General features: G+C 62.5%; 53 protein-coding genes (1 of these 53 running past the window's edge). 24 read left to right on the plus strand and 29 right to left on the minus strand.

Going from position 1 to position 57,671, the window contains the following annotated elements:
* Positions 1-198, plus strand: a 198-nt coding sequence (locus tag AX756_RS26430) for a hypothetical protein (RefSeq protein WP_231701107.1), incomplete at its 5' end; no start/stop codon positions are given.
* 197 nt (positions 199-395) lie between these two features.
* On the opposite strand, the gene AX756_RS19405 is transcribed toward AX756_RS26430, so the two are convergent.
* Positions 396-1,322, minus strand: a complete 927-nt coding sequence (locus AX756_RS19405; RefSeq protein ID WP_231701108.1) for a LysR family transcriptional regulator — start codon at positions 1,320-1,322, stop codon at positions 396-398.
* 9 nt (positions 1,323-1,331) lie between these two features.
* On the opposite strand from AX756_RS19405, the gene AX756_RS19410 reads away from it, so the two are divergent.
* The 6 genes from AX756_RS19410 to AX756_RS19435 all read left to right on the plus strand — a co-directional run bounded on the left by AX756_RS19410 (position 1,332) and on the right by AX756_RS19435 (position 9,351).
* On the plus strand, positions 1,332-2,939 hold the full coding sequence (locus AX756_RS19410) for an ABC transporter substrate-binding protein (RefSeq protein WP_231701109.1): 1,608 nt from the start codon (positions 1,332-1,334) through the stop codon (positions 2,937-2,939).
* 69 nt (positions 2,940-3,008) lie between these two features.
* A complete protein-coding gene (locus tag AX756_RS19415) occupies positions 3,009-3,926 on the plus strand; it encodes an ABC transporter permease (RefSeq protein ID WP_068315760.1) in 918 nt (305 codons plus the stop codon).
* Between the two features lie 4 nt (positions 3,927-3,930).
* Entirely contained in the window at positions 3,931-4,839 is a 909-nt protein-coding gene (locus tag AX756_RS19420) for an ABC transporter permease (protein WP_068315763.1), read from the plus strand.
* 20 nt (positions 4,840-4,859) lie between these two features.
* A complete protein-coding gene (locus AX756_RS19425; protein ID WP_068315977.1) occupies positions 4,860-6,875 on the plus strand; it encodes an ABC transporter ATP-binding protein in 2,016 nt (671 codons plus the stop codon).
* Positions 6,872-8,059 carry a succinyl-diaminopimelate desuccinylase gene (dapE, locus tag AX756_RS19430; protein WP_068315766.1) on the plus strand — a complete coding sequence of 396 codons (1,188 nt, stop codon included), beginning with the start codon at positions 6,872-6,874 and terminating at the stop codon, positions 8,057-8,059. The genes AX756_RS19425 and dapE overlap by 4 nt, the downstream gene beginning before the upstream one ends.
* Positions 8,056-9,351 carry a CapA family protein gene (locus AX756_RS19435; RefSeq protein ID WP_068315768.1) on the plus strand — a complete coding sequence of 432 codons (1,296 nt, stop codon included), beginning with the start codon at positions 8,056-8,058 and terminating at the stop codon, positions 9,349-9,351. The genes dapE and AX756_RS19435 overlap by 4 nt, the downstream gene beginning before the upstream one ends.
* Before the next feature lie 870 nt (positions 9,352-10,221).
* On the opposite strand, the gene AX756_RS19445 is transcribed toward AX756_RS19435, so the two are convergent.
* Positions 10,222-10,986 (minus strand): helix-turn-helix transcriptional regulator, encoded by a 765-nt coding sequence (locus tag AX756_RS19445; protein ID WP_082739202.1) that lies wholly within the window; start codon positions 10,984-10,986, stop codon positions 10,222-10,224.
* Positions 10,987-11,083: 97 nt separating this feature from the next.
* On the opposite strand from AX756_RS19445, the gene AX756_RS19450 reads away from it, so the two are divergent.
* Together AX756_RS19450 and yghX are read left to right on the plus strand one after the other, a co-directional pair.
* A complete protein-coding gene (locus tag AX756_RS19450; RefSeq protein ID WP_068315774.1) occupies positions 11,084-11,620 on the plus strand; it encodes a peroxiredoxin-like family protein in 537 nt (178 codons plus the stop codon).
* Positions 11,621-11,792: 172 nt separating this feature from the next.
* Positions 11,793-12,680, plus strand: a complete 888-nt coding sequence (gene yghX / locus AX756_RS19455) for a YghX family hydrolase (RefSeq protein ID WP_068315777.1) — start codon at positions 11,793-11,795, stop codon at positions 12,678-12,680.
* Positions 12,681-12,732: 52 nt separating this feature from the next.
* Here the strand turns inward: yghX and AX756_RS19460 are convergent, their stop codons facing one another.
* The 10 genes from AX756_RS19460 to AX756_RS19505 all read right to left on the minus strand — a co-directional run bounded on the left by AX756_RS19460 (position 12,733) and on the right by AX756_RS19505 (position 24,978).
* A complete protein-coding gene (locus AX756_RS19460) occupies positions 12,733-14,364 on the minus strand; it encodes a hypothetical protein (protein ID WP_068315780.1) in 1,632 nt (543 codons plus the stop codon).
* A complete protein-coding gene (locus AX756_RS19465; protein ID WP_068315784.1) occupies positions 14,364-15,305 on the minus strand; it encodes a lysylphosphatidylglycerol synthase transmembrane domain-containing protein in 942 nt (313 codons plus the stop codon). Before AX756_RS19465 ends, AX756_RS19460 begins: the two co-directional genes overlap by 1 nt.
* Positions 15,302-16,909: a hypothetical protein gene (locus tag AX756_RS19470; RefSeq protein ID WP_156461571.1), complete on the minus strand. Its 1,608-nt coding sequence runs from the start codon at positions 16,907-16,909 to the stop codon at positions 15,302-15,304. Before AX756_RS19470 ends, AX756_RS19465 begins: the two co-directional genes overlap by 4 nt.
* Positions 16,906-17,910: a glycosyltransferase family 2 protein gene (locus tag AX756_RS19475; RefSeq protein WP_068315790.1), complete on the minus strand. Its 1,005-nt coding sequence runs from the start codon at positions 17,908-17,910 to the stop codon at positions 16,906-16,908. Before AX756_RS19475 ends, AX756_RS19470 begins: the two co-directional genes overlap by 4 nt.
* Before the next feature lie 147 nt (positions 17,911-18,057).
* Positions 18,058-20,718, minus strand: a complete 2,661-nt coding sequence (locus AX756_RS19480; protein WP_068315793.1) for a sensor domain-containing phosphodiesterase — start codon at positions 20,716-20,718, stop codon at positions 18,058-18,060.
* Positions 20,719-20,935: 217 nt separating this feature from the next.
* Entirely contained in the window at positions 20,936-21,808 is an 873-nt protein-coding gene (locus AX756_RS19485; protein ID WP_156461572.1) for a MipA/OmpV family protein, read from the minus strand.
* Between the two features lie 130 nt (positions 21,809-21,938).
* A complete protein-coding gene (locus tag AX756_RS19490; RefSeq protein WP_068315800.1) occupies positions 21,939-22,340 on the minus strand; it encodes a cytochrome c in 402 nt (133 codons plus the stop codon).
* 12 nt (positions 22,341-22,352) lie between these two features.
* The gene (locus tag AX756_RS25190; protein WP_163886880.1) at positions 22,353-22,757 is read right to left on the minus strand and encodes a c-type cytochrome; all 405 of its coding nucleotides are present in this window, start codon (positions 22,755-22,757) and stop codon (positions 22,353-22,355) included.
* A 255-nt stretch (positions 22,758-23,012) separates the two neighbouring features.
* Entirely contained in the window at positions 23,013-23,699 is a 687-nt protein-coding gene (locus AX756_RS19500) for an ABC transporter ATP-binding protein (protein ID WP_068315804.1), read from the minus strand.
* Entirely contained in the window at positions 23,692-24,978 is a 1,287-nt protein-coding gene (locus AX756_RS19505; protein ID WP_068315813.1) for a lipoprotein-releasing ABC transporter permease subunit, read from the minus strand. Before AX756_RS19505 ends, AX756_RS19500 begins: the two co-directional genes overlap by 8 nt.
* Positions 24,979-25,124: 146 nt before the next feature.
* Here AX756_RS19505 and AX756_RS19510 point away from each other — a divergent pair, with 146 nt between their 5' ends.
* Together AX756_RS19510 and AX756_RS19515 are read left to right on the plus strand one after the other, a co-directional pair.
* Entirely contained in the window at positions 25,125-25,946 is an 822-nt protein-coding gene (locus AX756_RS19510; protein ID WP_068315815.1) for a TolB family protein, read from the plus strand.
* 129 nt (positions 25,947-26,075) lie between these two features.
* Positions 26,076-26,570, plus strand: coding sequence for a SixA phosphatase family protein (locus AX756_RS19515; RefSeq protein ID WP_156461574.1), 495 nt, complete (start codon positions 26,076-26,078; stop codon positions 26,568-26,570).
* 92 nt (positions 26,571-26,662) lie between these two features.
* On the opposite strand, the gene proS is transcribed toward AX756_RS19515, so the two are convergent.
* A complete protein-coding gene (gene proS / locus AX756_RS19520) occupies positions 26,663-28,003 on the minus strand; it encodes a proline--tRNA ligase (protein ID WP_068315820.1) in 1,341 nt (446 codons plus the stop codon).
* Positions 28,004-28,271: 268 nt separating this feature from the next.
* Here proS and AX756_RS19525 point away from each other — a divergent pair, with 268 nt between their 5' ends.
* From AX756_RS19525 to AX756_RS19540, 4 genes are all read left to right on the plus strand, one after another.
* Entirely contained in the window at positions 28,272-29,357 is a 1,086-nt protein-coding gene (locus AX756_RS19525) for an AI-2E family transporter (protein ID WP_068315823.1), read from the plus strand.
* Positions 29,357-30,028, plus strand: coding sequence for a P-loop NTPase family protein (locus tag AX756_RS19530; protein WP_068315826.1), 672 nt, complete (start codon positions 29,357-29,359; stop codon positions 30,026-30,028). Before AX756_RS19525 ends, AX756_RS19530 begins: the two co-directional genes overlap by 1 nt.
* A gap of 66 nt (positions 30,029-30,094) precedes the next feature.
* Positions 30,095-32,269: an RNA degradosome polyphosphate kinase gene (locus tag AX756_RS19535; RefSeq protein WP_068315829.1), complete on the plus strand. Its 2,175-nt coding sequence runs from the start codon at positions 30,095-30,097 to the stop codon at positions 32,267-32,269.
* Positions 32,270-32,569: 300 nt separating this feature from the next.
* Positions 32,570-34,135: a Ppx/GppA family phosphatase gene (locus tag AX756_RS19540; RefSeq protein WP_068315832.1), complete on the plus strand. Its 1,566-nt coding sequence runs from the start codon at positions 32,570-32,572 to the stop codon at positions 34,133-34,135.
* A gap of 29 nt (positions 34,136-34,164) precedes the next feature.
* Here AX756_RS19540 and hemC read toward each other — a convergent pair whose 3' ends face one another.
* The gene (gene hemC, locus AX756_RS19545; protein ID WP_068315834.1) at positions 34,165-35,121 is read right to left on the minus strand and encodes a hydroxymethylbilane synthase; all 957 of its coding nucleotides are present in this window, start codon (positions 35,119-35,121) and stop codon (positions 34,165-34,167) included.
* Between the two features lie 105 nt (positions 35,122-35,226).
* Here hemC and hemE point away from each other — a divergent pair, with 105 nt between their 5' ends.
* Together hemE and AX756_RS19555 are read left to right on the plus strand one after the other, a co-directional pair.
* Positions 35,227-36,264, plus strand: a complete 1,038-nt coding sequence (hemE, locus tag AX756_RS19550; RefSeq protein WP_068315836.1) for a uroporphyrinogen decarboxylase — start codon at positions 35,227-35,229, stop codon at positions 36,262-36,264.
* Between the two features lie 13 nt (positions 36,265-36,277).
* Positions 36,278-36,880, plus strand: a complete 603-nt coding sequence (locus AX756_RS19555) for a trimeric intracellular cation channel family protein (RefSeq protein ID WP_068315839.1) — start codon at positions 36,278-36,280, stop codon at positions 36,878-36,880.
* 6 nt (positions 36,881-36,886) lie between these two features.
* Here AX756_RS19555 and hemF read toward each other — a convergent pair whose 3' ends face one another.
* A complete protein-coding gene (hemF, locus tag AX756_RS19560; protein WP_068315843.1) occupies positions 36,887-37,777 on the minus strand; it encodes an oxygen-dependent coproporphyrinogen oxidase in 891 nt (296 codons plus the stop codon).
* 121 nt (positions 37,778-37,898) lie between these two features.
* On the opposite strand from hemF, the gene AX756_RS19565 reads away from it, so the two are divergent.
* Positions 37,899-38,276 (plus strand): hypothetical protein, encoded by a 378-nt coding sequence (locus AX756_RS19565; RefSeq protein ID WP_068315846.1) that lies wholly within the window; start codon positions 37,899-37,901, stop codon positions 38,274-38,276.
* A gap of 198 nt (positions 38,277-38,474) precedes the next feature.
* Here the strand turns inward: AX756_RS19565 and AX756_RS19570 are convergent, their stop codons facing one another.
* The 4 genes from AX756_RS19570 to AX756_RS19585 all read right to left on the minus strand — a co-directional run bounded on the left by AX756_RS19570 (position 38,475) and on the right by AX756_RS19585 (position 41,837).
* Entirely contained in the window at positions 38,475-39,293 is an 819-nt protein-coding gene (locus AX756_RS19570; protein ID WP_068315849.1) for an SDR family NAD(P)-dependent oxidoreductase, read from the minus strand.
* A 34-nt stretch (positions 39,294-39,327) separates the two neighbouring features.
* Positions 39,328-40,332 (minus strand): class I SAM-dependent methyltransferase, encoded by a 1,005-nt coding sequence (locus tag AX756_RS19575; protein WP_068315852.1) that lies wholly within the window; start codon positions 40,330-40,332, stop codon positions 39,328-39,330.
* Positions 40,333-40,402: 70 nt separating this feature from the next.
* A complete protein-coding gene (locus tag AX756_RS19580) occupies positions 40,403-40,765 on the minus strand; it encodes a hypothetical protein (RefSeq protein WP_068315855.1) in 363 nt (120 codons plus the stop codon).
* Between the two features lie 7 nt (positions 40,766-40,772).
* Positions 40,773-41,837, minus strand: coding sequence for an endonuclease/exonuclease/phosphatase family protein (locus AX756_RS19585; protein ID WP_068315860.1), 1,065 nt, complete (start codon positions 41,835-41,837; stop codon positions 40,773-40,775).
* A gap of 184 nt (positions 41,838-42,021) precedes the next feature.
* On the opposite strand from AX756_RS19585, the gene AX756_RS19590 reads away from it, so the two are divergent.
* Positions 42,022-42,336 carry a DnaJ family domain-containing protein gene (locus AX756_RS19590; RefSeq protein ID WP_068315863.1) on the plus strand — a complete coding sequence of 105 codons (315 nt, stop codon included), beginning with the start codon at positions 42,022-42,024 and terminating at the stop codon, positions 42,334-42,336.
* 4 nt (positions 42,337-42,340) lie between these two features.
* Here the strand turns inward: AX756_RS19590 and AX756_RS19595 are convergent, their stop codons facing one another.
* Positions 42,341-43,012: a molecular chaperone DjiA gene (locus tag AX756_RS19595; RefSeq protein ID WP_068315866.1), complete on the minus strand. Its 672-nt coding sequence runs from the start codon at positions 43,010-43,012 to the stop codon at positions 42,341-42,343.
* Positions 43,013-43,150: 138 nt separating this feature from the next.
* Here AX756_RS19595 and AX756_RS19600 point away from each other — a divergent pair, with 138 nt between their 5' ends.
* Positions 43,151-43,984: an aldo/keto reductase gene (locus AX756_RS19600; protein WP_068315869.1), complete on the plus strand. Its 834-nt coding sequence runs from the start codon at positions 43,151-43,153 to the stop codon at positions 43,982-43,984.
* A gap of 12 nt (positions 43,985-43,996) precedes the next feature.
* Here the strand turns inward: AX756_RS19600 and AX756_RS19605 are convergent, their stop codons facing one another.
* The 3 genes from AX756_RS19605 to AX756_RS19615 form a co-directional block, all read right to left on the minus strand.
* Positions 43,997-44,602 (minus strand): VOC family protein, encoded by a 606-nt coding sequence (locus tag AX756_RS19605; RefSeq protein ID WP_068315872.1) that lies wholly within the window; start codon positions 44,600-44,602, stop codon positions 43,997-43,999.
* A gap of 97 nt (positions 44,603-44,699) precedes the next feature.
* Positions 44,700-46,844, minus strand: coding sequence for a methylmalonyl-CoA mutase (scpA, locus tag AX756_RS19610; RefSeq protein WP_068315875.1), 2,145 nt, complete (start codon positions 46,842-46,844; stop codon positions 44,700-44,702).
* Positions 46,810-47,763 carry a hypothetical protein gene (locus AX756_RS19615; RefSeq protein ID WP_068315877.1) on the minus strand — a complete coding sequence of 318 codons (954 nt, stop codon included), beginning with the start codon at positions 47,761-47,763 and terminating at the stop codon, positions 46,810-46,812. The genes scpA and AX756_RS19615 overlap by 35 nt, the downstream gene beginning before the upstream one ends.
* Positions 47,764-47,944: 181 nt before the next feature.
* Between AX756_RS19615 and AX756_RS19620 the strand changes: the two genes are divergently transcribed.
* Positions 47,945-48,430, plus strand: a complete 486-nt coding sequence (locus tag AX756_RS19620; RefSeq protein WP_231701110.1) for a DUF4174 domain-containing protein — start codon at positions 47,945-47,947, stop codon at positions 48,428-48,430.
* A 150-nt stretch (positions 48,431-48,580) separates the two neighbouring features.
* On the opposite strand, the gene AX756_RS19625 is transcribed toward AX756_RS19620, so the two are convergent.
* The 5 genes from AX756_RS19625 to AX756_RS19645 all read right to left on the minus strand — a co-directional run bounded on the left by AX756_RS19625 (position 48,581) and on the right by AX756_RS19645 (position 53,860).
* The gene (locus AX756_RS19625; protein ID WP_068315880.1) at positions 48,581-50,578 is read right to left on the minus strand and encodes an acetyl-CoA carboxylase biotin carboxylase subunit; all 1,998 of its coding nucleotides are present in this window, start codon (positions 50,576-50,578) and stop codon (positions 48,581-48,583) included.
* Between the two features lie 436 nt (positions 50,579-51,014).
* Entirely contained in the window at positions 51,015-51,416 is a 402-nt protein-coding gene (locus AX756_RS19630; protein WP_068315883.1) for a hypothetical protein, read from the minus strand.
* A 49-nt stretch (positions 51,417-51,465) separates the two neighbouring features.
* A complete protein-coding gene (locus AX756_RS19635; protein WP_068315886.1) occupies positions 51,466-51,840 on the minus strand; it encodes a DUF6497 family protein in 375 nt (124 codons plus the stop codon).
* Positions 51,841-51,848: 8 nt separating this feature from the next.
* Positions 51,849-52,199 carry a hypothetical protein gene (locus AX756_RS19640; RefSeq protein ID WP_068315889.1) on the minus strand — a complete coding sequence of 117 codons (351 nt, stop codon included), beginning with the start codon at positions 52,197-52,199 and terminating at the stop codon, positions 51,849-51,851.
* A gap of 128 nt (positions 52,200-52,327) precedes the next feature.
* Positions 52,328-53,860, minus strand: a complete 1,533-nt coding sequence (locus AX756_RS19645; RefSeq protein ID WP_068315892.1) for an acyl-CoA carboxylase subunit beta — start codon at positions 53,858-53,860, stop codon at positions 52,328-52,330.
* Positions 53,861-54,048: 188 nt separating this feature from the next.
* On the opposite strand from AX756_RS19645, the gene AX756_RS19650 reads away from it, so the two are divergent.
* Complete coding sequence (locus AX756_RS19650; protein WP_068315992.1) at positions 54,049-55,269, plus strand: multidrug effflux MFS transporter; 1,221 nt, start codon at positions 54,049-54,051, stop codon at positions 55,267-55,269.
* Positions 55,270-55,314: 45 nt separating this feature from the next.
* Complete coding sequence (locus tag AX756_RS19655) at positions 55,315-56,700, plus strand: helix-turn-helix domain-containing protein (protein ID WP_068315894.1); 1,386 nt, start codon at positions 55,315-55,317, stop codon at positions 56,698-56,700.
* A 13-nt stretch (positions 56,701-56,713) separates the two neighbouring features.
* On the opposite strand, the gene AX756_RS19660 is transcribed toward AX756_RS19655, so the two are convergent.
* Complete coding sequence (locus tag AX756_RS19660; protein ID WP_068315994.1) at positions 56,714-57,376, minus strand: thermonuclease family protein; 663 nt, start codon at positions 57,374-57,376, stop codon at positions 56,714-56,716.
* Positions 57,377-57,524: 148 nt separating this feature from the next.
* Between AX756_RS19660 and AX756_RS19665 the strand changes: the two genes are divergently transcribed.
* Positions 57,525-57,671, plus strand: partial view of a Hint domain-containing protein gene (locus tag AX756_RS19665; RefSeq protein ID WP_068315897.1) — the start only. It continues 864 nt past the right edge of the window; the window shows 147 of its 1,011 coding nt (coding positions 1-147); the start codon lies at positions 57,525-57,527; its stop codon lies beyond the right edge, outside the window.

Here is a 57,671-nt window from a genome sequence, read left to right on the forward strand (position 1 = left end):
GTGATCGGACGCAAGGAGCGCAGATCAAGCGGCGTTGCGGTTGCCGCGAACGGCGGCAAGGTCGGCAAACTCGCCGTTCGATCCTGGTCGGCGGCGACCGGACCTCCCGCGCCAGCGCGAACGGCAGTGAACTGCGCAATCCTGCCGTTGGCAGGTCACGGCACCTCGCACACGCAGCATGGTTTCCGACCGTCGTGAACGGCCCAATCCCGACCTCGGGCAACCTATCATATTGCCGCGGTGCGGCCCGTCAAAGCCGCCTTTCGCTGCAAGCGCAACACCCGGATCGGGTCGAACGCGCAGATCGCGGACAGAGCGAACTTTCGTTGCTCATGCGCCAAAGTCCGTTACAGAAGTAAACCGGTCCAAGTCTCGCTCTCAAAGCGTTCAGTCCATCAAGGCACAATTCCTGAAAGCTGCGAGACGTCGGAAACGACGTTTCGCAGCCATTGATGTCCAAAGTCCTTGGTGCGGGTTCTGTGCCAGACCTGAAAAATCTTCCTGAACGGAGCTTCAAAGGGCAGTTCCGATACCTGCAGCCCGAAAGCCTGTTCGGCGTGCGGAACCAGAATGCGCGGCACGGTGTAAACCAGATCGGTCAGAGCCGTTGCGCTGAGTGCTGCGGAATAGTGCGGAACACGAAGTTCGATCCGCCGCCGAATGCCCATCTTTGAAAGTGCCTCGTCGATACGGCTGTATTCGGCGTCCAGCGTGGTGAACATGATGTGACCAAGCGACGTGTATTGTTCCATGCTCAAACCCGGTTGAAACAACGGGTGCCCTGCACGCGCGACACAAACAAACTCACTCGCTCCCAGAAGTTCGCGATCAAAACGCGAAGGTGTATCAAAATCCTGAATGACCGTGAGATCGATCCTTCCGCGTTCCAGATCTGAATAGGCATCGTCGACGTTTTGGTTGATCGCCATCGAGTGCAAAAAACGCAATGAAACATTCGGTGCCTGTTTCGCAACACGTGCAGTGAGGCCAGGCACAAGCAGCGTTGAAAACAGATCATTCATGCCCAAGCGATAAGTTGCACGCAAGTTGGCCGGATCATTGTCATCCTTCACCGTCATGGCGTCCTGAAGCATCTTGAGGCTGGCGTCGATGGCCGGGGCCAGCTCACGGCAACGCTCGGTCGGTTGCATGCCGTCGGTGGATCGAATGAACAATTCATCATCCATCAGGTCGCGCAACCGCCGCAACGCATGGCTGACGGCGGGTTGGCTTAATCCGACAGAGTTCGCGGCTTTGGTTACGCTTCGTTCGGCTGCGAGAGCCGAGAAAACCTTTAGAAGATTCAAGTCGATGGCGTTCAAATTCTTCTGGTGCATATTAGCGATACTAATCATTCATTATTTGGATGCAACCGAGTTGCGTTAACTAGATGCAGGAGAACTCAAAAGGGGAGAATCCATATGTCCGTCAAATCCATGCTGCTTGCCTCAGCGCTGGCGCTTTCCACCGCGCTGCCCAGCTTTGCCGACAAGGCGAATGACACGTTGGTTGTAGCTTTCAACAAGGAAGTTCAGACGCTTGACGGTCTCTACTCAACGTCGCGCGAGAACCTGATCCTGTCCTATCTGACCTCGGATCAGCTGGTTGAGCTGAACCTCGACACCGGAGAGTATGAAGGCGCACTGGCGGAAAACTATACTTGGGTCGATGATCGCACCATCGACTTCACACTCCGCGAAGGCCTGACATTCCATGACGGCTCGCCCGTAACGGTCGAAGACATCGTCTATTCCTTTGACTGGATCGCCGATGCGGACTCCAAGACCAAACGCGGCGCCTTTATCCGTGGCTGGTTCGAGAGCGCTGTCGCGATTGATGAACGCACAGTGCGCGTCACCGCCAAACAACCCTATCCCCTGATGCTGCGTGACATCGCCGTCTTTGTTCTGACACGCAAGGCAGGCAGCTATGGCGATGGCAACCCTGATGCGCTGACGCAAAAATTCGTCGGCACCGGCCCTTACAAGATCTCTGAGTTTGCGATGGGCGCCGGTGTGCAGCTGGAGCGCTATGATGGGTACTACGCTGGCGGACCCAAGGCGGCCGGTTCGATTGAGAAAATCGTTTTGCGCCCGATTCCCGACTGGGGCACAGTGACAGCGGAATTGCTGTCGGGTGGCGTAAACTGGTCGTTCAACGTGCCTGACGATACGGCCAAAGATCTGGGCGGATTGCCCATGGTGGATCATGTATCCGGCGTATCCACGCGCGTTGCCTTCCTCGTGCTGGACGCCGCAGGTGTCAGCGATGCGGAAGGCCCAATCACCAACAAGCTGGTGCGCCAGGCGCTCAACCATGCGGTAAACCGCGAAGAGATCGTTGAATTTCTTGTCGGCGGTTCAGGCCGCGTCGTTCACTCGACCTGCAACGCGGGCATGTTCGGCTGCGATGTCGAGATCACGGAATACGACTATGACCCTGAAAAGGCCAAGGCTCTGCTGGCTGAAGCAGGCTACCCGGACGGCTTTGAGTTCGACCTGACCGCCTATCGCGAACGCCCCATCATGGAAGCGGTTGCCGCCGATCTGGCCGAAGTCGGCGTGACCGCGAATGTCAACTTCGTGAAGCTTTCCGCGCTGTCCAAATCCCGCGCAGAAGGTCAGCTTGAAGCATTCCAGAACGCCTGGGGCTTTTATGCGACGCCTGATCTGGGCGCGATTTCCAACTACTATGTCGAAGGGTCCAACCGCAACCTGCACCACGACGCAGAGGTTCAAGAATGGTTCAAGGCTGCGCTGGAAACCGTCGATCAGGAAGAACGCGCAGAGCTGTATGCGAAGGCCCTGAAGAAGGTCGCCGACGAGGCTTACCTGCTTCCGATTTTCCAGTACTCGCAAAACTACGTGAAGAGCGTGGATGTGAACTTTGAGGCACCGGCTGACGGCCTGCCTCGGCTCAATGAGCTGAGCTGGAAGTAAAGCCGCCCTACGGACGGGCGTTCCTCCCGCGCCCGTCCGTCATTCACTCATTTTGCGGGGACAACCGCCATGCTTAGATTCATCCTTAAACGCCTCGCTCTTGGCCTTTCGGTCGCGCTGACCGTGTCGCTTGCCACGTTCCTGCTGCTGAACCTGGCAGCCGACCCCGCGGCGATGGTGGCCGGTGAAGACGCCACCCAAGAAGCGATCGAGCAAATCCGGGTGCAATACGGGTTTGACCGCCCACTTTATGTCCGCTTTTTCGAATGGTTTGGTAGCATTCTGGTTGGTGACTTTGGTGACAGCTATTACTGGAAAAAACCGGTATTCGAGCTGCTGATCGAGCGCGCCCCGGTTACCATTGCCCTGGCCCTTGGCGCGCTCAGCGTCACCATTCTTGTAGGTCTTCCGCTGGGTGTTCTGGCCGCGCTGAAACCAAATGGCTGGCTTGATCGCTTTGCCTTGAGTTTCGGCACCGCCGCTCAGGCCGTTCCGAATTTCTGGCTCGGGCTGATCCTGATCATCCTTTTGGGCGTCATGTTCCCGATCTTTCCTGTCTCGGGAGATTCCACATGGAAACACTTCGTCTTGCCCTGTTTCGTTCTTGGCACCAGCGCTGTTCCCCAAGTGCTGCGCCTGACACGGACCGGCATGATCGAGGTGCTGGGCTCTGACTATATCCGAACGGCCCGTGCCAAAGGGTTTCGTCCAAGCCAGATCCTGTTCCGCCATGCGCTGCGCAATGCGCTTTTGCCGGTTGTCAGCGTTCTGGCGATCCAACTGGGCTACAAGCTGGGCGGCTCGGTCATCACCGAAACGGTCTTTGCGCTCAATGGACTGGGCCGTCTGGCCTACGAGTCGATCCTCGGCGCCGACATCCCGACGGTGCAAATGCTCGTCTTCTTCTTTGCCCTTGTATTCATCGTCCTGACCGTTCTGGGCGACATCCTGAACGCGTGGCTTGACCCGCGCATGCGTGTGGAGTGAACCCATGACAACAACAGCGAACGCCGTGGCTGCAATGGCCGACGATATCATCGACCTGACGCCGAAAGAGCGGATGATCCGCAAGGCAAAAAGCCACTTTGGCTTCAAGTTCGGCGCATTTATCGTGATCTCTTTCGCATTGATCGCGATCTTCGCTCCGCTCTTTGCACCGCATGATCCCTATCTTCAGGACCTTGCGAAACGTCTGGTGCCGCCCGTGTGGCAAGAAGGCGGGTCCTGGGAGCATATCCTAGGCACCGACGCGCTTGGCCGCGATTACCTGAGCCGTCTGATTTACGGTGCACGGATTTCCATGGGCGTAGGCTTCGGCGCTGCAACCTTGGGATGTCTGATTGGCGTCACCATCGGTCTCAGTGCGGGCTATCTGGGCGGGCGCGTCGATCAGGCCGCCTCCTTTTTGCTGACCTGCCAACTGGCGCTACCGTCTCTCTTGCTGGCCATGGCGCTTGTGTTCTTTGTAGGCTCCTCCGTCCCGACCCTCGTGATCGTGCTCGGTGTGTTGCATTGGCAATACTACATGGTGGTCACGCGGACGCTGACCCGGCAGATCAGATCGCTTGAGTATGTCGCGGCGGCGCGCTCGATCGGCAGCACCGACCGGCAGATCCTGTTCTACGAAATCCTGCCGAACCTCTTTAACCAGATCATCGTTGTGTTCTCGTTGGAAATGGCCGTTGTCATCATCCACGAAGCGTCGCTGTCGTTTCTCGGTGTGGGTGTGCAGCCCCCGACTGCCTCCTGGGGTCTGATGATCGCTGAGGGCAAGACCATGATGTATTTCAAACCCTACCTCGTCGTGATCCCCGGTGCCGCGCTGTTCTTGTTGGTGCTGGCTGTGAACCTGCTGGGCGATGGCATTCGCGACATCACCGCACCCGAAAGCCGCAACTGATGCCGCGGGAGGAAAAAGACATGCAGCCCCTACTTGAAGTTCAAGACCTGTCGGTAACCCTGAAACTGGCCGAAGGTGAAATGACCGCCGTGCGCGATGTTTCTTTCACGGTGAACCGGGGGGAAACGCTTGGCATCGTCGGTGAATCCGGCTCAGGCAAATCGGTGTCCTCCATGGCAATCATGGGGCTTCTGCCAAAGGGCACACGCACCCAAGCTGCGTGCCTGAGGTTTGATGACACGGATCTGTTGACCGCGACCGAGGACCAGATGTCCAGGCTGCGTGGCAACAAGATCGCGATGATCTTTCAGGAGCCGATGACGTCGCTCAACCCGGTCTACACAATCGGGCGGCAGATGACCGAGTTGATGCAGCATCACAAGAACGCATCCAAGGCCGAGGCCCGCGCCCGTGCGATTGAGCTCCTGGAAAAGGTCGGGATCACCGCCGCCGCCAGCCGCTTGTCGCAATATCCGCACCAGCTGTCAGGCGGGCTGCGCCAGCGGGTAATGATCGCGATGATGCTGATGAACGATCCGGACCTGATCATCGCTGATGAACCCACCACCGCTCTGGACGTGACCATTCAGGCGCAAATCCTGAATCTGCTCAAGGACCTGCAAAAGGAACTGAACATAGCGCTCATCATCATCTCGCACGATATGGGGGTTGTGGCCCGCGTGTCGGACAAGATCGCGGTGATGTATGCCGGTCAGGTGATCGAAACCGGGACGGTGGCGAATGTACTGCAAAATCCCGTTCACCCCTATACCCAAGGCTTGCTGGAGAGCATTCCGATCCCCGGCCAGATCGAACCGGGCGGCGAGTTGGGGTCCATCCCCGGTCTGGTTCCATCGTTGAAAACACGGTTCAAGGGCTGTCGCTTTGCCAATCGCTGCACACGTGTTCAGGACGCCTGCATAGAAGAGAGTGTTGCTTTGCGTGACGCGCTGACGGGTCAGGCCTATCGCTGCGTTCTACCGTTTCAGGACCTCATGGCCCCTGCCGCGCCAGAGGGCCATGAGGCGGCAGGCTCTGGCCATGTCTATGGCTCCCGGATCGACATGGAGGCAACTCCCCTGCTGTCTGCCGATGCGGCTGAATGTGTGTTTCAGGTCAGCCAGGGCATGTTCTCCGCGCCCAAACCGCTGAAAGCTGTCGACAACCTATCTTTGGACCTTCGCAAAGGCGAAGTTGTGGCCGTTGTCGGCGAATCCGGCTGCGGCAAGTCCACTCTGGCGCGCATGCTTTTGGGGCTTCAAGACCCCACCAATGGCAAGGTCACGTTGGATGGGCGTGACATTTCGGCCATGTCAAATGCCGAGCGGTCGCGAAAGGTCCAGTCGATCTTTCAGGACCCGTATTCGTCGCTCAACCCCCGCCGAACGATTGGCGAGATCATCCGCCGTCCGATGGCCTTGCACGCTATGGGAAGCGCAAGCGAGCAGCAAGAAGTGGTCGAAGAGATCATGGAGCGCGTCGGCCTGCCGCGGAACTTTTATCACAACTATCCCAACCAGCTTTCTGGCGGGCAACGTCAGCGTGTCGCCATTGCGCGTGCACTGGTCCTGAAACCCGAGATTGTCGTCTGCGACGAACCGACCTCGGCGCTGGATGTCTCGGTTCAGGCCCAAATCCTGAACCTGCTGCTGGAACTGCGCCGGGAGATGCGGCTCACCTATCTGCTCATCACGCATGACATGGCGGTGGTCGAACATATCGCAACCCGTGTGATCGTCATGTATCTGGGCCGGGTGGTCGAGATCGCCGACGCGCGCTCGATCTTCAAATCCCCCAAACACCCCTACACCAAGGCGCTGCTCAAGTCCGTGTTGACCCCCGACCCCGGTGCCGGTGTACCGAGCATTGAGCTGGGTTCCTCCTATCCCAACCCGATCGACCCGCCCGGCGGCTGCACGTTCCACCCCAGGTGCGAGTTCGCCGAGGAGATATGCAAGGCCAAGGCGCCTCTGCTTGAACATCTCACCGGCCAGCAAAGCTGTGCCTGTCACATGGTGGCGAGGGAAGTGGTATGAACAACATGGCTGAACCACGCGCCCAACACGCCGTCGACCCCGTCGAATTGACAGCCGACCTTGTGCGCTGCCAGACCGTGACCCCCGAGGAAGGTGGTGCGCTTGAGCTGCTAAGCGCATTGCTGAGCGAGCATGGGTTTCAGTGTCAGCGCATTGATCGCAAGGGTATTCCCAATCTTTATGCGGTATGGGGGGAGGGCCGAAGTGGCCGCACGTTCGGGTTTAACGGTCATACCGATGTCGTTCCGATAGGCGATCCAAAAGACTGGACTGTCGATCCTTTTGGAGCAGAGATCCGTGACGGCATTCTCTACGGGCGCGGCTCAACGGACATGAAATCTGGCGTTGCGGCCTTTGCCGCGGCCGCCATCTCGTTTGTCAACGAGACACCACCTGATGGCCGCGTCATCATCGCGCTCACAGGTGCCGAAGAAACCGGCTCGCCCGATGGGACACGTGCCATTGTCCAATGGATGGAGGCCAATGATGTGCGGGCCGACCACTTTATCGTGGGTGAACCGACGAGCCTTAAGTCCATCGGGGACGCAATAAAGATCGGTCGCCGGGGCACGATCACGGTCTTTCTGACCGTGACTGGCGTGCAAGGCCATTCGGGATATCCGGAAAAGGCGAACAACCCGCTTCCTGCACTGGTCGATCTTTTGCAAGGCTTCGGGGAAACGGCCATGGACGAAGGAACGGAGTATTTCGCGCCTTCGACTCTCGCGATCACGACGATTGATACGGGTAATCCTGCGCGCAATGTCATCCCTGCCACGTGCAAGGCGACCTTGAGCATCCGGTTCAACGACAAATGGACCTCTGGGAAAGTCCTTGACTGGGTGTCCACACATACGCGCACCGCCGAGGAAAAGTTCGGTGTCACGATCAGTACCGATCACCACCTGTCGGGAGAGTGTTTTTTTACACCGCCCGGGGCTCTTTCAAAGCTGGTTCAAGATGCCGTCGAACAGGAAACGGGACAAAGACCACAGATGACGACACTGGGCGGCAGTTCCGATGCCCGCCACCTCTTCAAGCACTGCCCGGTGGTCGAGGTTGGTTTGACCGGCGAGACCTTGCATCAGGTGGATGAGCACGTCTCCGTGGCCGAAATCAACGCGCTCAAGTCCGTCTACGGCAGAATCATGCGGGACTACTTCGGGTCGGAGGGCAAGATATGACCACACTGGCCCTGACCGGTGACAGCATCCTGCAACGGCGGCTTCTCAGCAAGTCAGACCCGGTCATCAAACCTCTCTTTGATCTGATCCGTGGATGCGATGCGGGGTTCACCAACCTGGAAGTCTTGCCAAACGATTATCGCGGCGATCCCGCCTTTGACAGCGGCGGGTCGCATTTCGGCGCGCCGTCATGGGTGCTGGATGACCTGGCCGAGGCCGGGTTTGGAATGTTTTCCACGGCGACAAACCACACGCTCGACTACTCCATCTCTGGGCTTGAATATACGTTGGACCAACTCGACAAACGCGGCCTTTGCCACGCCGGGGCCGGACGACACCTTGAGGAGGCCCGACGCGCCGCTTATCTCACGACGCCCAATGCGACGATCGGCATGGTCGCCTGTGGGTCCACTTATACGAAGGGGCAGGAAGCCGCGCGCCAGACGGCAGCCATGCAGGGGCGACCCGGCCTGAACCCGCTTTGGCCCGACAGCACCTATGAGGTGACGGCAGAGCAAATGGCCGTCGTGAAAGAGATGGCCGAGGGGCTGGGCCTGGAGAAGTTCCGCCAGCTCCGCATTGGCACAGGGTTTGCCTTCGAAGCCCCGGAGGGCATTTTTCCCCTCAATGGCATGAACTTCCGCGTAGGCGAGCAAACCCGCCATGTGCGCCATCCGAACCCCAAAGACCTGGCCGCGATCATCCGCTGGGTTGAAGAGGCTAAACTGGCCTCTGACATCGCGCTGGTCAGCATCCACGCCCATGAACATGCCAATGAAAAGGACCAACCGGCGGATTTCATCGTCGAGTTCGCCCACGCGGTGATCGACGCAGGTGCCGATCTGGTCGTCGGCCACGGGCCGCATCTGCTGCGCGGCATGGAAATCTACAAGGGCAAACCGATTTTCTACAGTCTCGGTAATTTCATCGGTCAGAACGAAATGGTCCGGCAGCTGCCAGGCGAATCCTATGATCGCTTCCGTGTCGATGACCAACTGACACCGACGCAGCTCTACAAGCAGCGCACACTAGATGACCAGAAAGGCTTCCCTTCCGATGAACGCTATTGGCAGACTGTGGTCCCGATATGCCGCTTTGAGGATGACACGCTTGTCGATGTCGAAGTACATCCCGCTTCCCTCGGTCTGGGTGAACAGCGTCACCGCAGGGGGCGTCCACGTTTGGCACAGGGTGCCGAGGCTGAATCAATTCTCAACCGGTTTTCCTCGCTGTCGAACCAATTTGGATCAACGCTCGAAGCCGGTGACAACTGCGCCAGAGCCGTTCTCTGAGCGTGCGCGATCCATGCGAAACATCGCGCATCTAAGATTTGGGGCGATACCCACTATGATTGCGCAAGAGCCTTTAAAAGTTTGCACAGTATCCTGTGTTTGAGCACAAACTTGGACGAGGCTTCAAAGCAATGGCTTCAGTCTAACCTGTTGGCCTACGCACCATTCATTTCATGTCAGTCCCTGCTATTTGCCTCGTGATGATTTCTCTGGATAGTCTTGGCCGTTGTGAACAAGCGGACCTTGGTGCACCGCGCGGCATCAGTCAAAATGGGCTCCGAGTCGACTTTCGGCAGCGTAGTGAACATCTCGGATTCAGGCGAATGTGAATGTCGGCTTTTGACGATAACTCGTGAGCGGTTCTCGCCTGCAGAGAAAGTCCGGATTCCGCCCTTCTTGACCGATGCCGCGAAGGCGTCGTCTCCTATTTCTCCATCGCAGCGAACGGCCGCTAGGTCGGCAAAGCAGACCTCAATGCCGCATGTACTAATGGTCCTGGACCTAGGGTGGCGGTGCGCTTGATCCGCCCTGACAGGAAGGGGCACGAAGACGGAGCAACCGCCCCCAGCGGTATGGAGGCCCGCACTGTCACGGGGCGGGCCATTTCTGTGATGGATGCCGTGGAGCGAGGGCAGAAAAATGCACACAGATTGCACATATTGTTTCGCAGTAATTTGATATTAGTTATGTCTCTGGCCAGTCGAGCATCGGCGCAACCGAGAGCCGGGCGGCCCGTGTGACCGCCACGTCCTGCATCTGTGCTTCGGCTTGAGGGGTTGCGCTCAAGGTGGTCGTCTCCTGATATCCGGCTGGTTGGCGCGCCTGTTGCACCGACTGGCGGTATTTTACAAGGCCCCCGGGCCTGCGCAATCAAGCCGCTCCTTCCCGCGCGCCCACCGGCGCCGACAGACGCAACGACCGCGGCGGCTGGCCGAACTGGCGCTTGAACGCGCGGGAGAACCCCTCCGCCGAGCGAAACCCGTACCTGTGCGCAACCCGCTCGACCCGCTCGCCAAGCGCAAGGTCCTGGCTGGCCAGCGTCAGCCGCCAGCGCCGCAAGTAGGCCCCCGGCGTTTCGCCAACGCGTGTCTGGAACAGCTCCACGAAGCGGCTCAGCGACAGCCCGGCGACCCGCGCCAGATCGTCATTCGTCCACAGCCGCTCGGGCGCGTCATGGATGGCAACGATGGCGCGGCTCAGACGCGGATCGGACAATCCCGCCAGCAGGCCCGTCTCGACCGATCCCGCCTCGATCTGCCCGCGCAGGATCCGCACCAGCAACACCTCCACGAGCCGCCCGATCACCGATTCCGCCCCGCATCGCCGGCTACGGATCTCGGTGTCGATCAACGACAGGAGTTGGCGCGTGCCGTCATCCTCCGACAGATCGTGCACCATGCGTTCTGGCAGTGCGAGGAATAACGGGTTCGCATCGCCCCCCCAGTCCACTCTGGCCGAGAGCAGGATGTCAGCTTCTGGCACGTCCGTTTCCACCGGTCTGGCGCCAAGGATCACCTGCCCCGGAAGCGCGTCGCCGGGGCGCGTTGCAATCAGCGTTGCCTCCCCGAGCGGCGCTAGTCGCGCGGACAGACGGAAACGGGTCATGAGGGTCGAGAGGCGATCAATTTTCTCCATTCCGGTTTTTTGGTCATATTTATGGAATTTATCAAACAAAAAAATCGGCCATGATGCCCCGGATATCTCCAACCACCAAGAGCAGCAAGGAACCCTCATGCTTCTTCCCCGTCAGAAAACCCCGGACCTCAAATTGCCGACCCTGTCCCATGGCGTCTTCGATCTCTCCGCGGAAAACACCGAGCGCGGCACGATCATCTGTTTCTATCGCGGCCTGCATTGCCCGATCTGCGCCACCTATCTGGGCGAGATGCAGAAACAGACCCCCGCCTTTGCCGAACGCGGCGTGAGCACGATCGCGGTCAGCTCGGACGGGCAGGAACGCGCGCAGGCGATGGCCGACAAGATCGACGCGGACGCGCTGCGCATCGCTTATGACTTGCCGCTCGGCGTGGCGCGCGACTGGGGCCTCTATATCTCTACCTCGCGTGGCAAGACCTCCATCGGCATCGAGGAGCCGGCGCTCTTCTCCGAGCCGGGCCTGTTCATGGTGACGCCGCAACAGACGCTCTATTACGGCTCGGTTCAGACCATGCCCTTCTCGCGCCCGCATTTCTCCGAGCTGCTGGGCGCGCTCGATTTCGCGATCAAGAACGATTACCCGGCGCGCGGCGAGTATACCGGCGCCGTCTGATCGCGGCCCAGCGAAATAACGAAGACGTGACTCGGTGGCGCGCGCATTTTGTGGCGATACTGAGTGATAAGGCTGACCGTCGCGCGTTGCGTGCGGCGGTCGATGGAAGACCACCGCGACGCCCGTCAGGGCTTGAATTCCACTGACCCTTTCCTCAGCCAGGAGATTTCCAATGCAGCGCAAGAAGGCTTCCGATTTCGACCCGCGGATCCTCGAACTCTATGACGGCTACGTGCATGGCAAGATGACCAAGCGGGAATTCCTCCGCAATTCCGGACAATACCTCGCCGCCGGTGTCACCGCCGCTGTGGTGCTGGAGAGCCTTCAGCCCAATTACGCCCTGGCCCAGCAGGTCGACCCGGCCGATCCCGCCATCGAGACGATGACCGTCGAATATGAAAGCCCGAACGGGCATGGCACGATCAAGGGCCTGATGGCGAAGCCCGCCGGGGCCACGGGCAAGCTGCCTGCCGTCTTGGTAATCCACGAGAATCGCGGCCTGAACCCCTATATCGAGGACGTCGTGAGGCGCGCGGCCAAGGCCGGATACCTGGCGTTCGGCCCCGATGGGCTGACGCCGCTCGGGGGCTATCCCGGCAATGACGACGATGGCCGGACGATGCAGAAGGAACTGGATGGCGCAAAGCTGATGGAAGACTTCTTTGCCGCCTTCGAATTCCTCGTCGGCCATGAAGGTTCGACCGGCAAGGTCGGCGCGGTCGGCTTCTGCTACGGTGGCGGGGTCTGCAACGCGCTGGCCGTGGCCTATCCGAACATGGCCGCCTCCGTGCCCTTCTACGGGCGGCAACCGGACGCGTCGGATGTGCCTGCGATCCAGGCGCCGCTCCTGCTGCATTACGGCGAGTTGGACGAGCGGGTGAACGCCGGCTGGCCCGCTTACGAGGCAGCGCTCAAGGATAATGGCAAGATGTTCGAGGGACATATCTATGCCGGCGCGAACCACGGCTTCCACAACGACACCACTCCGCGGTACGACGAGGCCGCTGCGACGCTCGCCTGGGAGCGGACCCTGGCCCATTTCGAAAAACATCTGAGCTGATTGCCTAGGCAGCGGGCGTGCGCCGTCTATGCGGCGGCGCCCCTGCCGCCCCTCACTTGCCGGAAAGGCCTGCCGCGAAACAGGCAGCATCGATCAGGTCGATCTCGCTGACACCGGCCACCCGGCACGCAGCCGCCACCGAAGGGTTCTGCGTGAAAACGGTGCGTCCCGGCCAGGAAGCAAGGCTCTCGAAAGACAGCGCCATGCGTTTCCAACTCGACCTGGTTCCAGAGCCCTCGAGGAAATAGTCGATACCGGATTGCGCGAGACTTTCGTGCCACACCGCATCGACCGGCCCGGAAAACAGCCTGCCCTGAACCGCAACCCGATCCGAGGCCAGTTCGAAATAAGGTTTCTTGTAGGGCACCGTAAGTTCGCTCGAAACGTAGACCGCGCGGCCGGTATAGGCCGGGACGAAATCCGCGTAGCGCGTAAAACCAGCGATGATGCTGTCCTTGGGCAGGGCGCGTATTTCGGCGGAGAGCTCTGCGTTGCGATCCCGGAAATAGTCGCCCGTCCAGACGCCGAGCGTCTGTTGGGCAAAACCGAGCAGGATCATCCAGCAGAGCCCCAGCCCGATCCAGCGCACAGTCTGCCGCCAGTGGCTGATTAGAAAACCGGCAACTGCGGCGATCCCCACGGGCAGCAGCAACGACAAACCGGTCCCCGAATAGCGCGTCGGCAGGTGCGCCTTGAAGGCAACCGCATAAGCGAGCAGGAACAGGATCGTGGCCCCGGCCCACAGGCCGGGTAGCAGGCGGAAGCTGCGCGCATCCGCAACAGCCTTGCGCAGGATCATCAGCGCCACTGTCAGCCCACCCATCTGAATGAGCAATGCCAGCACGGGCGGCAGGTCGGGGCATTCCTTGAGGTAGCCGCCGCGCCTGGAACAGATCGCGGTATAAGCCCCGGAACCGTCGAAGAATTGCGTGCGCCCGGAGGGCCCGAAGATCCGCATCTGGCGCGCCTCGGCCAGCGAGAACACCTCGCCGGTTGCACCGGCCGAGCGCAGGAAGATCGCCAGCCCCACCAGCGTGGCCACGACGGCGGCGAGGGTCAGCAGCGGTTCGGCCGCCGCAATCCGGCGCTCTGTGGCAAATGCGATCAGCCCCGCCATTCCGATGCCGGAGAGCGCGACTATCGCCGCTGCCGGATAGATATTGGCCCCCAGCATCAGCACGAGAACCAACGCAAGTAGCCGTCTTTCGAGGTAGAAGAGCAGCCCCGCGAACAGGATCAGCATGGCAAAGCTGCGCGGCAGCCCGGCCACGAGGTCGTCCATCGTCACATAGACCATCAACGCAAGGCACAGCGCCCGGATGATCGGATCGGGGAAATAATGTCCCAAGAACCGGTTCGCGGCCCAAAGCGTCAGGGCCACGATTGACGGGGCCAGCACCAGCAATTGCCAGCTCACCACATCGATGCCGAGCCAAACGGCCGGCAGGAACAACCACTTGTAGGGCAGCGGCGTCAGCGCCCCGAAATAGGCCGCGATCGGGTCGTCGCGGAACAGCTCCGGGTCGGCCATCGCCCGCAGCCAGACCACGAAATGGCGCCCGTCATCCTCGGTGATCGCCCAAGGGTCCGTCAGCGCCTCGGGAAGCACCCGCAAGAGCATCGCCACGAGCACCAGCAGAAAGATCGCCAGCGGCAGCAGGGTCGATGCCGAAAGCCGTGACATCAGCCCTGCCCGGCCCTGCGCGCGCGCAGATGGGCGCGGATCTGCCCGGTATAACGCGGCACGAGCGGCAGGCCGAAAAGGCCGGGCACAAGGTATCGCAGCCAGAACAGCACCCCGAGCGCCGCCGCCGTCTCACCGCCGATCATGCCACCGAAAAGCGTCACGATGGCCGCATCCCGTGTGCCGACACCCGCAAAGGTGAGCGGCACCAGCCCGGCGACGATGGCTATCGGAATCATCGCGAGCACCTGCCCCCAGAAACCCGCATCCCCTGTCACGCCAAGCGCCGTCATCATCATCGCGATCTGCACCAGATGCCCCGCCCAGAGCAGCGCCGTCATGCCGACAACCGTCGCCAGCCCGCCCGGACGCGCCCGCAACCGCCCGAGCATCGCCCCCCAGGCCTCGGCGAATTTCACCCCACGTGCGCCCATGCGCGCGGCAATGAACGCAATGACGCCCGGCACGAGCGCGACGGCAAGCCCCGCGCCCCCGGCAAGCGCCAGGAACGCCGTCAGGACCGGCGCGCCGCCGAGAAAACCGCTGGCAAGGGCGGCCACGACGAAGAGCATGACGAGGTCCATCAGCTTTTCCCAGGCGCCCAGCGAAAGCGCCGCGGGCAGCTCCCCTGCCCCGGCATCGGCCATCGAGGCGGCCTTGAGCAGGTCGCCCAGCTTGCCCGGCAGCACCATGTTGAGCGTGTTGGCCACAAAGGTCGCCTCTAGCGCGCGGCGTGGCGGAAGGAAGAAATCGGTGACACGGGCCAGCGCGATCAGGCGCAGCGCCGAGATCCCGACCAGCCCGACCAGCCACAGAAGCGACAGCGCCAGCAGGCCCGGATCAGTCTGTTTCAGCGCGGCCCAGATCGCGCCCCGGTCCAGCATGGCCCAGACAATCGACAGGATCGCCAGGCTGACAGCGATGGAAATCAGACGCTTCATGACGCGGCAGGGAGGTTTGTACTGTGCTCAAGCCGCAGCCCGTCGCCCGGCTGGATCTTGGCGCTCAGATCTTCCCAAGGCTGAAGCTGCGGCGGGTGATAGACGCGGCTCATTACCGTGTAGATCGAGGTCTGGGCCGGGCCTATGCCGGCCTCGACGAGCTCGCCGGGGCCGTGAATGCGGTCCTGAACCTCCAGCCCCTCCTCCGACAGCGCGAAACGCCGCTCGAACCGCAAGGCCGTGCTGTCCTTGCCGGTGATCAGCAGCCGTTGCAGCGCCTGCCTGACAAGATCCGGATTGAGCCGGCCAATCGTCAACATCAGCACCCGCAGGATCACGTTCTTCACCGGTGTCATCTGGCTCGCCTTGGCCCGCCCCATCGTGCCGGAGAGCGTCAGGCCTTGCCCGTCAACGACCATCTCGGGCGCGTCGGTCCACAGGTGGCAGACCAGCGTGCGGATCTTCTTTCCGGATTTCACCCGCAGCGAAACCCCGGTATCGGCGCGCTTCAGCGCGTGTCCATCATAGTAACGATAGCTGCCGCCCTTCTTGGTTGCCACCAGCAGGGTCGACGCCCCGGCGCGTCGAATCGCAAGACCGGCTTCCGGGTAATCCGCCGCGTCTGGCAGCGCGCCGCTGTCTTCGGGGCGCGCTGCACACCAGCCAATCGCCGCCTTCAGGTAGGACCAGCTATGATGGGCGAGGATGTGATCGTCGTCATATTCCGGCGCCGGGTCCATCGCCGCCACGGCACGGTCATTGACGGTAAGCGCCTCCGGGTGCCAGGCGCCGCAGATTTCCATCCCGTGCGGGAAGTAATTGTTGGTGTTGCGACTGGTCCATTCGCCACCAATCCAGCCATCGGGCGGCTGGATCGCGTCGAGAAAGTCGATCGCCCGGGCAATCGCCGGACGCAGGCCCAGATCGGGGCGCTGAGCGTCAATCTCGCCCATATTGGCGATGGTCAGCGTCAGGTAGCCGGGATCCGCGCCCTGGTATTCGAAAAACCAGCCCTCATCCGATTGCCACGAGAGCAGCCGCGCCACGCGGCGCTCGGCCATCTCGGCAAAGCCCTGATCGCCGCTGAGATCGGCCAGCCGGAACAGGCCATTGGCAATCAGCGCCTCGTGGTTCGACAGCCGCCCGCTTTCCTGGTGCTTGCCCAGCCAACCGCCGCGCAGCTTCAGGAAAGGCAGGAACGGCGCCGGGTCGATCCCGGTCAGGCGCAGTGCCTCCAGCATCGCGTATTGCGAAAACGCCGCCGCCCCGGCGGCCTTTTCGAACGGGTAATAGTCGTCGCAGGCCCCATCCTTGTGCGCACTTTGCGCGGCATAGGCGATACCGGCACGGATCCACTCGCGGATAGTCGGGTTGAGGTGGAACGGGTTGCCCTCAAAGGGATGGGCATAGGCCAGCGCCAGCGGCAGCACGAATTCCTGCGCCATGCCGGAGGGGAAATCCGTGATCCGCAGATGCCAGAAATTGCGGTCGAAACAGCCATAGGTCGGGCTGTGCGGCACCCGGTCCTGAAGGGTCAGGATCTTGGACAGGCTCCGCGCGCCAAGACGGAAGAGCCGCGCCTGCATCTCGTTCATTTCACTCAAGCTTCGCGTTCCTCGGGACGTTTGGCGGTCTCGTAATTCACCTGCGCCATCACTTTTCCTTCGAGCACATCCTTGCGGCGCTGGTTCAGGCGCAGCTCCTCGAGGATACGCCGGTTCACCGCCAGCAACTCGCCGATAATCCCCAGCCCGACGATCAGGAAACCGAGGCCGGCAAAAATCCCCGCGAGGATCAGACTTGGCGCGTGGGTCCGCGTGGGATCGCCGAAACTGATCAGAAACAGGTAACGCAGACCGAGCAGCACCGTGCCCGCGAGCGGCACGCTGCCCGCGATCAGGTAGGCCCGGAGCGGCGCGTAAACGGCAAAAACACGCATCATGTCCATGGAGGAAGTCATGACGTATTTGCGAATGGAGCTGATCAGCCGCGATTCCCGCGTCGGCGGATTGGTGTCGATATCGACCGACATCACCCGCAACCCGCTGCGCCCGGCCTGGATCAGGGTCTCCAGCGTGTAGGTATAATCCGACAACGTATTGAGGCGCAGAGCGGTCTGTCGGCTGATCGCGCGGAAGCCGGAGGTAGCATCGACAACCTCGGTATGGCTGAGAAAACGCACCATGCGCGAGCCGAAACGCTGCAGGCGTTTCTTGAGCGGCGAGAAATGCTCGATGTCGTCGATGGGACGCGCGCCGACCACCATGTCCGCCGTGCCATCGAGGATCGGCCTTACCAGAGCGGGAATGCCCGATGCCTTGTATTGGTTATCGGCATCGGTGTTGACGATCACGTCGGCGCCGAGATTCATGGAAACGGCCAGACCCGTCATATAGGCGCGTGCGAGGCCACGATTGATCTTGTGGCGCACGACGTGATCGGCGCCGCCGGCGAAGGCCACAGAGACGGTTCGGTCGGTAGAGCCGTCATCGACGACGAGCACGACGACATCTCCCAGCTCTCGCGTCGCTTCACGAATATCGGCGATCGTCCCTGCGATCGTCGCTTCCTCGTTAAGACAGGGGATCTGAATGACAATACGCAAGGCTTTTATTCTCTATCCATATCCATGGGTATCAAACATACGGTCGTTGCCAGAATGGTCGCCCCATTGCAAGGTATGCGTCCAATCCTCGTGCAATGATGAGCCTATAGGCTCCTCCCGTCCCGGAGGGCGAACACGACGCCGCGCTCAGTCCAGCGGAAGGGTCGACGGCAATTCCAGCAGTTTCTCCAGGGGCAAGGGCGGCGAGAAAAAGTAGCCCTGACCGAGCTGGCAACCTGCCTGCCGGAGCATGTCGACCTGTTGCGGCGTTTCCACGCCCTCGGCAATGGCCACGGCGTCCAGCCGGCGGGCAAAGCCGAGAAGGGACTCGCACAGCGCCCTTGCGCGCGCACTCTCCGGGCCGCCGGTGACGAATTCCCGGTCGATTTTCAGGAAGTCGAAATCGTGGTTCAGGTAGTAGCGAAGCGAGGTGTGACCGGCCCCGAAATCGTCCAGCGCGATTTGAACGCCGGCGGCGCGAAACGCCTGCAGGCGCGTGATCGTGGCAGGGTTCGGGTCGAGCATCGCGCCTTCCGTGATCTCGAAGATCAACCCGCCGCCCTGCCCAAGCACCCGAAGGCTTTCCTCCCAGGCTTCGAAACGGGATGCGTCCCCGCTGGCCAGTTGCAGTGGAGACACGTTCAGGCTCGCCTGGAAATCCGATCCGAAACGCGCCTGCATCGCCGGCAGGTCGCTGATGCACTTGTGAAAGACCCAATCCCCGATCCGGTCGATCACCCGTGCCTCCTCGGCATGGGGAATGAAGCGGTCCGGGCCCAGCAGGCCAAGCTCGGGATGCTGCCAGCGCACGAGGGCCTCGACCTTGGCAAGGCGTCCATCCTCGAGCGCAACGACGGGTTGGTAGAGCAGCCGGAACTCGCCCCGGTCCAACCCCTGCTCGATCTCGTCCACGAGGCGTACCCGGTCATGCGCGCGCCGCCCGATCTCGGGCGTGTAGTTCACGACACGGTTGCCGCCGCCGGACTTGGCCACATAGAGCGCCTGATCCGCCGCGCGGATCAGGCCAGCCGCATCCGCCGCGTGATCGGGGCTGAAAGTAACCCCGATCGACGCGCTCAGCTGCATCTTTCCGCCCGCGAATTCGATGGGGCGGGATATTTCGGCACGTAGCCGGGGCGCGAGATCCTGTGCGCGCTCCACCGCGTCCGCTCCCTGCAGCATCACGCTGAACTCATCGCCGGAATGGCGCGCCAGACAGTCGGCGGCCTCGACGCAACCCTGCAAACGACCCGTCAGTTGTAGCAGGATCTCATCACCGATATCGTGGCCGAAGCGGTCATTGGCCTGTTTGAGCTGGTCGATATCGAGACTGACCAACGCTATCGGCGCACCTTTGTGTTGGGCCAATGCGGCATCGATGTGCCGGATCAGGCCGATCCGGTTCACCAGCCCGGTGAGCTGATCCGTTTCCGCCTGCTGGCTGAGCTTCGTGTTTGCCCGTAGCAATTCACTGCGGTTGCGGATCAGGAGAACGAAACCCGTCAATTGCTCCGTAGCGTCGTGCAATGCGTTTACTGTCGTCCAGGTGGAAATGGGTTCACCATCGCGATGGCGGAACTTCATCTCCCCACTCCAGAGCGGACCCGCAGCGGGGGCGATCGCGGCATTGCCCTCGACGATTTCCATCACGGCCTTGCGCCCGCCCCCCACCAGCAACGTGCCCAGGCATTCTCCGGAGACTTGATGCAACAAGAAACCCGTATCCTTTTCAAAGGCCGGGTTGATCCATTGTATCGCTCCCGCGCGGTCACAACGGATCATGCCCTCCGAGCTGTTGCGGAGCACGGCGGTGTTGAGGTTGCGCATCCGTCCGGCTTCGGCGCGGTCGGAAATATCGGCAATACTTACCCGGACCAGCCGCCGGTCCGGATTGGGCAGCCGCGTCAGCGTCATCTCACAGGGAAATTCCCGCCCTTCTATATCGCGCAGCCTCCACTCGAAACGCGGAACCTCTCCCTCCAGGGCCTCCGAAAGATAGGCCGCCAGCACCTCCTTCGACATGTGCCCTTCCGCGCTCCGCGTGGAGGCGAATTCGCGCAGCCCCGCCCGCCCGATCAGTGCTTCCGCCGAGGCAGCCAGAAGCCGTTCCGCCGCCGGATTGACGACCGTGAAATGCCCCGTCTCCATGTCCTGAACCACGATCCCCTCGGGCGCGTGCTGAACAAGTGTTTCAAGCGTCTCGTTCTGCTGCGCGAGCTCGGCGTTGACCGCCAGTCGATGCAGGCGCGTCCGCTCGACGAGATGGATGCAGAAAACCGAGAGGGCAGCCAGGCAAACCGCCAGCAGGATCCAGTTGACCGGGTCCGCATTCAACAGGTTCAGGTCGACCCGAGGCGCGATCAGCCCGAACCTGAAGGCCGCGGCGATCAGGGCGAAAAAGAAGAACTGGACCAGCAACAGAATTTGCGCGACGCGCTTGCGGGCAAAGATCGCGGTCAGGATATTCGTTGCAACCAGAGCGAGAACCCCCGGCGCGGCCAAACCGAACTGTATCGTTCCGGTGAGGGATAACAGCAGGAACCCGGCGATGCAGACAGTATGCCATCCCGCCCTCAGCCCGGTGCCCCTTTTGACGCAGGCCAGGACAATCCCGACGCTTATCAACAGTTGAAGCAGGCGAATTGGCGTCAGGCCGAATTGAACGATCCGCAAGAGAATGCAGATCACGACGACCCAGAGAAGGACGGCGATCAGCCGTGCCGCCGGCTGGACCATCTCGCCAAGGCCCTCCTGGGTGCCGCTGGTCGGGCGCAAGCCGGACACGTCCGTCTTTTCCAAACGCATCATGCCCGGGGCGCCCCCTGACCTGCGGCCGGGTTTACTCTCCCTCCCGCATATCGCCCCGCTTCACCAGCCGGGAAAGCAAAGGTGGAGCAGGTGCGCGGCACGACCTAGGCCTGCCCGTTGCGGCACGCGCAGGACCGCGCCCCCTCCCGGGGGCGTCGAACCATGTCACGTCTTGAATGCCGGGAAATCAAAAGTCGGGCGCCTTGTCAGGACCGCGTCAGAACTGCAGCACCAACTCGCGTGTAATGCCGAGGCGGATACGGAACTGATCTTCGCTCCCCATCTCGGTAATCGGCGAATCCGCGGCGCTGTTGAGAAGTCGATCCGCACGGAAAGACGCCTCAAGCCCCCACAATTCATTGAAGCGATACTTCGCCTTGGCTTCGAAACCAGCGCCAAGCAGGCCGCCGTCGGCGTTGTACGAGGCCAGCCCGCTGTCGATCGACTCGCTGTCGCTGACGCCGAAATAGGTATTGGCGAACTCGTCATCGCCAAACACCATACGCGGCCCAAGCCGGAATTCCCAACGCTCGCTGGGGAAGACGATGGCATCGGCGCCAAGCTCACCGACAAAGCCGTTATGCCCGATCGCGCCGTAGCGCACGTCGCCGAAAGCTTCGAAATTTCTCTGGCGATAGACGAGCCCGAGACCGAGCTCGAGCGACGGGTCGATATCTTCCAGCCCTTTCAGCTCATCGAAATCATCCGCGCTTCGCTTGCCGATGAAGCGCAGCGATCCGCGAATACCAAGGGCACGGGGAACGGAGTTTCCATCCGGATCTCCATACGCACCAAGGCCTTTGAGCCGGGCATAATCGAAATGCAGCGCGAAATCGGGCGCGGCCACCATCTCGTCGGAGCCGAAATAGGCCGGGCGCGCCTGAACGCCTGCCCGGATATCGTAGCGCAGAATGACATTCTTGCTGGGATCGATGCGCAGCGCGATTGGCGTCGTGTCCTGAGCGGTCGTGGCCAGCTCTGTCGAGGCCAGATCCGCGGGATCGGCCTGCGCAATGTCCTGCGCGATTGCCCCATTGGTCAGGGAAAGAGCCGCTATGGCGGCGATGGCATATGTCACAAAAGGTTTCACGACGATTCCCCGAATCGGCAGGTTAAGATGGCAGCAGGATCGACATTAGCTTGCGCGTGGAACGATTCAAGTAAGCGTGGATTCATGAGGCGGCGGCGTCGTTTCATTGTCACAAACATCCCGTCCAGTCTCAGTTTTCCTGGATACCCTCCAAATAGCGCGCAATTGCGATCACGGGCGGGCTCGCCTCGATTTCCCCGTCGTCCGACGGCACCCAAACCGGTTCGTCTCCTTCGAAAAACGCCCCGTAGATCGGCATCGGGCTACCATGAGCCACGATCATGTCACGCCCGTCGATGCGCCGGATGACGCGCGAAAAAGGGAAGACGCCGCCATTGGCCGCCGAAAGCTCGGTAAGCGCCGTCGGCGCAACCGATATGATCCGTGCGGTCGGGCCGTCCCCGGCACCGGTACCGCCATGGCAGGTCGCGCAATAGCGTTGAAACAGCGCCTTTCCCGCCTCGGCATCCATGGCCTGCACGCTTGCAGGGATCAGTAGCGCCGAAAGAAGAACCGCAACTTTTACCGACATCGCGCTCCCCTCCTATCGCTGCTGCGTTTCCAGCCAACGCACGATCGAGAGTATCGGCTTAGTGGTCAAGACAGGAGATCCGTCCCAAGCGTCGATCACCTCCGATGGCCCCGTGAGCAAGCCACCAAACATCGGCATCGGTCCCCCATGCGCGGCCAATCCCTCCTGTCCGTCGATCAACCGCACCATGCGGGCGGCGTCGAACATCCCGTCCTGATCACGCGCAAACAAGGTCAGGTCCGGCACCGGAACACTCAGAAGCGCCGCCGTCGGCCCGTCGCCACGCGCCTCCGCACCGTGGCAACCGGCACAGGCCTGCTGAAATACTCGCGCCCCATCGTCAAGCGCGTCATCCGCATACGCGGCGACCGGAAGCATCCAGACCAAGACACATAGCAAAGAAATCACCGATTTCATGGGCATCTCCCTCTTGGCCGAAGCTTCGCGGATATCCGGGATTATGTCCATGATCTGGGTCATGGGCCGAAAGACCAGCGCACATCCATGATTGCGAGACCGAGGCACTGCCCGACCAGTGCCTTCGCTTTCTACGATCACCCATGCACTGAGTTGTCCGCCAACGAAGAGGGGGATTTGCTCCCGCGCTTTCACGCGCGCGACCTCCAAATGCAGATGTGTCCGCCGAGCAGATATTCTCCCTGACGACGTTGGTCAGCGATGCGCGACAAGCCGGCCGGCATCCAGCCGCACGACACGGTCCATTCGTCCGGCGAGCTCGAAATTATGCGTTGCAATCAGCGCGCCCATCCCGGTTTCCCGCACCAGAGCCATCAGCGCCGCAAAGACGGTCTCGGACGTGGCCGGGTCGAGATTGCCTGTCGGTTCATCCGCCAGCAGAAGACGCGGCTGGTTGGCCAGCGCTCGGCAAAACGCGACCCGTTGCTGCTCCCCGCCCGACAGCTGCGCCGGGCGATGCGTCACGCGCTCCGACAACCCGACCGAGCCGAGCAACGCCGCGGCCCGCGCCTCGGCCGCGCCACGCGCCACGCCATTGGCCAGCTGCGGCAGAACGATGTTCTCCGCCGCGCTGAATTCCGGCAGCAAGTGGTGGAACTGGTAGACGAAACCGACCTCGCGCCGCCGCGCGATCGTCCGCGCCTGATCGCCCTTGCCGGTCATCTGTTTCCCGTTCAGCAGCACTGCGCCTGCGTCGGGCGTGTCCAGAAGCCCAGCAATATGCAAAAGCGTCGACTTGCCTGCCCCCGAAGGCGCGACGAGCGCAACGATCTCGCCTGCGGCCACCGACAGGTCGCAATGCTCCAGAACATTGACCGCGCCCGGCTGGCCCGGGTTGTAGCTCTTGGCAATGCCTTGAAGTTCCAGAACCGGGTCACTCATAGCGCAGCGCCTCCACCGGGTTCATACGCGCCGCCCGACGCGCCGGGAAGATGGTCACGCCGAAGGAGAGACCCAGCGACAGCAAAACCGCCGAGAGTACATCGGCCAGCTCCAGCTTGGCCGGCAAAGCATAGATGCCACGGATCGACGGATCCCAGACGCCGCCGCCGGAGATGTAGTTCACGAAAGAGAAAATCGGGTCGATATAGATCGCGAAGAGGCAGCCGAGGACCACGCCCGCAATCGTGCCCACCGTGCCGACGGAGGCACCGCAGATGAAGAACACCCGCATGACCGACCCCTCTGTCAGGCCCATCGTGCGCAGGATACCGATATCGCGCCCCTTGTTCTTTACCAGCATGATCAGGCCCGAGATGATGTTCATCGCCGCAATCAGCACCAGGATCGACAGGATCACGAACATCACGTTGTCCTCCACCTCCAGCGCCCGAAGGAAGGCGCCGGACGCATCGCGCCAGGTCCAGAGCAGCACCCGCTCGCCACCTGCCCGAAGCAGCGGCAACGTCATCTTTTCCACCGTATCGGGCTTGGCCACCATCACTTCCAGCTCATCGGCCACGCCCTCGCGGTTGAAATAGACCTGCGCCTCGGCAAAGGGCAAGTAAGCGCGGGTGCGGTCGATATCATAGCGACCAGCCTGGAATATATAGACGACCTCGTAGACGCTGACCCGCGGCGAGGTGCCGAAGGGTGTCTTGGCACCGTCCGGCGAAATCAGCTTGATCCGGTCGCCCACGGAAGCATTGAGCTGCTGGGCGACGCCCCAGCCGATGGCAATCCCTTCCTCGAAACGCCCGATATCCCCAAGCCACTGCTCGGGATCGGCAATACGCGGAATCGTGGCGAGATCCTCGGCGGAGATGCCGAACACCTCGGCCCCGACATTGCGCCCGCCATAGCTCGCCATGACCTGCCCCTTGACCAGCGGCGCCACGCGGGTGACGCCGGGCACCTCCCGCAGGCGGTCGGCCATGGCGTCATAATCGTCAATCACCCGGCTGGACTGCCCGGTTTCCGTCACGGTGACGGAATTGTAGACCGTCACATGCGCATTCGCGCCGAGGATCGTGTCCACGAACTCCGCCCGGAAACCCGACCGCACGGCCAGTGTCGCCACGAGGGCAAAGACCGCGAGCGTGATACCAACGAGGCTGATCCAGGTCATGACCGACACACCGCCCTCGGCGCGACGGGCGCGCAGGTAGCGCCAGGCGATCATCCATTCGAATCCGGCAAAGGGGGGTGGGCTTTTCGCCAAATCTCTGCTCCCGCATTTTCCCGTCTGCATGACCGGGAAAGGCGGGAGCGTCAACAGCCCGACGTGGCACGACCGCCGGAGGCTTGCCCCGGAGCGGTGTCCGATGTCATCACGGAGAGACGGCAAGACGGGGAGCGGTTACAGGAATGATCAGCAATGTCGCGATTTTCGACCTTTCAACCGGCACGGCCACCTGCCTTCTGCGTAGCGAACGCCACCTGGAAGCGCCGAACTGGCTGCCGGGGGACGATCAACTGTTGGTGAATTCCGAGGGGCGGCTGTATCGCCTGCCCCTCGACGCCCCGCGCTTGCAGCCGGTCGATACCGGCTTCGCGACACGGATCAACAACGACCATGGCGTTTCGCCCGATGGCTGCCTGATCGCGATCACCGACAAGACGGAAACCGGCAAGGCTTGTATCTACACCCTGCCGATCGACGGTGGCACGCCGAAGCGGGTCAGCGAGAAGGTGCCGTCCTATTTCCATGGCTGGTCGCCCGATGGCAGCACCATCACTTACCCCGCCTTTCGCGGCGCAGAAGCCCAGATCTTCACCTGCCCGGCGGATGGCGGACAGGAAAAGCAGCTGACCCTCGGCTTCGATCACTGCGATGGTCCGGATTTCACGCCAGACGGAAAGTGGATCTGGTTCAATGGCGAGAAAGGCGGCGCTGTGGATCTCTGGCGCATCCGCCCCGATGGAACGGATCTGGAGAAGATGACCTCGGACGCAAGGGTGAACTGGTTCCCGCACCCCTCGCCCGGCGGGAAACATGTCCTCTTCATAAGCTATGAACCCGGCACGGAAGGCCACCCGCCCAACCGGGAGGTCGACCTGCGCCTCATGCCCGCCAGCGGCGGCAAAGCCCGAACCCTGCTCAGCCTTTTCGGTGGGCAGGGCACCCTCAACAGCCCTTGCTGGGCGTCGGACGGACGGCGGTTCGCTTTCGTGCGTTACGAGCTCTGAAGGTCGGCTTCCTGCACGCAGGAGGCGCTGGACGCTCCGGCCGCGTTTCGGTTCAATCTCCACCTCTGCCGTTGCGCAAGTTGCGCCGGTCGCGTTTGATCGTGGTCAAGCGGAGAAAGGAGGACCGGTTTGATCAAGACACTCTCGGTGATGGCCATGTGCCTGGCCAGTGCTCTCGCGTTGCCAGCCTCAGCGCAGGAACTGGCGTTTGTGATCAGGCACGCGGAAAAGGAGGCGACAGGGGAAGACCCTCCCTTGACCGAAGCAGGTCGCGGGCGGGCAAAATCCTGGGCGGAGTTACTCGGCAGGTCGGGTATCGACATCGTTATCCACACCAATGCCGCCCGGTCTCGCGAAACCGCCACGATAATATCGCGTTTGCTCGACCTGGAGCGGGTTGAAGTCCCAATCTCCGATACGGCCGGACTTATGGACCTGTTGGCCTTCGATTATGCCGATGGGACCGTCCTGCTCGTTGGGCATACCGAAACCATCCCGAGTATCCTCTTTCAGATGGGTATTCCGGAACCGCCCGAAATCGACGACGGCGACTTCGCCAACCTGTTCATGGTAGTCCCGACGGGCGAAGACCGTCCGGTTTTCGTCGAGCTGCGAATGCCCTGAACGGGCTGGCCACCGTATTTGTTGGGCCCAGGTTATACCGGAGTGGAGGGACCGGATTTGACCTGAGCCCGGGAAACGACCTGTTCTCCGGCTCAGAGCCCGGCATAGATCTCCGCAACGCGCGCAACGGCCAGTTCCGGCGTCAGCTCCTCGCTCTCACCCGTGCGGCGGGAGGTAAGCTCGACAACACCGTTCTTGAGCCCGCGCGGCCCCACCGTGATCCGCCAGGGCAGGCCGATCAGGTCCATGGTAGCGAACTTGCCGCCCGCGCGCTCGTTGCGGTCGTCATAGAGCGGCTCCAGCCCACGGGCCTCCAGCGCCTTGTAGAGATCCTCGCAGGCCCCATCGGCGGCGGCATCGCCCTGCTTGAGGTTGACGATGCCGACATGGAACGGCGTGACCCCCTCGGGCCAGATAATGCCGTTCTCGTCGTGGTTGGCCTCGATCAGCGCGCCCAGCAGGCGGGAAACGCCGATCCCGTGCGAGCCCATATGGACTGGAACCTTGTTGCCCTCAGCATCGGTGACGGTGGCCCCCATCGGCTCGGAATACTTGGTGCCGAAATAGAAGATCTGTCCGACCTCGATGCCACGCGCCTCGCGGCGGCGCTCGTCGGGAACCTGGGCTTCGAACACGGCCTGGTCATGCGTGTCGTCGGTGCGGGCATAGCGAGAGGTGAACTCCTCCAGCACACCCTGGCACTGCTCCACATCGTCGTAATCGACCGCACGGTCGCCGAATTTCAGATCGGTGATCTCGCTGTCATAGAAGACGCCGCTCTCGCCGGTCTCGGCCAGAACGAGGAATTCATGCGTGTTGTCGCCACCGATCGGGCCGCTCTCGGCGCGCATCGGGATCGCCTGAAGGCCCATGCGCTCATAGGTGCGCAGGTAGCTCACGAGGTGGCGGTTATAGGCGTGCAACGCGTCTTCCTTGGTGAGGTCGAAATTGTAGCCGTCCTTCATCAGGAATTCGCGGCCCCGCATGACGCCGAAACGCGGGCGGATCTCGTCGCGGAATTTCCACTGGATCTGGTAGATCGTCAGCGGCAGGTCCTTGTAGGATTTCACGTAGCTGCGGAAGGTGTCGGTGAACATCTCCTCGGCGGTGGGCGAGAAGAGCATGTCGCGCCCATGGCGATCCTGCATGCGCAGCATCTCCTCGCCATAGCCGTCATAGCGGCCGGACTCACGCCACAGCTCTGCCGATTGCAGAGTCGGCATCAGCACCGGGATATGGCCGGCGCGGATCTGCTCCTCGTGGACGATGTTCTCGATCTTGCGCAGCATCTTGAAGCCGAGCGGCAGCCAGGCATAGATCCCGGCGCTCATCTGCTTGATCATGCCGGCCCGCAACATGAGGCGGTGGCTGACAATCTGGGCGTCCGCGGGGGTCTCCTTGAGGACGGGCAGGAAATAGCGGCTCAGGCGCATGGGGCGATTCCTCTTTGTCTTTGTCGTCTCCGTTACGCAAAGGACGGGGGGTTTTCCACCCCCCGTACCCTCCGGAGGATGTTTTTGCCCAGAAGAAGCAGGGCCGCTGGTACAGAAGACGCACCAATGGACCCGGCCCCGCCTGGGGACGGGCCACCGCCGCTCGGGGACCGGCACCGCGCAAGCGGCGACGGGCGTCGGCGGCAATCTCCTTCGTTGCTTGCAAATGCGCTGAGGCTGGGCGAAACCGGGGTTGAAAGGATGTTTCATGGCCCTGCCGGTACAGTCACAAGTAAAGATCTGGAGTATCATCGCGATTGTCTTTTTCGCGGTGCTCTGGGTGTTGGGCGACGTCATCATGCCCTTCATTCTCGGAGCCGCGATCGCCTATCTGCTGGACCCGTTCGCGGACTGGTTCGAGGCAAGGGGCATGTCACGCCCGCTTGGCGTCTCGATTATCGCACTGGCGAGCATATTCATCTTCGTCATGATGGTCCTGCTGGTGATTCCGACATTGATCAATCAGACCATCGCGCTCTTCGCCTCGCTTCCGGATCTGGCGAACAATCTTCAGGACTTCCTGACGGAACGTTTCCCATCCCTGGTCGACAGCGAGTCCACGATCCGCCAGTCGCTGGCATCACTGGGTAAGGTCATTTCCTCCAAGGGGGCCGAACTGCTCAACGGCGCCCTTGCTTCGGTATCGAGCCTTGTGGGCATCCTGACCTTGCTCGTGATCGCCCCTGTCGTGGCCTTTTACCTGTTGCTGGACTGGGACCGGCTGGTCGCCCGCGTGGACGGGTTGCTGCCGCGCGACCATGCGCCAACGATCCGCCGCCTTGCCGGCGAGATCGACCAGACTCTTGCAGGGTTCCTGCGCGGACAGGGAACGGTCTGCTTCCTGCTTGGCATCTACTATTGCGTGGGCCTGTTCGCTGTCGGGCTCGATTTCGGGCTGGTTGTCGGTGCGTTTGCAGGACTACTTACCTTTATCCCCTATATAGGTGCGCTGGTCGGCGGAGCGTTGGCGATCGGGCTTGCCCTGTTCCAGTTCTGGGGCGAGTGGACGATGATTGCCATCGTGGCCGGTATCTTCTTTTCCGGCCAGGTGCTGGAAGGCAATGTGCTAACGCCCAAGCTCGTCGGCGATTCCGTGGGGCTGCATCCGGTCTGGCTGCTGCTGGCACTGTCCGTTTTCGGCTCGCTCTTCGGGTTTGTCGGCATGTTGGTCGCGGTTCCCGTTTCCGCGGTGATGGGCGTCATCGTGCGCTTCCTGACCGAAAAATACCTTGAAGGGAAACTCTACCGGGGAAAATCCGGCGAGGTTTCGGCGCAGGATCTCGAGGGGTTGTGATGTCCGAGCAGCTCAATCTCGACCTGCCCGTGCGCTCGGCCACCGGGCGGGAAGACTTCTTTCTGTCGCCGGGCAATGCACTTGCCGTGGCTGAAATTGATCGCTGGCGGGACTGGCAAGCGGGGAAGCTGGCCCTTATCGGGCCCGAGGGCTCCGGCAAGACGCATCTCACCCATGTCTGGGCGAGCGATGCAGGCGCCGAGATCCTGTCGGCACGCGAGGTCGTGGGCTGGCAGCCCAAGCCCGGCAATTTCGCCATCGAGGATGTTCCCGAGATCGTGGGCGACGCGGAGGCGGAACGCGCCCTGTTCCATCTGCACAATTTCGTCCTGGCCGAGGGCGGGCGCCTGCTCGTCAGCGGGATCGAACCCCCTGCCCTCTGGCAAATCGAGTTGCCGGACCTGGCCAGCCGCATGCGCGGCACGCCTTCGGCCCGGCTCGAGCCACCCGATGACCCGCTACTGCAAGCGTTGCTCTACAAGCTCTTCAACGACCGCCAGATCACCCCGCAGCCGAGCCTCGTGCCCTGGCTTCTGAAGCGGATGGACCGTTCCTTTGCCGAAGCCGGGCGGATCGTTGCCGCGCTGGATTCCCGCGCGCTTGCGACGGGGCGTCCCATCGGCCCGAAACTTGCAGCGGAACTGTTGGAAGAAGACACGGATCGGGGATAAACTCAGGCAGGTTCGCCTTAATCCCGACTCCTTTCTTTCACCCCGACGACCCGCTCGGAAGGTTCCATGACACACGCCAATTTCCTCACAGCTCCCTTCGCCACGCCCATCGAAATTCCTGCCGCGCAGGTCAGCGGACCGAAGCGGTTCTTCAACCGGGAACTGAGCTGGCTTGCCTTCAACTGGCGGGTATTGGAGGAGGCAACCAATCCGCGGGTGCCGCTGCTGGAACGGGTGCGCTTCGTCTCCATCTCCGCAACCAACCTCGACGAATTTTACACCGTCCGCGTGGCGGGCCTGCGCGAACTCGCCCGTGAGGGCCATCAGTCACCGGCCGCCGACGGGCTGACACCGCTCGAACAGCTTGGGGAAATCGACGAGAATGCCCGGATCCTGCTGCAGGCACAGCAGACGGCCTGGAACAAGCTCAAGAAGGAAATGGAAGGCGAAGGCATAGAGCTTCTGACCCGCTCGCGCCTGAACCGCGCCGACAAGCTCCACCTGGAAACCCATTTCCTGTCTCAGGTGTTCCCCGTTCTGTCGCCGCTTGCGATCGACCCGGCCCACCCCTTCCCGTTCATCCCCAATACCGGCTTCTGCCTTGCGCTGCAGCTCAACCGCGAGAATGACGGCGTCTCCCGGCAGGCACTGCTGCCGATCCCGGCCCAGGTCGACCGCTTCATCCGCCTGCCCTCCGAAGACCGCTCGCACCGTTTCCTGCCGCTGGAAGACCTGCTGATCCTGCATCTCGGGTCGCTCTTCCCTGGCTACAAGCTAGAGGGGCACTGCGCTTTCCGCGTGCTTCGGGACAGCGATCTCGAAGTCGAGGAGGAGGCCGAGGATCTTGTGCGGGAATTCGAGGTCGCACTGAAACGCCGTCGCCGGGGTGACGTGATTCGCCTGAAAATGACCGCGGGCGCGCCAGAAGCCCTGCGCGCGACGATCATGGAGGAACTGGCTGTTTCGGGCGATGAGGTGGTCGAGGTCAAGGGTCTGCTGGGCCTGGCCGATCTCAAGGAACTGGTACTCGATGACCGGCCCGACCTGCTCTGGCCCTCCTTCACGCCCCGGGTGCCCGAGCGCGTGCAGGACCACGATGGCGACATGTTCGAGGCGATCAAGCAGAAGGACATGTTGCTGCATCACCCCTACGAGACCTTCGACATGGTGGTGCGTTTCCTGCAACAGGCGGCCCGTGACCCCAACGTGCTGGCGATCAAGCAGACGCTGTACCGAACGTCCAAGAAATCGCCCATTGTCGAGGCGCTCTGCGAAGCGGCCGAAGATGGCAAATCCGTTACCGCGCTGGTCGAGCTCAAGGCCCGCTTTGACGAGGCGGCCAATATCCGGCAGTCGCGCAAGCTCGAACGCGCGGGCGCGCATGTCGTCTATGGTTTCACCAACTACAAGACACATGCCAAGATCAGTACGGTTGTGCGTCGCGAGGGTGACCGGCTGGTGACCTATACGCATTACGGCACCGGCAACTACCACCCGATCACCGCCAAGATCTACACCGACCTGAGCTTCTTCACCTGTAACGACGCGCTCGGACGCGATGCGACCAAGGTGTTCAATTACCTGACGGGTTATGCGCAGCCGGAAGTGCTCGAAAACCTGTCGATCTCGCCCTATTCGCTCAAGCCGAAGCTGATCGAGATGATTGGCAAGGAGGCTGAACTGGCACGGGCAGGCAAACCCGCCGAGATCTGGGCCAAAATGAACTCGCTGATCGATTCGGAAGTGATCGACGCGCTCTACGAAGCCAGCCAGGCCGGCGTGAAGATCAGCCTGGTCATTCGCGGCATTTGCGGCTTGCGGCCGGGGATCAAGGGGCTTTCCGAAAATATCCGGGTCAAATCCATCGTCGGGCGGTTCCTGGAGCATTCCCGGATCGTCTGTTTCGGCAATGGCTCCGGGCTGCCGTCGAAACGCTGCAAGGTCTACTTCTCCTCGGCCGACTGGATGGGACGCAACCTCAACCGCCGGGTGGAGACACTGGTCGAGGTCGAGAACCCGACCGTGAAGGCGCAAATCGTGAACCAGATCATGGCCGCCAATATGGCCGACGAGGCGCAAAGCTGGATTCTGACCCCCGACGGCACCTTCCAGCGCCACCCGTTGCCCGACGGGGAGTCCGGCTTCAACTGCCACCGGTTCTTCATGGAAAACCCCTCACTTTCGGGCCGGGGCACGGCCGGGGCCGCGGATGTGCCGGAGCTGACGCATAGCAAGGATTGAGGCCCAAAGGCGGATAGCTCCCCGCGAGGCGTCCTTCATCATGCGCAAAGATCTGCCCTTGATGCAGTCCGGACATAGGAAGACGAGAACTGGGCTCGCCCGCAAACCAAGGTCGGAACAGAGCCATTTTGTTATACCGAGTGGGGGCTTTGCCCCCGCGCGCCTTCGAGCGGCGGCTGGCTCCGACAGGCGAAACAACAGGCCACGCTTCCTACGAAAACGCCCAGCTTGCCGTCTCAACACATTGACCTTCGCCGCTTCGCATGAACAGTGTCAAAGCACTTGCAGACGGAGGTCGACATGGACGACGGGATACCCGAGACGCACAGCGATTGGGGCCCCTTCGGTAGACCGATTTTCGAAGACCCGGCCGCGCACGCCCTTTCGCGGGTCGGCGTGATTGATATCGGCTCGAACTCGGTTCGTCTCGTCGTGTTCGACGGGGCCGCAAGGAGCCCTGCGTATTTTTTCAATGAAAAGGTCATGGCCGGACTCGGCGCCGGAATGGATCAGACCGGGCGCCTGAATCCGAAGGGGCGCGAACGGGCCCTGACGGCAATCCGGCGTTTCACGACACTCGCGCGCGGCATGGGCATCCCTCCGCTGACCGCCGTGGCCACGGCAGCGGTTCGCGTGGCCGAGGACGGCGACGAGTTTCGTCGGGAGATCGAGCTCGAAACCGGTCAGACCATCCACGTTATCGACGGCGAAGAGGAAGCTCGGCTTTCCGCGCAGGGCGTGCTTCTTGGTTGGCCCGATGCCGAGGGGCTGGCCTGTGACATCGGCGGCTCCTCGATGGAGCTCGCCCGGATCGAAGGGGGGCGTGTCTGGGAACGCGCCACAACGCCGCTCGGCCCGCTGCGGCTCGAAACCATGAAGGGCGGGCGCAAACGGCGGGACAGGGAAATCTGCCAGGTGCTCGACGATCTGTCGGAAAAGATCGTGCATCACGAGCGGCTCTATCTTGTTGGCGGGTCCTGGCGGGCCATCGCGCGGCTCGACATGGTGCGGCGCGAATACCCGCTTTCGGTCTTGCATGATTACCGTATGACGCCGAAATCCGTGCGCGCCACGCTGGACTGGATCGCCCAGCAGGAGCTGGAACCCCTGCGCCAGCGGGCCGGGCTTTCGATGGCGCGGATCTCGCTGGTGCCGATGGCCGGCGAAGTGTTGCGCCGCCTGATCTCGAAATTCGGCATCCGCGAGATCGTGACCTCCGGCTACGGAATCCGCGAGGGCCTGCTCTACGAGCAGATGCCGCAGCGCATACGCTGCCGCGACCCTCTGATCGAAGCGGCGCGCTACTCACAGGACAGCTCGGCTCGCATTCCGGGCTTTGGCCGGATCCTGCACGAGTTCATCTCGCCGCTCTTCCGGCGCCCCACGGGCAACCCACGCTGGATCCAGGCAGCCTGCCTTCTGCACGATGTCAGCTGGCGTGCCCATCCGGACTATCGGGCCGAGGTCTGTTTCGACAGCGCCACGCGCGGCAACCTCGCCGGGATCGACCATCCGGGGCGCGTCTATCTGGGCCTTTCTCTGGCACATCGCTACCGCAATGCGCGACCCGGCGACCGTTTCGAACCGCTGCTGGCACTTCTGAACGAAAAACAGGTGAAGGAGGCCGAGATCCTCGGCAAGGCCATGCGTTTCGGCGCGATGTTCTCCTTTGCCAATCCCGAGGGCATGGGAAAGTTCAACTATCGTCCCAAGAAGCGTACGCTGGAACTGCGGCTGCCGCCGGAATCCGTCGCGCTCTACGGCGAAGTCGCCGATGCCCGCCTCACCTCGCTTGCACGCGCCATGGATGTCGAGAAGATCGTGACGCTCACCAAGGGGCACCGTGCGGTCCGCAAGCTGAGATAGGCGAAATGCTTGGGCCGCGTCCCGGCTCCTTATCCGCGAAACTCGAAGAAACCCGGTCCGGCCCTCTCCAGAAGCCGTTCGGCCAGTTCACGCCCCAACGCCGCCCCTTGCGCGACAGGCGCTCTGGCAGAATCCACGAGACATTCGCTTCCATCCGGGCGCAGGATTTCACCACGTAGCCAGATTTCGTCGCCTTCCAGAAGGGCAAGCCCGGCAATCGGTGTCTCACAGGAGCCGTCCAGCGCGGCAAGGAAGGCCCGCTCAGCGGCGAGGCGTTGCCCCGTCGACACATCGTGGATCGCCTCGAGCATCCGCTTGGTGCGCGGATCGTCCGCGCGCCGTTCGATGCCGATCGCACCCTGCGCCACGGCCGGCAGCATCTCCTCGGCAGCGATGGCCACACGCGGAATATCCATTCCCAACCGGTTCAAGCCGGCACAGGCCAGAAAGGTCGCCTCGGCCACGCCTTCGGACAGCTTGCGCATGCGCGTCTGCACATTGCCGCGAAACTCCACCACCTTCAGGTCCGGCCGCCGGAACAACAGTTGCGCCTTGCGCCGCAACGAAGACGTACCCACAACGCCCCCCCCGGGCAGCTCGGAAAACGCCTTTCCATCCACCGTCACGAACGCGTCCCGCACATCCTCGCGCGGCAGGTAGCAATCCAGCAGCAGCCCCTCGGGCTGTTCCACCGGCATGTCCTTCATCGAATGCACGGCAATGTCGATGGAGCCGTCGAGGAGCGCTTCCTCGATCTCCTTCGTGAAGAGCCCCTTGTTGCCGATCTCCTTGAGCGGGCGGTCGGCATCGATCAGCGCGCGGTCATCGCCCGTGGTCTTGATGACCACGATCTCGAACGCCTCCGCGGGCAGATCGAAAGCCGCCCCCAGACGGGCGCGCGTCTCATGCGCTTGTGCCAGCGCCAGCGGCGAACCACGGGTTCCGATCTTGAGGGGCGAGGCGGGCGTGGGCAGCGGTTGATTCATGAGAACCGTCCATAATTGCCGTCTCGCGGCCTGACAACACCCCTCCTGCTTGACTTCCGGTCGCAGAGGCCGCACCCAACGGGACGAGTTGTGGGGAGGGAACCGATGACCAAGAAATTGCTCCGGGCGCTGGCGGGCGAAACGCAAGCGGTACCGCCGATCTGGATGATGCGTCAGGCGGGCCGTTACCTGCCGGAGTATCGCGCAACCCGCGCCGAAGCGGGGGATTTCCTGTCGCTGTGCTACAACTCCGATCTCGCCGCAGAGGTGACGCTGCAACCGATCCGCCGCTATGGCTTCGACGCCGCGATCCTGTTCGCCGATATCCTGCTGATCCCCGAGGCGCTCGGTGCGGATCTGTGGTTTGTCACCGGCGAGGGGCCGCGGCTGTCGACGATCACGGAGCAGGCTGATTTCGACAAGCTCAAGGGCAAGGACGATATTCACGACCATCTTGCGCCCATCTACGAGACGGTGCGGATTCTAACGCGCGAGCTGCCCTCCGAGACAGCGCTAATCGGCTTTGCCGGGGCCCCCTGGACCGTGGCAACCTACATGATCGCAGGGCGCGGCACCCCGGACCAGGGCCCGGCCCATGCGCTCAAGGACGGGAACCGGCCGCTTTTCGAAGCGCTGCTGGAACGGCTGACCGAGGCGACGATCGAATATCTCTCCATGCAAGTGCAGGCCGGCGCAGAGACGGTGAAGCTCTTCGATAGCTGGGCCGGTTCGCTGAAAGGTGCGGATTTCGACAAATACGCGCTGGAACCCGCGAAACGGATCATCGCCGAGTTGAAGGCCCGTCATCCGGACACGCCGATCATCGGCTTCCCCCGCGAGGCGGGCGAGAAATACGTGGGCTTTGCCAAGGCAACCGGCGCCGATTGCGTGGCGCTGGACAATTCCGTGTCCCCCGAATGGGCGGCGGAACATGTGCAGGTCGATGGCTGCGTGCAGGGCAACCTCGCCTCCTCGCACATGGTCACCGGCGGTCAGGCGTTGATCGACGAGACCCGCCACATCGTCGAGACCTTCTCCAAGGGGCCGCATATCTTCAATCTCGGCCACGGCATCACGCCCGATGCCGACCCGGAGAATGTCGCGCTGATGATCGAGACCGTGCGCAGCCACGCAGCCGACTGAGGCGCGCGCGCCCATGCTGTTCTCGCACCTCACACTTGCCCTGACGATCCTCGCCACGGCGGCCATGGCGGCATCCGCCGCTGTGCAGGCCGTACGGCAGGAATTCGACCTCTACGGCGCGACCGTGCTTGCCTTCGCCACCGCGCTCGGCGGCGGCACCGTGCGCGACATGCTGCTGGGCCGCACGCCCGTCTTCTGGATCACGGACCTGACCTATATCGCCACGGCCATCCCGGTGGCCGTGCTGTGCTTTTTCCTGGCGGATCGGATGGAAGCGGGGGGTGGGCGGCGCTTGCGGCTGCTGATGTATCTTGACGCGATGGGTCTGGCGCTGTTCACATTGATCGGGACCCGCATCGCGCTGATGGAGGACACCTCCGCAATCATCGCCGTCCTGATCGGTTGCATTACCGGGACCGTCGGTGGCATGATCCGAGACCTTCTGAGCAATATCACCCCGGTGATCCTCAAGAAGGACCTCTACGCCACGATCTCGCTGGCGGGCGGAGCCATCTTCATCCTGTTGAGCCAGGTCGGGCCGGAATGGATGGCCATTCTGGTGGCCTTCATCGGCATGCTCGCGGCCCGGATCATTGTGATCCTTCGGGCCGTATGAGCCGCCTCAGATCCACTTCGCCAGTGGCGGCAGGGACATCAGCACTGCTTCCGGGTCATGCCCCGTGGCCAGGCCGAACTTGGTGCCCCGGTCATAGACAAGGTTGTATTCGGCATAGAGGCCACGATGGACAAGTTGCGCCTCCTTGTCCGCCGTATTCCAGCGCGTGTTGCGACGCTTTTCCGTGATCGGCAGGAAGGCCGGCAGAAACGCCTCGCCAACCGCCTTGGTAAAAGCGAAATCCGCCTCCCAGTCGCCGGTGTTCAGATCGTCATAGAAGATACCGCCAACGCCGCGCGCCCGGCCGCGATGCGGAACAAAGAAATACTCGTCCGCCCAGGCCTTGAACCGATCATAATAATCGGCGCCATGCCCGTCGCATGCCTGTTTCAGCACCGAATGGAAGGCCGCTGTATCCTCGTAATATTCAATACAGGGGTTGAGATCGGCGCCGCCGCCAAACCACCACGCCTCCGGCGTCCAGAACATGCGGGTATTCATGTGCACGGCCGGCGTGTGCGGGTTCTGCATATGCGCCACGAGGCTGATGCCGGAGGCCCAGAAACGCGGGTTCTCGGCAATTCCCGGCACACCGCGCGCCGCCATCGCCTTCTGCGCCGCCTCGCCCAGCGTGCCATGGACGGTGGAGACATTCACCCCGACCTTTTCGAACACACGCCCGCCGCGCATGACACTCATCAACCCGCCGCCGGCATCGCCACCATCGGCAGCCTCACGCTTTGTCTCGCGCAGCTCGAAACGCCCAGCGGGGCTTTCGGCAAACGGACCATCGAGCTGGCTGTCCTCAAGCTGTTCGAATGCCGTCACGATACTGTCCCGCAGCGTACGAAACCACTCCGAGGCCCGCGTTTTCTCTGCCTGCATTGGCTGGGTCATCTGTTCCTCCCCCGACGAATGCCAAGCGCTAGCAGATTTGCAAAAATACGGCCAGCCCTCGAATGGTGCGATGGCAATTGGCGGCGAAAGGTTTGCGCGCTAACCTGCCGTTATGAAAAGGATGATTCCCCTGATCGCCCTGCTGGCACTGGCGGCATGCGCCACACCGAGGGAGAGCTGCCTCTCCACCGCCCAGCGGGAACTCGTCACCATCGACAAACTCATTGCCGAAACCCAGGCCAACCTGGCGCGCGGTTACGCGCTGCAAAGGGAGTATTACACCACATCCCGGGTCACCATGTGTGCCGGAAGTCGTCGAAACAGCCTGGCGTGGAACTATTGCACGGTCCCCGAAACCCGGGTCCGCGAAGAGCCGGTGGCCATCGACCGCGCGACCGAAGAACGCAAGCTGCGCGAACTGAAACAGACGCGCCGGCAAGCCGAATCCGAAGCGCAGCAGAAGATCGCCTATTGCGACGCGAAATACCCGCTGCAGTGATCTGGGAATTCGCGCGCGTGTGACCGATCCTCCGGATCGGGCCTCCGGTGGAGGTATTTCGGAGAAAGATGAAACCGCGCGGTCTAATCTATCCTCTTTCCAGAAACATCCTGGGAGAGCGCTCGTTAGAGCGCGGGGGGCAAAGACCCCTCGCAACCGCGACTAACGGCTTCATTCCAACGGAAAGGGTAGAGCTGCCTAGTGGGCGGGCGCGTTTACCGGGTCGAGCAGCGTGCGGCCGCCATCGACGGTCATGATCTGCCCGGTCATGAAGGCAGCCGCGTCAGAGGCCAGGAATTGCGCCGCCTCGGCCACCTCTCCCGGTTTGGCAATCCGGTTCATCGGCGTGTGGTCGCGGATATTCGTGCGATAGTCGGCGTTTTCCTTGATCGCTTCCATCAGGCTGGAGGACAGGACCGACCCGAAAGACACGCCATTCACCCGGATGCGATGCGGTGCCAGCGCCACGGCGAGCGAGCGGGTCATCTGATCCAGCGCCGCGGTTGAGACCGAGTAGCCAAGCAATTCCGGATGGGTACGCCGCGCTGCAATCGACGACAGGTTGATGATCGAGCCAATCGCGACCGCTTCTTCGTTGGCGTCGATCTCGGCCTGCTTGATCATGCGTTTGGCCACGGTCTGGCTCAGGCGCAACGCGGTCATCAGGTTCTGCTCCAGCAGCATTTCCACCGCGTCATTGTCCGGATCGAGCGGATCGGAGGCCACCATCTGCCGGCAGGCATTGACGAGGATGTCCACTCGCTCGAAGGAGTCGAGCGTTGCGGAGAGCAGGTTCGCGATGGTCAACCGTTCGCGCAGATCGCCGGCAAAGGCACGGGCATTGCCACGGGCGTCATCGCCCTTCTCCGACCCCAGTTCCTCGCAGAGCCGCTTCTCGTCCATGTCCGCAAACATGACGTTGGCGCCCTGCTCCATGAAATGCCGGGCGATGGCCAGCCCGACTCCATGGGCTGCGCCGGTCACGATCGCTGTTTTACCTTGGATGGAGAAAGTCATGTAGAGATCCTGTCGATCTGGTGCCAGTTGGTTTTCAGCGTCGCCGGGACGCGGCGGATTGCCCCCTTGGGCGACGAGCGGCGTAGATCTTGAAACCGGATGTTCCCTCGATCTCGCGCAATTCACCGAAAGCGGCTTCGAGCGGCGCCTCATAGGGCAGGTGGCGGTTGGCGACAAGCCAGAGCGTGCCATGCGGGGCAAGATTGCGTGCCGCGGCGTTGATGAAGGCGGCCCCGAGCGCCGGATCGGCCGCGCGCGTGGTGTGGAAGGGCGGATTCATGACGATATGGTCGAAGGGCTCGCTATCGGTCCAGGTCACAGCATCGGCCCAGAGAAACCGCGCCCGCCCGCCATGCAGGTTCTGCCGCGCGGCTTCCAGCGCGGCATGCTCGACCTCGACCAGCACACATTCGGTTACCTCCCGCCGTTCCAGCACGTGAAAGGCCAGATAACCCCAGCCGGCGCCGATATCGGCCACCCTGCCCGGCAGCTTCGCAGGCAACGCCCGCGCCAGCGCAACCGATGCCGGGTCCGGCCCGTCGGCCGAGAACATGCCCGGCGCGGTCACCCAGCCGTTTTCGAGCCGCGTCACCGGTGGCAAGCTCCAATCGGCGAACTGGCCCGGCCCGGCCTGAAACTGGAAGATCTTGCCGTGCGCCTTGGAAACGGGTGGCGAGACCTCCGCACGCTTGCGGATCTCGCGGAGAATGGAATCGATCCCGTCCGTCTTCTGACCATCGACGATGACACTTCCGCCATGCGAACTGGCCTCGGCCACCAGCGCTCGGGCCTCGGCCTTGGCACGCGGCAACATCACGATGGCGGCGGCGAAATCCTCCGGGGCGGAAACCTCGGTGCGATACCCCTGACGCGCCCAGAAATCATGATCAGCCCGGTTTCCCTGCACGATCTCGACCCGCTCGCGCGGAAGTGCCGAGAGGTCGGCACCCGACCGTGGACGGAAAACGGCGATCAGGCCGGTCTGTGGCAAATGGAGGGCGCCGGATTTCAGCGCATAGGTCAGTCTGCTTTCGGACATGGGCCGGTGCTGTACTGCTTTCGCTCCCTCAGGTCACGCGGAAAATCGCCGGGGCCTGCTGGTGTGACGCTCAGAGTTCGGTCTCGTCCCCCTCCTCGGGGGCGGCAAGCTCCGCGGGAGTCTTGCGCCGCAGGAGAATGTCGCCATTCGGCAGCCGTTCGGGCGGATGGTATTTGTCGAAGCTGTCGACAAGCTCCGAGAACTTCTCCAGCATCGGCGCCATCTCCTCGGCGAACTTGCGCAGCTTGGGCTCCATCTCGATCGCCAGGTCCTCCATCATCGGCTTGACCTCGTCGGCCAGCCCCTTGAGCAGGAGCTTTGCGCCTTCTTCGATGAGGTTGAAGCCATCCTCGACATCGGCCTCCTGAGCAGGAGCGCAAAGCGGGGCGGCGGCGAGAGCGGCGGCAAGGGCCAGGGCGGGTAAGCGTGTCATGGCGCGATCATACGCCTGTGCCGGGATTCGCGGAAGCGTCCAGTTCGATATCCAGCGTCACTGGGAAGTGATCGGAGGCCGCGAGCAGCGCTTCGCGCAGTTCGGGGAGGTGATAGATATTCGCGTCGTCGAAAGGATGCCAGATCCGCCAGTCCGGCCGGTGCGACAGCAGGTCGGGCGAGATCATGATGAAATCCAGAAGCGCGGAGAGATAGCGCTTCTCCACGTCATTGAAAAAACGTGCCGTGGCAGGAGGACGGGCAGAGCCGGGCGGGATCGGACCGTGTTGGGCGTGGGGATCGAACAGGCGCTCTTCCCGCGGTTTTCCGTCCCCGATCACGATGTCGAGTCCGGAGCGGCCGAAGAGTTTCTCGTACTCATCCAGCCCCGGACCGTCATTGAAATCGCCCAGCACGATCAGCGGATCTCCGGCCGCCAGGTGCCCCTCCACGCGGCGGCGCAGCCAGATACATTGCGCAAGCTGCTTGCGGCGGTTGCCGATCGAAACCCGCATCACGTCATCTTCGCCGCGCGCGCCATGTGGCGCCTTGGATTTCACATGCACGCCGATCATCCGGAACCGGGTGCCGCCTGCGGTCCGCGCCTCAACCTCCAACGGCGGCTTGGAAAAGGTTACCTGGTCGGGCGTGGCGTCGATGTCCAGGTCGATCCGGAAGGTTCCGTCGAAGCGGGGCGCTTCCGTGTCCCCCTTCTTGCCGGCGAATTGCCCTTGCGGATCGTGCCGCAGCTCCAGCTTGTCCGGGTCATAGAGCAGCGCGATTTCCTGTTCGGTGTGGTTGACGAAGCCGATCATGGCCTTGCTCTGGCGCAGCTCGAACAGGCGAGCGAAATTCTCCAGTGCCGTGACCGTGTCCCGTGTACGGTTTTGATCGGGCGCTTCGACGATCAGGATGGCGTCGGCGTCGAGCGCAGTAAACACAATGCCCAGGGACTCGAGCTGCTGGCGTCGCGTTACGTTGTAACGCGCGGACCAGCGCTCATCCGCCAGCGGGGTCCCATCCTCATCGAACAGGTGGGTCATCCACTCGACATTATAGGTCGCGATCCGCATCTTCCCGCTCCATGGCGGCCGCTTGCCGCCTCGCCCGCAGGCTGACCCGAAACGGCCGGCAGCGCAATCTCCGAGCACGCCAAGTGAGCCATGCAGCAAGGCAAAGGCCGCTATTCACCTGTCGTTCACACTTGCTGCCGTAACCTGCCGGTCTAGTTTGCGCACAGCAACATGACGGCTTCGCATGACCGATATCCTGAACTTCCTCGTCAACAACGCCTTTCGGGAGGCGGAGGCCAATGGCGCCTTCGACAACCTGCCCGGCGCGGGCAAGCCACTGGCCAACCTGCATCAACCCAAAGATGCGGTGGTCGAGCGGATAATGAAGGAAGCCAACGCCAAGCCGGTGGCCGTTGTTGTTCAGGCAAAGATCGTCGAGAGCCGCGCGCGCTTGAAGACGCTGAACGATCCGCAGGAACGCAAAGCGGAAATGCGCCGTCTTGCCGATCTCCAGACCCGGCTCGCCATCGAACAGGAGGCCTGGCGCAAACACGGCTGAACCGTCAGCGCGAGATTTCTTCCCAGGCGCGGTTGATCGCGATGAGCCGTTGCTCGGCCATTCGGATCGCTTCCTCCGGCACGCCACGCGCAATCATCACATCGGGGTGGCTGTCCCGCACCGCTTGCCGCCAGACGCGGCGGATCTCGTCCATCGGCATTTCGGGCGTCACGCCGAGCACCTCATAAGGGTCAGGGTCCGTGTCGCGAACGCAGCGCGCCCGCAGGCTGCGGAATTCCCTGTCCGACAATCCGAAGATCGCGGCGACCTCCATGAGCATCGCGTTCTCGGCCTCGTGATAGCTGCCATCCGCCGTGGCGATATGGAACAGGCCTTCCATGAGATCGCGCAGCGCATCGTGACCATCGTCGAAGAGCCGGGCGATGCTGTGGGCATAGACGTCGAATCCGGCCACGTCCTGACGGGCGAGGTTGAACACGCGCGCCGCGTTTGCCTCCTCGTCCGGTGGAATCACGAAAACCTCGCGAAAGGCGCGCACCTCATCGCGGGTCACGGCACCATCGGCCTTGGCCAGCTTGGCCCCGAGCGCGATCACCGCAATGGCGAAGGCGACACTCTTTTCCGGCGGGGTCCGCAAACGGCTGAACACCTCCGACAGGGGTTCCCCGGAGGACAGCGCGGACAGCGCGGCGGATATGCGGCTCCAAAGCGACATCGCCCCGAACCTATCGCGCCGCCGCGCGATCCAACAGGGGGGCGCGCTGCGGCATGAGGGCCTTGTGTGGCACCTTGCAGCGGCGGGTCGATCCGGCCATAGCTTTGATGAAATTCCATGCGAAAAGGAGAAGCGACGATGCGCTCAGTCAGTCTTCCCGACGGGACAGAGCTTCCCAATCTCGGCCTTGGCACCTGGTATATCGGCGACTCGCGCAACCGGCGTGACGAAGAGATCCGCGCGCTGCGCACCGGGATCGATCTCGGCATGAACCTGATCGACACGGCGGAGATGTATGGCAACGGGGCCTCGGAGCAGCTTGTGGGCGAGGCAATCGACGGCTTGCGGGACGAGGTCTTCCTGGTTTCCAAGGTCTATCCGAATCACGCTTCGATCGAAGGGGTTGCCGCCGCCTGTGAAGCCTCGCTGAAGAGGCTGGGGACGGACCGGCTCGACCTTTACCTGCTGCACTGGCGCGGCGGCGTGCCTCTGTCCGAAACGGTCCAAGGTTTCGAGCGACTGATCGCGCAGGGCAAGATCCTCCGCTGGGGTGTGTCCAATTTCGACCCCGGCGACATGGACGAGCTGTCGGATGTGCCCGGCGGCGGCGCGGCGGCCACCAACCAGGTGCTTTACAACCTGTCGACCCGCGGCATCGAATGGGACCTGCTGCCGGAAGCGCGCGCGAATGGCCTGCCGATCATGGCCTACTCGCCGGTGGACCAGGCGCGGCTGTTGCAGGATGACGACCTGATAGAGATTGCGGGGGATCTCGGCGTGAGTGCGGCGCAGCTGGCGCTGGCCTGGACAATCGATGGCGGCGGCGTAATCGCGATCCCCAAGGCGGGTTGGGCCGAGCATGTCGAGGAGAACGCGGACGCCGCCGAACTCATCCTGTCTGAAGAGATCCGCGCCGAGCTCGACGCGATTTTCCCGCCGCCGAGCGGGCCCGAGCCACTGGCGATCCTCTGAGCCCCTGCCCCTTCAACAAAGCCGGCGCGGGCCGGCGGGCGTATCGATCACGGCTTCGAGACCTGCCGGACCGGTCTCGAACCGAAAACGCGGGTCGGTCAGCCGGAGCCTGTCGCGCAATGTCGCGGCCTCCGGGTGACGAATGACAAGTTCGGTCAGGCGACAGCCGCTTGGCTCAAGCGACGCGGCTGGGTGGTCGCTCTGCCATTGGATCACGGCCGGGTGGATATTGTCGAATGGCAACCGCCCATCCAACGGAACCGCCATAGACCAGCGATAAACGCCCCGGCTGAGGGCGATCGGCGTGCCGGTCCCGTCCCCAAGTGCGGCCAGTGCCGCCTCCATATCCGCGCACCGCAAGATCCAGTTCGTCAATCGCGGAGGGCCTGAAAAGGCATCGAGGTCAAACCAGCGTGGCCGCGATGGCGGCGGCGCGGAGGGGTCCACAGCGATCACTTCCAGGTATTCGGTGCCACCGAGCGACAGCAGGCGGTTATGGGTGCCGAAATCCGGGTGCTGCCCACCCGGGCCAAGCCGTACACCCAGCGCTGCCTCGACGGCTTCTGCACCGGCCGGCAGGGTCTCGCAGGATATGGCCAGGTGATCGAATTCGAACATCGCGCCTCACATCAAAAGGGCGGGCCCATAACGGCCCGCCCCTTCATTTGACATGTTTTCAAGTGGCGGAGTAAGCCCCCCGCAACGCGGCCCGAGATCAGGCGGCGGTGTCGCGCTTCTTGCTGATGATCTTCATGATCTCCTGCGCGGACGCCGGGATATTGGTGCCCGGGCCGAAGATCGCGGAGACGCCGGCATTGTAGAGGAACTCGTAGTCCTGATGCGGGATGACCCCGCCGCAGATCACGATGATGTCCTCGGCGCCTTGTTTCTTCAGCTCCTCGACGAGGCGCGGGGCCAGCGTCTTGTGGCCAGCGGCCAGCGAGGAGATGCCAACGATATGCACGTCGTTGTCGATGGCGTCCTGCGCGGCTTCTTCCGGGGTCTGGAAGAGCGGGCCTACATCGACGTCGAAGCCGATATCGGCATAGGCCGTGGCGATCACCTTGGCGCCGCGGTCATGGCCGTCCTGGCCCATCTTGACCACGAGCATCCGCGGACGACGGCCTTCCTTTTCGGCGAATTCCTCGATCGATTTCTGGATCGCGGTGAACTCGTCGTCGCCCTCGTAAGCAGCACCATAGACACCCGAGAGCGTCTTGATCTCGGCCCGATGGCGGCCGAACACCTTCTCCATTGCCATGCTGATCTCCCCAACGGATGCCCGGGCGCGGGCGGCGTCGACGGCAGCCTCCAGCAGGTTGCCACCTTCCGTGGTCCGGCGCGTGATCTCCTCGAGTGCGGCTTGGCAGGCAGCCTCGTCCCGCGTCGAACGCATCTTTTCGAGACGCTCGATCTGCGACTTGCGGACCGCGACGTTGTCGACATCGAGGATCTCGAGATCGTCTTCCTTGGCAAGCTTGTGCTTGTTGACGCCAACGATGACTTCCTCGCCGCGGTCGATCATCGACTGGCGCTTAGCCGCCGATTCCTCGATGCGCAGCTTGGGCATGCCGGAGTTGACAGCGGCTGTCATGCCGCCCAGTTCCTCGACCTCTTCCATCAGGGCCCAGGCTTTCTCGATCAGCTCGTTGGTCAGCGCCTCCACGTAGTAGGAGCCGGCGAGCGGATCGACCACCTTGGTCACCTGCGTCTCTTCCTGAAGGATGATCTGGGTGTTCCGCGCGATGCGGGCCGAGAAATCGGTCGGCAGCGCGATGGCCTCGTCGAGCGCGTTTGTGTGCAACGACTGGGTGCCGCCGAGCGCGGCCGACATCGCCTCATAGGCGGTCCGGATCACGTTGTTATAGGGGTCCTGCTCGGCCAGCGACACGCCGGAGGTCTGGCAGTGGGTCCGCAGCATCTTGGAACGCGGGTCCTTGGCGCCGAGATCGGTCATCACCCGCGACCATAGCGTCCGCGCGGCCCGCAGTTTGGCGATCTCCATGAAGAAGTTCATGCCCATGCAGAAGAAGAAGGACAGCCGACCGGCGAACTTGTCGACCGGCATGCCGGCCTTGATCGCGGTGCGCACGTATTCGCGACCGTCGGCCAGCGTGAAGGCAAGCTCCTGCACCAGGTCCGCGCCGGCTTCCTGCATGTGGTAGCCGGAGATCGAGATCGAGTTGAACTTCGGCATCTCGTTGGCGGTATATTCAATGATGTCGCCAATGATCCGCATAGAAGGCTCGGGCGGATAGATGTAGGTGTTGCGGACCATGAACTCCTTCAGAATGTCGTTCTGAATGGTGCCGGCCAGCACGGATTTGTCATGGCCTTGCTCTTCGCCCACGACGATGAAGTTGGCGAGAACGGGGATCACGGCGCCGTTCATGGTCATCGAGACCGAGACCTTGTCGAGCGGGATACCGTCGAAGAGGATCTTCATGTCCTCCACGCTGTCGATGGCCACACCGGCCTTGCCAACGTCACCTTCCACGCGCGGGTGGTCGGAGTCGTAACCGCGGTGCGTGGCGAGGTCGAAAGCGACGGAAACGCCCTGCTGACCGGCGGCAAGCGCACGGCGATAGAAGGCGTTGGATTCTTCTGCGGTGGAGAAACCGGCATATTGACGGATCGTCCAGGGGCGACCGGCATACATCGTTGCCTTTGGACCGCGCGTGAAGGGCTCGAAGCCCGGCAGCGACCCCATATGCGGCAGGCCCTTGATGTCCTCTTCCGTGTAGAGCGGCTTGACCTTGATGCCTTCGAGCGTTTCCCACGTCAGAGCGCCGAGCGGCTTGCCGCGCAACTCCTTCGTGGCCAGCTCAGCCCAGTCCTGTGGTGTTTTGATGTCGGTCATCGGGGATTGATCCTCCTGTCATGTCCATTATGCGCAGTTCGCGAGCGTCCGCGCGTTCTATAAGCGTTGCGTGGCCATTTGCGCCAGAACGAAGCCAGGCCACGTCCTCGGCATATTGCGCCACCAGCGCCTCTCGCTGATCTAAATCGAACGGCAGCCAACGTCCGTCGCTGCTGATCGGAATCGGGGCGAGATGGCCGCAATCCGCCATCACCTCGCATATATCCTCTGGCGTCGGTGCGCGCGCCTCCCAAGAGCGCACACCCGCCATGCGAACCGCGAAACCCGGAGACAGGGAATTGCCCGTCATTGCAGCCAATTGTCGCTCCGGAAGCCCGCCAAGACGCTCATAGGGCCAGACAAATAGCCGCGCCGAGGGAAAGGCGGCCGAGATCTCCTCGATCACCCGGCGCCAGCGGCGCGGTTGCGTCACCAACCGGTCAAGCACGGCACGATCCGGCGCCGAATGCCCGTTCAGCACGGCTTGGCCCAGCAGGGAGGTCCAGAAACGGTCATAGGCGCGAATGCCCAGAACGATCCGGTCGCAGGAGCCGTGGAGCGCCGGTACGACCCGGTTCAGCCGTTCGAAAACCCAAGGGTAGAGTCGCTCCGAACGCAGGCATTCCGCGACCGTCCCCAGAAGGTTCTGTTCCGACAGGATGAGCCGCTCCATCCCTGCCCGCGCGGCGGAATGCTGCAACACCTGCAACCGGCCACAGGAATGTCGGCCAAGCCGTTCCAGCGGCAGCGTGATCCGATCGGGACGACGTACCAGCCCCGACAGCATGCCACGCCGCGTTTGCGGCGGCGCCCAGACGGCGATCCCCTCCTGCGCAAGCAGCCGGGCATTGCTCGTCAGGAAATTCTGCATCGTCGAGGCGCCGGTCCGGTGGGCGCCGAGGTGAAGGGTTACATGCATGTTCGCACAGGCTCCGGCTGGCACGGGCCGCCAGCCCGCACGGGTTCTCTTCCCTTGCCATAACCCACAGCCCCTTGCCGGCGCGTTAAGGATGATTGGCCGCATGCGGCTTTCGCACGATTTTCCCTTAGCTTTCCGCTTTGCCTCCCCTATATCTTTGAAGACAGCAGGAGAGCCCGATTTGTTCCGCATCCCCCTGAGCATGTTCCTTGTTTCCGCCGCCCTCGCCGTCGCACCCCTTGCGGCAACCGCGCAGGATACGGCAGAACCGGCCGAGAACGTCGAAATACCCGCCGAACTGGAGATCCTGTCGGCCGAGCAGGTTGACCTGGCATCGTATCTCTGGACGAAACGAGTCCTGCTGGTCTTTGCCGACACGCCGGCCGATCCGCGCTTCACCAAGCAGATGCAGATGATCGAGGAACGCCCGCGCGACCTGCTCGAACGGGACGTGGTCGTGGTGACGGACACCGCGCCCGAACTGCGTTCGGACGTGCGCAAGGATCTGCGCCCGCGCGGATTCGCGCTGGTCATGGTGGACAAGGATGGTGAGATCAAGCTGCGAAAACCCGCGCCCTGGTCGACCCGCGAAATCACCCGCTCCATCGACAAGACCCCGCTCCGGCGACAGGAAATCCGCGACAGGAGCGGATCGATCGGCCAGTGAAGCGGGCGGTCGGATGTCATGAACTGACCTCCGCAAAGCTTGGTTTGTTCGCCAGGACCGGCAGCGCGACACGCACCGAGAGGCCGCAGCGCATATGCGCCGGTTCCTTCGGTCGAGTCCGTGTCGCACTTACCATTCCCGCTCGCCTTCCTATTCGAATTCCATGATCACGTCATCGACGGCGAGGCTGTCGCCCGGCCCCGCATTGATCCTGGACACGATACCCGTTTTTTCGGCACGCAGGATATTCTCCATCTTCATCGCTTCGACGGTGCAGAGCGACTGGCCTTCCTGAACCTCGTCGCCAACCGCGACATCGAGCTTCACGATCAGCCCCGGCATCGGACAAAGCAGCAGCTTGGAGGTATCCGGCGCCACTTTCTCCGGCATCAACCGGGCAAGCGCCCCCTGAAGCGGCGTAAACACATTCACCTTCATGTCGGCGCCACGGTAGCGGATGCGGTAGCCGGAGGTGATCTTGTCGACCTTGAAGTGGTGTTTCTTGCCGGCGATATCGACCTCGGCCAGCGAGTCGCCCGGGGTCCATTTCGACTTCATCCCGATCCGGCGGTCCTCGAAGACAACCGTGGTGCCATGCTTGTTGGCTTCCACCTTGATCGGAAACTCCTCGCCGTCGACCGAGACGATCCACTCCGTGCCGATCTTGCGCTTGTGGTTATCCATCGTGCCGGAAATCCGTGTCCGCCGGATCTCGGCAACGCGGAACATGCCGGCGGCGCAGGCGGCGACCCGTTTCTTGCCGGCCTCGCTCAGTTCCACCCCGTTGAACCCTTCGGGATATTCCTCGTCGATGAAAGCGGTGGTGATATTGCCGTCAATGAAACGCTGATGGTCCATCACCGCCGACAGGAACGGGATGTTATGGCCAATCCCTTCCACTTCGAACGCATCCAGCGCGTCGCGCATGTGGTCGATCGCCTTGGCCCGGGTTGGCCCCCAGGTGCAGAGCTTGGCAATCATCGGGTCATAGAACATCGAGATCTCGCCGCCCTCATAGACGCCGGTATCGTTGCGCACCCCCTTTTCATGCGTCGCCGCTTCTGCGGGCGGGCGGTAACGGGTCAGCCGGCCGATGGAGGGCAGGAAACCGCGATAGGGATCTTCGGCATAAAGCCGGCTCTCGATGGCCCAGCCCTTGATGCCGACATCCTCCTGCTCGATACCCAGCTCCTCCCCGGCAGCGACGCGGATCATCTGTTCCACGAGGTCGACATCGGTGGTCAGTTCGGTCACCGGATGCTCCACCTGCAGGCGGGTGTTCATCTCGAGGAAATAGAAATTCCTGTCACCATCGACGATGAATTCCACCGTCCCGGCCGAGCTGTAATTCACTGCCTTGGCAAGCGCGCAGGCCTGGTTGCCCATCGCCGCCCGCGTCTCCGGGTCGAGGAAGGGACTCGGGGCCTCCTCGATCACCTTCTGGTTGCGCCGCTGGATCGAGCACTCGCGCTCGTTGAGATAGATGCAGTTGCCGTGCTTGTCGGCCAGGACCTGAATCTCGATATGGCGCGGCTGGGTGATGAATTTCTCGATAAAAATCCGGTCATCGCCAAAACTCGCCGCTGCTTCGTTCTTGGAGCTTTGGAACCCCTGGCGCGCCTCGGCGTCGTTCCAGGCGATCCGCATACCCTTGCCGCCGCCCCCCGCGGAGGCCTTGATCATCACCGGATAGCCGATCTCGCCCGCGATCTTCACCGCCTCCTCGGCATCCCCGATCAGGCCCATATAGCCGGGCACGGTGGAGACGCCGGCCTCCAGAGCGAGCTTCTTGGAGGTGATCTTGTCACCCATTGCCTCGATGGCCGAGGCCGGCGGGCCGACAAAGGCCACGCCCTCGGCTTCCAGCGCCTCGGCAAATTTGCGGTTCTCACTGAGAAACCCATAGCCCGGATGCACGGCCTCGGCCCCGCTCTGGCGGATCGCGTCCATCACCTTGTCGATGACGATATAGGACTGGTTCACGGGCGCCGGCCCGATATGCACCGCCTCATCCGCCATCTGCACATGCAGCGCGTTACGGTCCGCATCCGAATAGATGGCGACCGTCTTGATCCCCATCTTCTGTGCGCTCTTGATCACCCGGCAGGCGATCTCGCCCCGGTTCGCAATCAGCAGCTTCTTGAACATGCTCCAACCCCTCCCATTGGACCCTCGGCCACTCCCTCTGCGGCCGGTCCCTTGCAAATATCCCGGTAAAGACCACCGGCGCTCCTCGCCCCCGTGGCCTCGTCTGTTCTCCCGGCACGGCCATGGCGCCGCGCCGACTTGTAATTTCTGGTTGCTCCGTCGCGCGGCGTCGTCCGGCCGCGCCCCGATACCGGCAATTCCCGGCCCCTGTTATCCAAAGCGGCCGCCGGAGCGAAAAAAGGCAGCCGTGCAATGCGATTGCGCGGCCGCCGAAAGTCGGAAGGGGTACTTCTATAGATCCCGGAGACGGTGTTTGACGTGGGATGCACCGTATCCGCGCCCTTGGTGCCCCGAAACGCCGATTCCCAAAAGCCTGCAATTGCCGGGACCATCGGATAGGCCGGTTCCTGCCACAGTTTCAGGGAGTTCGGCAAAATCACGCCCAGTCCTCCCCGTCCTCGGGCCCGTCCTCGGGGTCATCGATGATCTCGAACCTGTCCAGCACCTCAGGAAAGCTCCGCTGAATCACCTTGAGATCCGCCTTGAGCAGGGCCTCGTAGCTTTCGGGATCGAACGGCTCCTCGGCCGCCACGATCTCGCGGCCAAAGAGCCAGTTCAGCCGCCCCGCATCCAGGTTGCCACGCTCGAAGGGCGCGTCGCCGAAATTCTCCAGGATGGCATTGAGAAAAGCCGCATCCGCCCGCCGATCCGCGGGCTTGCGATCGGCAAAACGCTCGCGCGCCTTGAGCGGCGTCGCACCGCCCTTGTTGGCCCGACGCAGGGTGAATTGGTAATCCGTCCCGGTCAACCGGCTGGGAAAGCCCCGATGTTTCAGCATTCTTGCCTCTTGCTACGTTCGCGTTCCGTCGGATTTTCCGCGTGCGTCCTCATTGCCAGACACAGCCTCCCTCGGTCAGCAGGTAGGCGCCGATGAACATCGTCGCCTCCGGATCGTGAACGCCGCGCTGCACCGCCCTGTCCATCAAGGCGATCATGAGCTGGTCCACCTCTCCGGTTTCGGTCGCGGCCTTGACCCCTTCGATGTTGCACAGGGCGTCAATGTCATCCGCGACCTGGTCATAGCCCAACTCGCCCTCGTCATCTCCGATCCGGGGCGTCACATAACGCAGGGTCAGCCAGGTCTCGCCGCCCGCCTGCGTTTCCACGATCCGGTCGAGGAATTCCACCGACAGCCCGGATGGCGTCACCACCTCCTTGGCCTGAAGCGCCCCCGCGCCCGCCAAAACCGCAATAGCTGCCATCCACCGCTTCATCCGCCTTGCCCCCCGGCATTCTTAACCCAACGACGCCGCTTCTCCGGCGCTTCCAGAACGGAGGCGATCCGCGCCTCCAACCCATCCCGGTCAAACCGGGCGGCCGCAACGCGCCCACCGGCCCGAACGCGCAATCCCACCTCGCAGGACACCACCTCGACCACCGGCGAGAACCCCCGTTGCCCTTGCAGCGCGCGCCACATGTCCTGCCGCACCTGCTGTGCAATCCGCTCGCGCCCCGCCGCCGGAAGCGTCGTTTCCGCGACCACGTCGAAGCGCTCCGGCAAATGCCGCGCCAAAACGAGCCGCGCACCGTCGCGCCGTACATGCCATCGACCCCGGCTCACATCCGCTCTCCCGACTTCGCCACCGCGATGTTCAAACCGAGCCTTTTCATCCGACGTGACCTGCCCTTCCTCTTTCCACAAATTCCCTGGGGGCTCGGGGAGCAGCGCCCCCCGTCCCAGCCTCCACCTCACAGCGGAATGTTATTGTGCTTCTTCCAGGGCATGGCCACTTTCTTGTTCCTCAGCGAGGCAAAGGCCCGCGCCACCCGGAGCCGTGTCCGGCGCGGCTGGATCACCTCGTCGATGAAGCCGCGCTCTGCCGCCACGAAGGGATTGGCAAAGCGATCTTCGTATTCCGCCGTGAGCGCGGCGATCTTCTCCGCGTCGCCCAGTTCCGAGCGATGCAGGATCTCGACCGCTCCCTTGGCGCCCATCACCGCGATTTCCGCCGTTGGCCAGGCATAGTTGATATCGCCTTTCAGATGCTTGGAGGACATCACGTCATAAGCGCCGCCATAGGCCTTGCGGGTGATTACCGTCACTTTCGGCACCGTCGCCTCGCCAAAGGCAAAGAGCAGCTTGGCGCCGTGCTTGATCACCCCGCCATATTCCTGGTCCGTCCCCGGCATGAAGCCCGGCACATCGACCAGCGTCAGGATCGGGATCTCGAACGCATCGCAGAACCGCACGAAACGGGCCGCCTTCTTGGAACTGTCGATGTCCAGGCATCCCGCCAGCACCATCGGCTGGTTGGCCACCACGCCGGTCGTCTGCCCTTCGATACGAATGAAGCCGGTGATGATGTTCTTCGCGTGCTCCTCCTGAACCTCGAAGAAATCCCCCTCGTCGGCGACCTTCAGGATCAGCTCCTTCATGTCATACGGCGTATGCGCATTGTCCGGAATCAACGTGTCGAGACTGTCATCGGTCCGGTTCGGATCGTCGAAGAAGGGCCGCACCGGCGCTTTCTGCTTGTTGTTGAGCGGCAGGAAATCGAAGAGCCGCCGGATCTCCACCAGCGCTTCCACATCATTTTCGAACGCCCCGTCCGCCACCGAGGATTTCCGCGTATGGGTCGAGGCCCCGCCAAGCTCCTCGGCCGTCACCACCTCGTTGGTCACCGTCTTCACCACGTCGGGACCGGTGACGAACATGTAGGAGGTGTCCTTCACCATGAAGATGAAATCCGTCATCGCCGGGCTGTAGACCGCGCCACCCGCGCAGGGCCCCATGATCACCGAGATCTGCGGGATGATGCCGGAGGCCTCGATATTGCGCTGGAATACCTCGGCATAGCCGGCAAGGCTGTCCACGCCCTCCTGGATTCGCGCACCGCCGGAATCGTTGAGCCCGATCACCGGCGCACCGTTCTGCACCGCCATATCCATGATCTTGCAGATCTTCTGCGCGTGGCTCTCCGACAGCGATCCACCGAAAACCGTGAAATCCTGGCTAAAAACATAGACAAGCCGGCCGTTGATCGTCCCCCAGCCGGTCACGACACCATCGCCCGCGGGCTTCTCGTCCTCCATCCCGAATTCGGTGCAGCGATGGGTAACGAACATGTCGAATTCTTCGAAGGACCCCTCGTCCAGCAGCAGGTCGATCCGCTCTCGCGCGGTCAGTTTGCCTTTCTTGTGCTGGTTGTCGATACGGCGCTGCCCCCCACCAAGCCGGGCGGATGCACGACGGCTTTCCAGCTCCTCAAGAATCTCTCTCATTCTCCGTCCCCCTGATATCCTCGCACTGTGGTAGCGCTCCTCGGCGGAGAACGGAAAGACTGTTTTAGAAAATTTGCAAATTCTTGGCAATCACATGAATGCAAATTGAATTATTGCAAACTAGCCACTTCCTGCCAAAACACGAACGCAACATGGACTTCCCCCGCTCCAGCGCCTATCCCCGAACAATGCCAGCGCCCAGACAGGTCTTATTTCTCGACCGCGCAACCCCGCCACATATCGTCACACTGGTTTTGCTCGCAGGACTGTCGGCGATGAACATGTCGGTCTTCCTGCCGTCCCTGCCGGCAATGTCCGACTATTTCGAGACGGATTACGCGGTCATGCAACTCTCGGTCTCGCTCTACCTGGCGATGACCGCGATCATGCAATTGTTGATCGGCCCGATCTCGGATCGCTTTGGCCGGCGCTCCGTCGTGCTCGTGTCGATCCTGGTTTTCCTGCTTGCGACGCTCGGCTGCCTGCTGGCAACTTCCGCCACCGTTTTCCTGATCTTCCGCATGCTGCAATCGACGGTCGCGGTGGGGATCGTGTTGTCGCGCGCCGTCGTGCGCGACATCTACCCACAGGACGAAGCCGCCTCGCGGATCGGCTATGTCACGATGGGAATGTCACTCGTGCCGATGTTCGCCCCGATGATCGGCGGGGCGCTGGACGAGCTGTTCGGCTGGCAGTCGATCTTTGTCTTTCTCATACTGTTCGGGGGGGGCATTGCCTGGCTGTGCTGGAGGGATCTCGGGGAGACCGCCACCAATACCGGCGCCACCTTCGCTGAGCAGGTCCGCGACTACCCCGAATTGCTGACCTCGCCACGCTTCTGGGGCTATGCGCTGGCTGCCGCCTTCGCCTCGGGCGCCTTCTTCGCCTTTCTCGGTGGCGCCCCCTATGCGGCCGACCACATCTTCGACCTGCCCCCATTCTGGACTGGCATCTGCCTGGGCGCTCCGGCGATCGGCTACGGCTTCGGGAACTTCATTTCCGGACGTTTCTCGGCCCGAATCGGGATCAACCCGTTGAGTCTCTGGGGCACCGCCATTGCCACGGTGGGCATGGGCCTGTCGCTTGTTTTGGGCCTGGCGGGTATTCAGCACCCCATCGTGTTCTTTGGCCTCATCACCAGCCTCGGGCTGGGCAATGGACTGGTCATGCCGAACACGGCCGCTGGCCTGCTGTCAGTCCGGCCGAAACTGGCCGGAACCGCCAGCGGACTGGGTGGCTTCATTATGATCGGAGGCGGCGCGGCGCTGTCGAGCCTGGCCGGGCATCTCCTGGAAGGGAGCGCCTCTCCCATGCCGCTGCAAGTCCTGATGCTGCTCTCTTCCGCGCTCTCCCTTCTGTGCATGCTCTTCGTGCTGCGCCGGGAACGCCAATTGCAGCTTGCCACCTGATCTTTGCAAAGCGACACTCGGCAAAAAGCGAAGCTGCAAAGAACCATGTCCCAGAAGAAGCTCTATGCCGGCGTAAAGCTGCATGAAATCCGTACCCGCCTCGGCCTGACACAGAAGGTCTTTGCCGCCAAGCTCGGGGTGTCGCTGCCCTATCTCAACCAGATGGAGAACAACCACCGGCCGGTTTCCACCACGGTCGTGCTGGCGCTCGCGCAGGAATTCGGGCTGGACGTGACCGAGCTGAGCTCGGGCGACACCGAGCGGATCGTCACCGACATGCGCGAGGCATTGGCCGACCCGGTCTTCTCAGACACCCCACCGCTTGCGGATCTACGGCTTGCCGCCTCGAACGCACCCGCCCTGACCCGCGCCTTTCTCGAACTGCACAGCGCCTATCGCAGAACCCAGGAGCGGCTGGTCTCGCTCGACGCAGCACTCGGTCAACGGGCCGAGAGCGTGGCGGTATCACCCTGGGACGAGGTGCGCGATTTCTTTCACTATATCGACAATCACATCGATGCGGTCGACCGTGCGGCAGAGTTTTTTGCCGGTGACGATCCCGTCGCGTCAGCACATCATGCGCTTCAGGAACGCGGCATAACCCTCAGCCTTTCCGAGAGAAAACACCTCCGCTACTACGATCCGGAACAGAGGGAACTTACCCTCTCGGCCCAGGCTGCCCCCGCAACCCGTAATTTCCAGCTTCTGCACCAGATTGCACTTATCACACAATCCGACCTTCTGGAGGCGACACTGGATCTGGCCCGGTTCCAGAGCGACCAGGCACGCGCCATCGCCCGGATCGGTCTGGCCAACTACTTCGCCGGCGCGGCGCTGCTGCCCTATGGCCGGTTCCGCGCGGCCGCGCAGGAGACGCGCCACGACATCGAACGGCTGGCCCATCGCTTCGACGCCTCGTTCGAACAGATCATGCATCGGCTTTCGACCTTGCAACGGGTCGGCGACAAGGGCGTCCCCTTCTTCTTCGTCCGCGTCGATCAGGCCGGCAATATCACCAAGCGCCATTCCGCGACGCGCCTGCAATTCGCCCGTTTCGGCGGTGCCTGCCCGCTCTGGAATGTCCACCGCGCCTTCGAGACCCCGAGCCACTTCCTGCGACAGTTGGCACAGACGCCGGATGGCGAACGCTACCTGTTGCTCGCACGCGATGTTTCGAAACATGCCGGGGCCTGGGGCGCGCCGGACCGGCGCTATGCAATCGCACTTGGTTGCGAGGTCAGCCATGCTTCGCAACTTGTCTATGCAGACGGGCTCGATACCGAGAACCCGGCCGCATACGAGCCCATCGGCACCTCCTGCAGGATCTGCGAAAGGAGCGATTGTCACCAGAGATCCATCCCGCCGCTGGAACGCAAGCTGAGCTTTCCGGTCAATCGGCGCGAAGTTCTTCCCTACGAGATCCGGGAGTAGAGCCCGGCGGTTCTCACCGGCGCGCCGCCCGCCAACCGGCGGCTTCGGCTTCCTGCGGGCTGCAGAACCAGCGCTCTCCCTTGCCCTCGTCGATTCGCGTCGCCGCGTAATCATGTTGCCCGGGCACATGATAGATCCGGCCGGATTTCGAGATATTGCCCTTGATCGCGCAGCCCGATGCCGGAACCGGTTGCTCTGCATCGGCGCGTTGCGCCCGATAGGCATCGGGCGGCAAATGCTCTCCCTGCCACAGCCCGATTGCCGCGACAAAGGCCCGTTTCTCGGCATCCACATAGTCGAGCGAATACTTGCGATAGGCATGGGCCGCGCCGCGCGCGACCATCTCCTCGCCGATATCCATGCCGTCGACGTGACATTTGGCGACCAACCGGCCGTAGCGGTCCCGCTCGATCCCCTCGCAGCGCACGGTTTTGTTCTCCACCAGCTCCGAAAGCACCTCCCGTGCCCATTCCCCGCAGGCCCAGGCATGGCCATCGCGCCCCTCGCATTCCTGGCGGCTTTCGGGCGCATCGATCCCGTGCAGCCGGATAGCCTCCGCCTCGATGCGGATCGTGTCTCCGTCGCTGACCCACGCCGGGCCGGTCAGGGTTTGCGCCCCAACCGGCGACGCTGCCAGCAGGGCAAGGATCAGGATGGAACGCTTTGTTAAACTCATGCCCCCAAGATGGAGGTCACAGGCAGTCGGAACAAACCGAATCGAAAACATGATTAGCGCCCGCTCCGGTGAGCATTGCGCTACTGCGCTGTTTCGATGGGACAACAGACTGTCCAGGTCGCCGACAGAAAAATGAGTGAAGCGTAACATGGTTGAGATAACGGCCCAGAACAGCGAATTCGCTGTTTCAAGCGGGAGTAATGTCGGCGTCACCTCCACGACCAGCGGCTTCGATGCTCCGCCGGAAACCTACGACTCCCTGGTGATTACCTCCCATAGCGAGGATGACAGCCCC

Origin of the sequence: Aliiruegeria sabulilitoris, assembly GCF_001558155.1 — a bacterium.
Taxonomy (GTDB): domain Bacteria; phylum Pseudomonadota; class Alphaproteobacteria; order Rhodobacterales; family Rhodobacteraceae; genus Tropicimonas; species Tropicimonas sabulilitoris.

Bases quoted from the DNA above. Each gene is read 5' to 3' on its own strand.
- AX756_RS19415 (WP_068315760.1), top strand. From the start codon at position 3,009: ATGCTTAGATTCATCCTTAAACGCCTCGCTCTTGGCCTTTCGGTCGCG.
- AX756_RS19420 (WP_068315763.1), top strand. From the start codon at position 3,931: ATGACAACAACAGCGAACGCCGTGGCTGCAATGGCCGACGATATCATC.
- AX756_RS19425 (WP_068315977.1), top strand. From the start codon at position 4,860: ATGCAGCCCCTACTTGAAGTTCAAGACCTGTCGGTAACCCTGAAACTG.
- dapE (WP_068315766.1), top strand. From the start codon at position 6,872: ATGAACAACATGGCTGAACCACGCGCCCAACACGCCGTCGACCCCGTC.
- AX756_RS19435 (WP_068315768.1), top strand. From the start codon at position 8,056: ATGACCACACTGGCCCTGACCGGTGACAGCATCCTGCAACGGCGGCTT.
- AX756_RS19445 (WP_082739202.1), bottom strand. From the start codon at position 10,986: ATGGAGAAAATTGATCGCCTCTCGACCCTCATGACCCGTTTCCGTCTG.
- AX756_RS19450 (WP_068315774.1), top strand. From the start codon at position 11,084: ATGCTTCTTCCCCGTCAGAAAACCCCGGACCTCAAATTGCCGACCCTG.
- yghX (WP_068315777.1), top strand. From the start codon at position 11,793: ATGCAGCGCAAGAAGGCTTCCGATTTCGACCCGCGGATCCTCGAACTC.
- AX756_RS19460 (WP_068315780.1), bottom strand. From the start codon at position 14,364: ATGTCACGGCTTTCGGCATCGACCCTGCTGCCGCTGGCGATCTTTCTG.
- AX756_RS19465 (WP_068315784.1), bottom strand. From the start codon at position 15,305: ATGAAGCGTCTGATTTCCATCGCTGTCAGCCTGGCGATCCTGTCGATT.
- AX756_RS19480 (WP_068315793.1), bottom strand. From the start codon at position 20,718: ATGATGCGTTTGGAAAAGACGGACGTGTCCGGCTTGCGCCCGACCAGC.
- AX756_RS19490 (WP_068315800.1), bottom strand. From the start codon at position 22,340: ATGTCGGTAAAAGTTGCGGTTCTTCTTTCGGCGCTACTGATCCCTGCA.
- AX756_RS25190 (WP_163886880.1), bottom strand. From the start codon at position 22,757: ATGAAATCGGTGATTTCTTTGCTATGTGTCTTGGTCTGGATGCTTCCG.
- AX756_RS19500 (WP_068315804.1), bottom strand. From the start codon at position 23,699: ATGAGTGACCCGGTTCTGGAACTTCAAGGCATTGCCAAGAGCTACAAC.
- AX756_RS19510 (WP_068315815.1), top strand. From the start codon at position 25,125: ATGATCAGCAATGTCGCGATTTTCGACCTTTCAACCGGCACGGCCACC.
- proS (WP_068315820.1), bottom strand. From the start codon at position 28,003: ATGCGCCTGAGCCGCTATTTCCTGCCCGTCCTCAAGGAGACCCCCGCG.
- AX756_RS19525 (WP_068315823.1), top strand. From the start codon at position 28,272: ATGGCCCTGCCGGTACAGTCACAAGTAAAGATCTGGAGTATCATCGCG.
- AX756_RS19530 (WP_068315826.1), top strand. From the start codon at position 29,357: ATGTCCGAGCAGCTCAATCTCGACCTGCCCGTGCGCTCGGCCACCGGG.
- AX756_RS19535 (WP_068315829.1), top strand. From the start codon at position 30,095: ATGACACACGCCAATTTCCTCACAGCTCCCTTCGCCACGCCCATCGAA.
- AX756_RS19540 (WP_068315832.1), top strand. From the start codon at position 32,570: ATGGACGACGGGATACCCGAGACGCACAGCGATTGGGGCCCCTTCGGT.
- hemC (WP_068315834.1), bottom strand. From the start codon at position 35,121: ATGAATCAACCGCTGCCCACGCCCGCCTCGCCCCTCAAGATCGGAACC.
- hemE (WP_068315836.1), top strand. From the start codon at position 35,227: ATGACCAAGAAATTGCTCCGGGCGCTGGCGGGCGAAACGCAAGCGGTA.
- AX756_RS19555 (WP_068315839.1), top strand. From the start codon at position 36,278: ATGCTGTTCTCGCACCTCACACTTGCCCTGACGATCCTCGCCACGGCG.
- hemF (WP_068315843.1), bottom strand. From the start codon at position 37,777: ATGACCCAGCCAATGCAGGCAGAGAAAACGCGGGCCTCGGAGTGGTTT.
- AX756_RS19565 (WP_068315846.1), top strand. From the start codon at position 37,899: ATGATTCCCCTGATCGCCCTGCTGGCACTGGCGGCATGCGCCACACCG.
- AX756_RS19570 (WP_068315849.1), bottom strand. From the start codon at position 39,293: ATGACTTTCTCCATCCAAGGTAAAACAGCGATCGTGACCGGCGCAGCC.
- AX756_RS19575 (WP_068315852.1), bottom strand. From the start codon at position 40,332: ATGTCCGAAAGCAGACTGACCTATGCGCTGAAATCCGGCGCCCTCCAT.
- AX756_RS19580 (WP_068315855.1), bottom strand. From the start codon at position 40,765: ATGACACGCTTACCCGCCCTGGCCCTTGCCGCCGCTCTCGCCGCCGCC.
- AX756_RS19585 (WP_068315860.1), bottom strand. From the start codon at position 41,837: ATGCGGATCGCGACCTATAATGTCGAGTGGATGACCCACCTGTTCGAT.
- AX756_RS19590 (WP_068315863.1), top strand. From the start codon at position 42,022: ATGACCGATATCCTGAACTTCCTCGTCAACAACGCCTTTCGGGAGGCG.
- AX756_RS19595 (WP_068315866.1), bottom strand. From the start codon at position 43,012: ATGTCGCTTTGGAGCCGCATATCCGCCGCGCTGTCCGCGCTGTCCTCC.
- AX756_RS19600 (WP_068315869.1), top strand. From the start codon at position 43,151: ATGCGCTCAGTCAGTCTTCCCGACGGGACAGAGCTTCCCAATCTCGGC.
- AX756_RS19605 (WP_068315872.1), bottom strand. From the start codon at position 44,602: ATGTTCGAATTCGATCACCTGGCCATATCCTGCGAGACCCTGCCGGCC.
- scpA (WP_068315875.1), bottom strand. From the start codon at position 46,844: ATGACCGACATCAAAACACCACAGGACTGGGCTGAGCTGGCCACGAAG.
- AX756_RS19615 (WP_068315877.1), bottom strand. From the start codon at position 47,763: ATGCATGTAACCCTTCACCTCGGCGCCCACCGGACCGGCGCCTCGACG.
- AX756_RS19625 (WP_068315880.1), bottom strand. From the start codon at position 50,578: ATGTTCAAGAAGCTGCTGATTGCGAACCGGGGCGAGATCGCCTGCCGG.
- AX756_RS19630 (WP_068315883.1), bottom strand. From the start codon at position 51,416: ATGCTGAAACATCGGGGCTTTCCCAGCCGGTTGACCGGGACGGATTAC.
- AX756_RS19635 (WP_068315886.1), bottom strand. From the start codon at position 51,840: ATGGCAGCTATTGCGGTTTTGGCGGGCGCGGGGGCGCTTCAGGCCAAG.
- AX756_RS19645 (WP_068315892.1), bottom strand. From the start codon at position 53,860: ATGAGAGAGATTCTTGAGGAGCTGGAAAGCCGTCGTGCATCCGCCCGG.
- AX756_RS19650 (WP_068315992.1), top strand. From the start codon at position 54,049: ATGCCAGCGCCCAGACAGGTCTTATTTCTCGACCGCGCAACCCCGCCA.
- AX756_RS19655 (WP_068315894.1), top strand. From the start codon at position 55,315: ATGTCCCAGAAGAAGCTCTATGCCGGCGTAAAGCTGCATGAAATCCGT.
- AX756_RS19660 (WP_068315994.1), bottom strand. From the start codon at position 57,376: ATGAGTTTAACAAAGCGTTCCATCCTGATCCTTGCCCTGCTGGCAGCG.